Annotated in this window: 55 protein-coding genes and 1 other RNA gene (2 of these 56 only partly in view); 24 read left to right on the plus strand and 32 right to left on the minus strand. The window is 63.3% G+C overall.

Annotation, left to right across the window (positions count from 1 at the left end; genetic code table 11):
* Positions 1-222, minus strand: an RNA gene (rnpB, locus tag ACZYGA_RS05675) — RNase P RNA component class A; it reaches 131 nt to the left of the window's first position.
* Positions 223-338: 116 nt separating this feature from the next.
* A complete protein-coding gene (gene rsmI, locus ACZYGA_RS05680; protein WP_176502827.1) occupies positions 339-1,211 on the minus strand; it encodes a 16S rRNA (cytidine(1402)-2'-O)-methyltransferase in 873 nt (290 codons plus the stop codon).
* A 201-nt stretch (positions 1,212-1,412) separates the two neighbouring features.
* On the opposite strand from rsmI, the gene ACZYGA_RS05685 reads away from it, so the two are divergent.
* From ACZYGA_RS05685 to ACZYGA_RS05700, 4 genes are read left to right on the plus strand one after another with little or no spacing between them, the layout of a single operon-like run.
* Complete coding sequence (locus tag ACZYGA_RS05685) at positions 1,413-3,314, plus strand: penicillin-binding protein activator (protein ID WP_077371659.1); 1,902 nt, start codon at positions 1,413-1,415, stop codon at positions 3,312-3,314.
* Between the two features lies 1 nt (position 3,315).
* Positions 3,316-3,708, plus strand: a complete 393-nt coding sequence (locus tag ACZYGA_RS05690; RefSeq protein ID WP_279855187.1) for a YraN family protein — start codon at positions 3,316-3,318, stop codon at positions 3,706-3,708.
* A gap of 21 nt (positions 3,709-3,729) precedes the next feature.
* Positions 3,730-4,323, plus strand: coding sequence for a phosphoheptose isomerase (locus ACZYGA_RS05695; protein ID WP_043332512.1), 594 nt, complete (start codon positions 3,730-3,732; stop codon positions 4,321-4,323).
* A 38-nt stretch (positions 4,324-4,361) separates the two neighbouring features.
* Positions 4,362-4,940 carry a BON domain-containing protein gene (locus tag ACZYGA_RS05700; RefSeq protein ID WP_077371653.1) on the plus strand — a complete coding sequence of 193 codons (579 nt, stop codon included), beginning with the start codon at positions 4,362-4,364 and terminating at the stop codon, positions 4,938-4,940.
* Between the two features lie 107 nt (positions 4,941-5,047).
* Here ACZYGA_RS05700 and ACZYGA_RS05705 read toward each other — a convergent pair whose 3' ends face one another.
* The 8 genes from ACZYGA_RS05705 to zapE form a co-directional block, all read right to left on the minus strand.
* Positions 5,048-5,650, minus strand: a complete 603-nt coding sequence (locus ACZYGA_RS05705; RefSeq protein ID WP_141392248.1) for a ClpXP protease specificity-enhancing factor — start codon at positions 5,648-5,650, stop codon at positions 5,048-5,050.
* A 199-nt stretch (positions 5,651-5,849) separates the two neighbouring features.
* Complete coding sequence (gene sspA / locus ACZYGA_RS05710) at positions 5,850-6,476, minus strand: stringent starvation protein SspA (RefSeq protein WP_077371647.1); 627 nt, start codon at positions 6,474-6,476, stop codon at positions 5,850-5,852.
* Between the two features lie 215 nt (positions 6,477-6,691).
* Complete coding sequence (locus ACZYGA_RS05715) at positions 6,692-7,501, minus strand: cytochrome c1 (RefSeq protein WP_479398573.1); 810 nt, start codon at positions 7,499-7,501, stop codon at positions 6,692-6,694.
* On the minus strand, positions 7,498-8,760 hold the full coding sequence (locus ACZYGA_RS05720; protein ID WP_077371641.1) for a cytochrome b: 1,263 nt from the start codon (positions 8,758-8,760) through the stop codon (positions 7,498-7,500). Before ACZYGA_RS05720 ends, ACZYGA_RS05715 begins: the two co-directional genes overlap by 4 nt.
* A complete protein-coding gene (petA, locus tag ACZYGA_RS05725) occupies positions 8,760-9,356 on the minus strand; it encodes a ubiquinol-cytochrome c reductase iron-sulfur subunit (protein ID WP_077371638.1) in 597 nt (198 codons plus the stop codon). Before petA ends, ACZYGA_RS05720 begins: the two co-directional genes overlap by 1 nt.
* A 241-nt stretch (positions 9,357-9,597) precedes the next feature.
* Positions 9,598-9,987, minus strand: coding sequence for a 30S ribosomal protein S9 (gene rpsI, locus ACZYGA_RS05730; protein WP_043332522.1), 390 nt, complete (start codon positions 9,985-9,987; stop codon positions 9,598-9,600).
* A 13-nt stretch (positions 9,988-10,000) separates the two neighbouring features.
* Positions 10,001-10,429, minus strand: coding sequence for a 50S ribosomal protein L13 (gene rplM / locus ACZYGA_RS05735; RefSeq protein ID WP_065392477.1), 429 nt, complete (start codon positions 10,427-10,429; stop codon positions 10,001-10,003).
* 251 nt (positions 10,430-10,680) lie between these two features.
* The gene (zapE, locus tag ACZYGA_RS05740) at positions 10,681-11,838 is read right to left on the minus strand and encodes a cell division protein ZapE (RefSeq protein ID WP_077371635.1); all 1,158 of its coding nucleotides are present in this window, start codon (positions 11,836-11,838) and stop codon (positions 10,681-10,683) included.
* Positions 11,839-12,271: 433 nt separating this feature from the next.
* Between zapE and ACZYGA_RS05745 the strand changes: the two genes are divergently transcribed.
* Entirely contained in the window at positions 12,272-12,724 is a 453-nt protein-coding gene (locus ACZYGA_RS05745; protein ID WP_077371632.1) for a Z-ring associated ZapG family protein, read from the plus strand.
* A gap of 122 nt (positions 12,725-12,846) precedes the next feature.
* Here the strand turns inward: ACZYGA_RS05745 and ACZYGA_RS05750 are convergent, their stop codons facing one another.
* On the minus strand, positions 12,847-13,623 hold the full coding sequence (locus ACZYGA_RS05750) for a Nif3-like dinuclear metal center hexameric protein (protein ID WP_084209220.1): 777 nt from the start codon (positions 13,621-13,623) through the stop codon (positions 12,847-12,849).
* 252 nt (positions 13,624-13,875) lie between these two features.
* Between ACZYGA_RS05750 and ACZYGA_RS05755 the strand changes: the two genes are divergently transcribed.
* Positions 13,876-15,195, plus strand: a complete 1,320-nt coding sequence (locus ACZYGA_RS05755; protein WP_084209221.1) for a S1C family serine protease — start codon at positions 13,876-13,878, stop codon at positions 15,193-15,195.
* Positions 15,196-15,337: 142 nt separating this feature from the next.
* On the opposite strand, the gene hisD is transcribed toward ACZYGA_RS05755, so the two are convergent.
* The 9 genes from hisD to ACZYGA_RS05800 form a co-directional block, all read right to left on the minus strand.
* Positions 15,338-16,642: a histidinol dehydrogenase gene (hisD, locus tag ACZYGA_RS05760; RefSeq protein WP_077371622.1), complete on the minus strand. Its 1,305-nt coding sequence runs from the start codon at positions 16,640-16,642 to the stop codon at positions 15,338-15,340.
* A gap of 133 nt (positions 16,643-16,775) precedes the next feature.
* Complete coding sequence (gene hisG / locus ACZYGA_RS05765) at positions 16,776-17,420, minus strand: ATP phosphoribosyltransferase (RefSeq protein ID WP_077371619.1); 645 nt, start codon at positions 17,418-17,420, stop codon at positions 16,776-16,778.
* Positions 17,421-17,506: 86 nt separating this feature from the next.
* Positions 17,507-18,772, minus strand: coding sequence for a UDP-N-acetylglucosamine 1-carboxyvinyltransferase (murA, locus tag ACZYGA_RS05770; RefSeq protein WP_077371616.1), 1,266 nt, complete (start codon positions 18,770-18,772; stop codon positions 17,507-17,509).
* Positions 18,773-18,784: 12 nt separating this feature from the next.
* A complete protein-coding gene (locus tag ACZYGA_RS05775) occupies positions 18,785-19,039 on the minus strand; it encodes a BolA family protein (protein ID WP_077371613.1) in 255 nt (84 codons plus the stop codon).
* A 189-nt stretch (positions 19,040-19,228) separates the two neighbouring features.
* On the minus strand, positions 19,229-19,600 hold the full coding sequence (locus ACZYGA_RS05780) for an STAS domain-containing protein (RefSeq protein ID WP_279855188.1): 372 nt from the start codon (positions 19,598-19,600) through the stop codon (positions 19,229-19,231).
* Between the two features lie 23 nt (positions 19,601-19,623).
* Positions 19,624-20,295, minus strand: coding sequence for an MlaC/ttg2D family ABC transporter substrate-binding protein (locus ACZYGA_RS05785; RefSeq protein WP_084209223.1), 672 nt, complete (start codon positions 20,293-20,295; stop codon positions 19,624-19,626).
* Positions 20,296-20,347: 52 nt separating this feature from the next.
* Complete coding sequence (gene mlaD, locus ACZYGA_RS05790; RefSeq protein WP_077371603.1) at positions 20,348-20,812, minus strand: outer membrane lipid asymmetry maintenance protein MlaD; 465 nt, start codon at positions 20,810-20,812, stop codon at positions 20,348-20,350.
* Entirely contained in the window at positions 20,809-21,612 is an 804-nt protein-coding gene (gene mlaE, locus ACZYGA_RS05795) for a lipid asymmetry maintenance ABC transporter permease subunit MlaE (protein WP_077371600.1), read from the minus strand. The genes mlaD and mlaE overlap by 4 nt, the downstream gene beginning before the upstream one ends.
* On the minus strand, positions 21,609-22,541 hold the full coding sequence (locus ACZYGA_RS05800; RefSeq protein WP_077371597.1) for an ABC transporter ATP-binding protein: 933 nt from the start codon (positions 22,539-22,541) through the stop codon (positions 21,609-21,611). The genes mlaE and ACZYGA_RS05800 overlap by 4 nt, the downstream gene beginning before the upstream one ends.
* A gap of 283 nt (positions 22,542-22,824) precedes the next feature.
* Between ACZYGA_RS05800 and ACZYGA_RS05805 the strand changes: the two genes are divergently transcribed.
* The 12 genes from ACZYGA_RS05805 to mgtE all read left to right on the plus strand — a co-directional run bounded on the left by ACZYGA_RS05805 (position 22,825) and on the right by mgtE (position 33,740).
* Positions 22,825-23,769 (plus strand): calcium/sodium antiporter, encoded by a 945-nt coding sequence (locus ACZYGA_RS05805; protein WP_084209224.1) that lies wholly within the window; start codon positions 22,825-22,827, stop codon positions 23,767-23,769.
* 225 nt (positions 23,770-23,994) lie between these two features.
* The gene (locus ACZYGA_RS05810; RefSeq protein WP_218015045.1) at positions 23,995-24,963 is read left to right on the plus strand and encodes a KpsF/GutQ family sugar-phosphate isomerase; all 969 of its coding nucleotides are present in this window, start codon (positions 23,995-23,997) and stop codon (positions 24,961-24,963) included.
* Between the two features lie 126 nt (positions 24,964-25,089).
* Positions 25,090-25,659, plus strand: coding sequence for a KdsC family phosphatase (locus tag ACZYGA_RS05815; protein WP_077371591.1), 570 nt, complete (start codon positions 25,090-25,092; stop codon positions 25,657-25,659).
* On the plus strand, positions 25,659-26,342 hold the full coding sequence (gene lptC, locus ACZYGA_RS05820) for an LPS export ABC transporter periplasmic protein LptC (protein ID WP_279855189.1): 684 nt from the start codon (positions 25,659-25,661) through the stop codon (positions 26,340-26,342). The genes ACZYGA_RS05815 and lptC overlap by 1 nt, the downstream gene beginning before the upstream one ends.
* 98 nt (positions 26,343-26,440) lie before the next feature.
* Positions 26,441-27,019, plus strand: a complete 579-nt coding sequence (lptA, locus tag ACZYGA_RS05825; RefSeq protein ID WP_240499585.1) for a lipopolysaccharide transport periplasmic protein LptA — start codon at positions 26,441-26,443, stop codon at positions 27,017-27,019.
* Between the two features lie 2 nt (positions 27,020-27,021).
* On the plus strand, positions 27,022-27,762 hold the full coding sequence (gene lptB, locus ACZYGA_RS05830; RefSeq protein ID WP_103751363.1) for an LPS export ABC transporter ATP-binding protein: 741 nt from the start codon (positions 27,022-27,024) through the stop codon (positions 27,760-27,762).
* A gap of 354 nt (positions 27,763-28,116) precedes the next feature.
* Complete coding sequence (locus ACZYGA_RS05835; RefSeq protein ID WP_077371583.1) at positions 28,117-29,565, plus strand: RNA polymerase factor sigma-54; 1,449 nt, start codon at positions 28,117-28,119, stop codon at positions 29,563-29,565.
* Between the two features lie 599 nt (positions 29,566-30,164).
* Positions 30,165-30,473: a ribosome hibernation-promoting factor, HPF/YfiA family gene (gene hpf, locus ACZYGA_RS05840; protein WP_043332555.1), complete on the plus strand. Its 309-nt coding sequence runs from the start codon at positions 30,165-30,167 to the stop codon at positions 30,471-30,473.
* 9 nt (positions 30,474-30,482) lie between these two features.
* On the plus strand, positions 30,483-30,953 hold the full coding sequence (locus ACZYGA_RS05845) for a PTS sugar transporter subunit IIA (protein ID WP_084209227.1): 471 nt from the start codon (positions 30,483-30,485) through the stop codon (positions 30,951-30,953).
* A 96-nt stretch (positions 30,954-31,049) separates the two neighbouring features.
* Positions 31,050-31,964 (plus strand): RNase adapter RapZ, encoded by a 915-nt coding sequence (rapZ, locus tag ACZYGA_RS05850; protein ID WP_479398575.1) that lies wholly within the window; start codon positions 31,050-31,052, stop codon positions 31,962-31,964.
* Positions 31,951-32,220 carry an HPr family phosphocarrier protein gene (locus ACZYGA_RS05855; RefSeq protein WP_077371575.1) on the plus strand — a complete coding sequence of 90 codons (270 nt, stop codon included), beginning with the start codon at positions 31,951-31,953 and terminating at the stop codon, positions 32,218-32,220. Before rapZ ends, ACZYGA_RS05855 begins: the two co-directional genes overlap by 14 nt.
* Before the next feature lie 164 nt (positions 32,221-32,384).
* A complete protein-coding gene (mgtE, locus tag ACZYGA_RS05860; protein WP_077371573.1) occupies positions 32,385-33,740 on the plus strand; it encodes a magnesium transporter in 1,356 nt (451 codons plus the stop codon).
* A 107-nt stretch (positions 33,741-33,847) separates the two neighbouring features.
* Here mgtE and pmbA read toward each other — a convergent pair whose 3' ends face one another.
* Positions 33,848-35,218 carry a metalloprotease PmbA gene (pmbA, locus tag ACZYGA_RS05865; protein WP_084209228.1) on the minus strand — a complete coding sequence of 457 codons (1,371 nt, stop codon included), beginning with the start codon at positions 35,216-35,218 and terminating at the stop codon, positions 33,848-33,850.
* Positions 35,219-35,294: 76 nt separating this feature from the next.
* On the opposite strand from pmbA, the gene yjgA reads away from it, so the two are divergent.
* A complete protein-coding gene (gene yjgA / locus ACZYGA_RS05870; RefSeq protein WP_077371567.1) occupies positions 35,295-35,798 on the plus strand; it encodes a ribosome biogenesis factor YjgA in 504 nt (167 codons plus the stop codon).
* 88 nt (positions 35,799-35,886) lie between these two features.
* Here yjgA and tldD read toward each other — a convergent pair whose 3' ends face one another.
* From tldD to ACZYGA_RS05905, 7 genes are all read right to left on the minus strand, one after another.
* The gene (gene tldD / locus ACZYGA_RS05875; protein WP_084209229.1) at positions 35,887-37,347 is read right to left on the minus strand and encodes a metalloprotease TldD; all 1,461 of its coding nucleotides are present in this window, start codon (positions 37,345-37,347) and stop codon (positions 35,887-35,889) included.
* Positions 37,344-41,459, minus strand: coding sequence for a YhdP family phospholipid transporter (locus tag ACZYGA_RS05880; RefSeq protein ID WP_479398576.1), 4,116 nt, complete (start codon positions 41,457-41,459; stop codon positions 37,344-37,346). The genes tldD and ACZYGA_RS05880 overlap by 4 nt, the downstream gene beginning before the upstream one ends.
* A 341-nt stretch (positions 41,460-41,800) precedes the next feature.
* Positions 41,801-43,264, minus strand: a complete 1,464-nt coding sequence (rng, locus tag ACZYGA_RS05885; RefSeq protein WP_077371558.1) for a ribonuclease G — start codon at positions 43,262-43,264, stop codon at positions 41,801-41,803.
* 139 nt (positions 43,265-43,403) lie between these two features.
* Positions 43,404-44,084, minus strand: a complete 681-nt coding sequence (locus ACZYGA_RS05890) for a Maf family protein (protein ID WP_479398577.1) — start codon at positions 44,082-44,084, stop codon at positions 43,404-43,406.
* Positions 44,085-44,171: 87 nt separating this feature from the next.
* A complete protein-coding gene (gene mreD / locus ACZYGA_RS05895; RefSeq protein ID WP_077371553.1) occupies positions 44,172-44,654 on the minus strand; it encodes a rod shape-determining protein MreD in 483 nt (160 codons plus the stop codon).
* Positions 44,654-45,619, minus strand: coding sequence for a rod shape-determining protein MreC (gene mreC / locus ACZYGA_RS05900; RefSeq protein ID WP_255304420.1), 966 nt, complete (start codon positions 45,617-45,619; stop codon positions 44,654-44,656). The genes mreD and mreC overlap by 1 nt, the downstream gene beginning before the upstream one ends.
* A gap of 64 nt (positions 45,620-45,683) precedes the next feature.
* On the minus strand, positions 45,684-46,721 hold the full coding sequence (locus ACZYGA_RS05905) for a rod shape-determining protein (protein ID WP_043332576.1): 1,038 nt from the start codon (positions 46,719-46,721) through the stop codon (positions 45,684-45,686).
* Between the two features lie 242 nt (positions 46,722-46,963).
* Between ACZYGA_RS05905 and gatC the strand changes: the two genes are divergently transcribed.
* From gatC to ACZYGA_RS05925, 4 genes are all read left to right on the plus strand, one after another.
* Complete coding sequence (gene gatC / locus ACZYGA_RS05910) at positions 46,964-47,251, plus strand: Asp-tRNA(Asn)/Glu-tRNA(Gln) amidotransferase subunit GatC (RefSeq protein ID WP_077371550.1); 288 nt, start codon at positions 46,964-46,966, stop codon at positions 47,249-47,251.
* A gap of 133 nt (positions 47,252-47,384) precedes the next feature.
* Positions 47,385-48,863: an Asp-tRNA(Asn)/Glu-tRNA(Gln) amidotransferase subunit GatA gene (gene gatA, locus ACZYGA_RS05915; protein ID WP_077371547.1), complete on the plus strand. Its 1,479-nt coding sequence runs from the start codon at positions 47,385-47,387 to the stop codon at positions 48,861-48,863.
* A complete protein-coding gene (gene gatB, locus ACZYGA_RS05920) occupies positions 48,863-50,317 on the plus strand; it encodes an Asp-tRNA(Asn)/Glu-tRNA(Gln) amidotransferase subunit GatB (protein ID WP_077371544.1) in 1,455 nt (484 codons plus the stop codon). The genes gatA and gatB overlap by 1 nt, the downstream gene beginning before the upstream one ends.
* Before the next feature lie 126 nt (positions 50,318-50,443).
* A complete protein-coding gene (locus ACZYGA_RS05925) occupies positions 50,444-50,995 on the plus strand; it encodes a cupin domain-containing protein (RefSeq protein ID WP_084209232.1) in 552 nt (183 codons plus the stop codon).
* Between the two features lie 123 nt (positions 50,996-51,118).
* Here ACZYGA_RS05925 and ACZYGA_RS05930 read toward each other — a convergent pair whose 3' ends face one another.
* Both ACZYGA_RS05930 and ACZYGA_RS05935 read right to left on the minus strand, forming a co-directional pair.
* Positions 51,119-52,615, minus strand: a complete 1,497-nt coding sequence (locus ACZYGA_RS05930) for an aldehyde dehydrogenase (RefSeq protein ID WP_479398578.1) — start codon at positions 52,613-52,615, stop codon at positions 51,119-51,121.
* Positions 52,616-52,736: 121 nt separating this feature from the next.
* Positions 52,737-53,522 carry a gamma-glutamyl-gamma-aminobutyrate hydrolase family protein gene (locus ACZYGA_RS05935; RefSeq protein WP_077371535.1) on the minus strand — a complete coding sequence of 262 codons (786 nt, stop codon included), beginning with the start codon at positions 53,520-53,522 and terminating at the stop codon, positions 52,737-52,739.
* Between the two features lie 257 nt (positions 53,523-53,779).
* On the opposite strand from ACZYGA_RS05935, the gene ACZYGA_RS05940 reads away from it, so the two are divergent.
* Positions 53,780-55,156 (plus strand): glutamine synthetase family protein, encoded by a 1,377-nt coding sequence (locus ACZYGA_RS05940; protein WP_479398580.1) that lies wholly within the window; start codon positions 53,780-53,782, stop codon positions 55,154-55,156.
* A gap of 83 nt (positions 55,157-55,239) precedes the next feature.
* Here the strand turns inward: ACZYGA_RS05940 and ACZYGA_RS05945 are convergent, their stop codons facing one another.
* Positions 55,240-56,532: an NAD(P)/FAD-dependent oxidoreductase gene (locus ACZYGA_RS05945; protein WP_479398581.1), complete on the minus strand. Its 1,293-nt coding sequence runs from the start codon at positions 56,530-56,532 to the stop codon at positions 55,240-55,242.
* Between the two features lie 192 nt (positions 56,533-56,724).
* Positions 56,725-57,063, minus strand: the 3' end of a protein-coding gene (locus ACZYGA_RS05950; protein WP_077371526.1) for a glutamine synthetase family protein. 1,059 nt of this gene lie beyond the right edge of the window; only the last 339 of its 1,398 coding nucleotides appear in the window; its start codon lies beyond the right edge, outside the window; its stop codon occupies positions 56,725-56,727.

Consider the following 57,063-nt stretch of genomic DNA (forward strand, 5'->3'; position numbering starts at 1 on the left):
TCCAGGTGGGGTTTACCTCGCCGCGAACTGTTACCAGACGCGCGGTGCGCTCTTACCGCACCCTTTCACCCTTACCGGCCAGCCGAAGCTGACGTAGGCGGTCTTCTCTCTGCTGCACTTGCCGTCGGCTCACGCCGCCCAGACGTTATCTGGCACCTTGCCCTATGGAGCCCGGACTTTCCTCCCCCAGCTCACGCTGGCGGCGACTGTCTGGCCATCTCCCAAGCGCGCAAGACTATCAGTGTCACATCGTTTCCACAAGCTGGCGCTGCAGTGCACCTGGCCCGGAGGAACGCCGAAAAGCCAGACATGCCAAGCACTTGGAAAACACCTCTCGCTTACGCTTCTCGTGGTTCCGCCGCATCCTTCATGGCTTGTGCCTTGGCATACCAGGCCTTCTTGCGCCCGCCGACCAGACGAGTGGCGATCGCCGCCATCTGCTTGACGCCGACCCCCTCTTCCCACAGCACCTTGAGAAGCGCATCACCCTCGACGCTGGCAGCCTCGTCGCCCTCACGTGCCGGAGCCCCTTCGATCATGACCACGAATTCACCGCGCGTCTGATCGCCATCCGCCTCCATCATCGCCAGCAGCTCAGCAGCCGTCCCGTCCAGGAAGGTCTCGAAGGTCTTGGTCAGCTCACGTGCCAACACGACTCGGCGCGCCCCGAGAACGTCGTGGATATCCTTCAACAACGCCTGGATACGGTGAGGCGACTCATAAAGCACATGCGTCGCGCCATCCTCACGCAGTGCCGTGAGGCGCGCCTGACGTGGCCCACCCTTGTGAGCGAGAAACCCCTCGAAGGTGAAGCGATCCGTCGGCAGGCCAGCAGCGCTGAGCGCGGTAATCAACGCGCAGGGGCCGGGAAGCGGGACTACCTTGAAGCCGCGCTCCCGCAGCGCCCGCACCACGATGAAGCCGGGATCGGAGATCAGCGGCGTCCCGGCGTCGGAGACCAGCGCGACACGCCGCCCCGCCTCTAGGGCCTCGCACAGCTGATCGACCCGCCCGCGCTCATTGTGGTCATGCAGTGACATCATGGGGACTTCCAGCCCCAGATGGCGCAGCAGACGGGCACTGTGGCGGGTGTCCTCAGCCGCGATCAGGTCCACTTCGCCCAGCACCCGCGCGGCACGTGGGCTGAGGTCATCGAGGTTACCAATCGGCGTGGCGACCACGTACAATACGCCTTCAGAAGACTCAGACATTCAATGCTTCGACTCGTTGAACTCAGTGGTAGATATGGACGTCAGAGACAGCCGAGTGGCCTGACCACCTGCGGCAGACATGCCCGCACGAGCAGCCACTCCGAGACTCGTCTCATTCGTCATTGCAGTATTCATCCGTCATTACAGCAGCGGCGACGCGGGCCACGGCCTCATCGCCCATCAGCCAAGGGACCGTCGTACATGGGCCAGACATGGAATCGTGCGCCTGACAACGTGCTGCGCACTGCGTCAACCATTCGGCACAAGAGCTTGCGCCTCCCACGCACCAGCCTGCGCGGACTGGCCGGCATGGCCATCGCGGCACTGCTGCTGGCCGGGTGTGCCGGGCAGTCCTCCCGTCCCAGCGGACCGGGGGCGGACGCGCTGCTGGCTCAAGCGGAGCAACAACAGGGCCAACAGGCCGCCGGCACCCGACTGCAGGCCGCCGATATCCTAGCACGCAGCGGCGACAACGCGCAGGCGATCACCATCACCTCGGACATCGACCCCGCGAGCCTGGAACCCCAGCAACGCGTGCAATGGGCCCTGTTGCTGTCGCGCATCGCCCTCGAGCAGCAGGATGGCTGGAACACGATACTCGCCACGTCCGTGCTGGAAGACGACATCACGATGTCCAGCGACGATCAGCGCACGCTGCGCAAGCGTCGCGGACTGGCGCTCGGCATGGTCGGCGAACCTCTGGCCAGTGCCCAGACGCTGATTGCCCTGCAGGCGGACACTGATGACCTCAGCATCAATGACACCCTGTGGGAACAGCTCACGCGCCTGTCTCCCAGCCAGCTTGGCGAGCTGGCCAGCGCCAACGCCATTGCCAGCGGCTGGACGGACCTGCTGCGTCTGCAGCGGCGCTTCGGCGGCAACATCGACCAGATGTTTTCCGCCATCAACGACTGGGCGGATGCCAATCCGCAGCATCCGGCCGCACGCCAGATGCCGCAGGGCATCCTCGATCTGCGCGAGCTCTCCGGCCAGGAAGTCCGCAAGATCGCGGTCTTCCTTCCGCAGTCCGGCCCATTAAAGCGTATCGCGCAGGCAATTCGTGAGGGCATCGAGGCACGCCATCGCAGCGCCATCGACAATGCCGAAGCCACGCCGCAGCTGAGCTTCTTCGATACCTCAAGCGCCGATCTCAAGACATTGTATGCCCGCGCGACCATGGAGGGAGCTCAGGTCGTGCTAGGCCCGCTGGACAAGCAGCTGGTCAGCCAGCTCGAGACCCAGAGCAGCCTGCCGCTGCCAACCCTGGCCCTCAATTACGGCACCCATGAGCGCAATCAGGCCGACAATCTCTTCCAGTACGGCCTGTCCGCCGAAGACGAAGCGCGCCAGGTCGCACTGCGCGCCTCACTTGACGGTCATCGTGGTGCCGCAGCCATGATTCCCGACAATGCCTGGGGTCAGCGCGTCTACAGCGCCTTCCGTGATCGCTTCGAGCAGGAAGGTGGCGACATCGTTTCCATCGAGCGCTACAACCCCAAGGGCCCGGTCAGTGAAGCGGTCAAGGATCTGCTTTCCGTCTCCAGCCAGGATCAGGCGCGCATGAAATCCGCCAAGAAATCCGGCAGCAAGTATGGCCGCGCCCACTCCGGCAACATCGACATGATCTTCCTGCTGGCGCTGCCAAGCTACGCTCGTCAGGTGCCGCCGATGCTGGACTTCTACTACGCGGGCAACCTGCCGATCTACGGCACCTCACACCTTTATGAAGGCTCCCCCCAGCCCGCTCAGGATGGCGACCTCAATGGCGTCAATTTCGTCGACATCCCCTGGGAAGTGCCGCAGGCCTCCTCCGGCGGCAAGGCCACTCTGCCGGAAGCCGATACCTATCGCGCCCTGTCGGATGCCTCTCCGCGCATGCTCAAGCTCAATGCCATGGGCGTCGATGCCTATCGCCTGGCACAGCGCGTTCCGCTGATGCTGGCCGGTGCCGGCGGGGAACTCTTCGGAGCGACCGGCAGTCTATTCCCGCGTCATGATGGACGCATCGAACGCACGCTGCCGTGGGCGGAGTTCAGAGGCGGCGTACCACGCCCGCCGCTGAAAGGCGCCAGCAGCCGCACCGTCGAAGCCTACACGCCCTGACATGGCGCGCCCTGGAACGGCCGGGCAGGAGCCACCACAGCGTCGCGCGAGAGCGCGCGGTGCCGTGATCGAAGCCGAGGTCGAGAAATGGCTGTCAGCCAGAGGTCTCGTGCCTGTCACGCGCAATTCGCATGCCAAGGGCGGCGAGATCGACTTGATCATGCGTGATGGTGACACCCTGGTGTTCATCGAAGTGCGTTACCGCGCCAGCTCCCGGTTCGGCAGCGCACTGGAAAGCGTGACCGCCACCAAGCAACGCCGGCTGATCAAGGCCGCGCGTTTTTATCTGGCCCATCACGGGCTATCATGTTCCTGCCGCTTCGACGTGGTCGGCGTGGAGGGTCCTCCCCCTCTCGCCATTCACTGGATACGCCACGCATTCGAAGCGTTCTGAAGCCAACGACCAAGAGCCATTATGGATTTCCAATCTCGTATTCTCGGCCACTTCAACGCCAGCATCGACACCAAGACATACGCCAGTGAAGTGCTGCCGCCCTTCATCGAAGCGGCGAGTCAGATGATGGTCCAGAGCCTGGTCAATGACGGCAAGATTCTGGCCTGCGGCAACGGCGGCAGCGCCGGTGACAGCCAGCACTTCTCGTCAGAGCTGCTCAATCGCTTCGAGCGTGAACGCCCGAGCCTGCCGGCCATCGCCCTGACCACCGACACCTCGACGTTGACGTCCATCGCCAACGATTACAGCTACAACGAGGTGTTCTCCAAGCAGATTCGCGCCCTGGGCCAGCCCGGCGACATCCTGCTGGCCATTTCCACCAGCGGCAACTCCGCCAACGTGGTACAGGCCATCCAGGCGGCCCATGACCGCGACATGCGCGTGGTGGCACTGACCGGTCGTGACGGTGGCGACATGGCTTCCCTGCTGGGCAGCGAAGATTGCGAGATCCGCGTACCGGCGACCTCCACCGCGCGCATTCAAGAAGTCCATCTGCTGGCCATTCATTGCCTGTGTGATCTGATCGATCACCAGCTGTTCGGCAGCAACGAATAACGCCTTGCGACACACGGCGCTCACCAGGAGATTACGGCATGACGCCAAAGTACCTGCTTTCCCTCATGGCCACCGCCGGCTTTCTATCCCTTGCGGGCTGTACCACCGTGGCCGACCTGACTCACAGTGGTCCCATTGACGAGGACTACGGTGATCGCACTCTGGGCGCTCAAGTGGAAGACGAGAGCATCGAGACCAAGATCGAAGTCAATCTCGGCAAGATCGATGCGCGCTTCAATGACGCCCATGTCAACGTGAATGCCTACAACGGCATGGTCCTGCTGACCGGGCAAGTGCCCAGCGACGAGCTCAAGCAACGCGCCGCGGAAGTCGCCAAGGATGTCCGTCGCGTACGCCAGGTACACAACGCCCTGGAAGTCAGCGCCAATGCGCCTACCAGCCAGCGCGTCCAGGACACCTGGCTGACCACCCGCGTCAAGGCGACTCTCGCGGCCGATGCCAACATCGATTCCGGGCGCATCATGGTGCTGACCGAGAATGCCAGCGTCTACCTGATGGGCATCGTGACCCGCTCGGAGGCCGACCAGATCGTCAGCAAGGTCTCGGAAGTCGGTGGCATCCAGCGTATCGCCAAGGTCTTCGAGTATCTTGATTGACGTAGACCGCACTCCCTGACGTATGGGTGAAAACGACGACGCCCCACAGGCCTGGCCTGTGGGGCGTCGTCGTTATCAGCCCAAGAGGACTGAAGAGGAGTGTCCGCTTACTTGATGACTCGCAGCGACGGACGCCCCTTGCGGGGAGGCTTCGGCTGATCATCGCCGCCTTCCTCATCGGAGGAGGAGATGCTGCCGCCCTCCTGCTCCTCGGCACTCGCGACCTCATCGGCCGCCGCATCACCCCGTGACGCCTCCTCACCCTGCTCATCATCAGCAGCGCTGCTGGCACCACCGACACTGGCCAGAGTCGGACGTGAAGGCGCCTGAGCCTCCTCACCGGAGGTCGCCTCATCCGAGGCTGCCTCACCGAAGGCCAGGTCATCCGCACCCGGCATGACAGGCTCATGCCCGAACACCATGCCAACGCCATTCTCGCGAGAGTACAGCGCCACCAGCGCCGGTGTCGGCACGCTGACGTGCATCGGCTGACCACCGAAACGGGCATTGAAGCTGACACCCTCATTGGCGATGAGCAGATCACGCACGGCACCCGGCGCGATGTTCAGCACGATCTGGCCATTCTGCACGTGTTGACGCGGCACCTGAACGCCATCCTGCTCGGCATCCACCACGATGTACGGCGTATTGTCGTTATCCAGCAGCCACTCGTAGAGCGCACGTGCCAGATAAGGGCGACTGGAAAGCATGAGAGAACCTCTTGAACTGCAATGGATGTCACGATGACCGACGTCCTGCGACGCCGAGCTACAGCTTGCGGGCACTGACACCACGTGACGGTCGAGACACCTGACCTCGGCCCCTCCCCGCCTCATGATCCGAGCCCGGAACCCACCCCGGGGTGGGTTCCAGCGACTCAAGCACCCCTTTCGGGATTGCTCAAGCGAATCAGATACGCATCTCGCGCTCTGCCTCGGAGAGAGACGCCTTGAAGGCATCACGATCGAACAGACGCTCCATGTAGTTCAGCAGCGGCTTGACCTGCTTCTCCGGCAGCTCGATGTTCAATGTCGGCAGACGCCACAGAATCGGGGCGATGCACGTGTCGACCAGAGAGAACTCGTCGCTCATGAAGAACGGCATGTCATCGAAGATCGGCGCGATTCCGATCAGGCTCTCGCGCAATTCCTTGCGCGCCTTGTCGGCTTCCTTCTTGGTGCCGTTCTGGATGGTTTCCATCATCGGTACCCACTCGCGCTCGATGCGGTGCATCCACAGACGGCTCTGGGCGCGCGCCACCGGATACACCGGCAACAGCGGCGGATGCGGGAAGCGCTCGTCCAGGTACTCCATCATCACCTTGGACTCGTAGAGGACCAGGTCACGGTCCAGCAACGTCGGCACACTGTTGTACGGGTTCAGATCAGCCAGCTCGGCCGGACGGTTGTCATCATCTACATCAATGACATCGACTGCTACACCCTTCTCGGCCAGCACGATCCGTACACGGTGGCTGAAGTGGTCGTCACCACCGGAGTAGAAGGTCATCGATGAACGCTTGGCCACAACACCCATGAAACTGTCCTCGCATCTGTTCGAGCCATGCCCGCGTCAGCTTTTGGCCTGACGAACGGGAATAAGTTTCCTCTGGGCGCCTCATCAACTGCGTGACGCGCCCAGAGGGTCAACCTTGCGTCACCCGCAAGCGACGCAAGCGGGCGCACGACCGATCAGCCGTGCGCCCGTCACTGCCTGCACGCCATTATCAATGAGCGCCACTCCGGGAGCCATCAATGAATGTCGCGCCAGTATTCCTTCTTGAGAAGATATGCCAGCAGAGTAAAGATCAGGATGAATATTAACACCTTGGGGGCCATGCTCTCAGCCTTGAGTCGCGATGGTTCGCCCACATAGGCCAGAAAGTTGGTCAGATCCCACACGGCCTGGTCGAATTCCTCTGCTGTCATGCTGCCCGGCGAGGTGATCTCCAGCACGTCGCAGGAGTCATAGTGCCCCGTTGCCGGGTTCAGCTCCGCGCCCGGAGGCACCAGGTCGCTCTGGGCGCAGACCTTTTCCTGAACGCCCTGCAATGTCTCCAGCACATTGGGCATCGCCACCAGCGGATAGACAGCATTGTTGACACCCCAGGGGCGCTCGGGATCGCGATAGAAGCTCTTCAGGTAGGAGTAGATCCAGTCCGTCCCGCGCAGACGCGCCTCGAGAGACAGATCCGGTGGCGGCGTACCGAACCAGCTCGCGGCGTCCTCAGCCTTCATCCCGATGCGCATGGTGTCATTGATCTTGAGTTCTGGCGAGAAAATCAGATATCGCTCGACCAGATCCTCGGGCATCTCCAGGTCCTCTGCGGCACGCGAATAGCGCTGATACTGCAGGCTGTGACAGCCGATGCAATAATTGGTGTAGAGCTGCATGCCGCGCTGCAACGAGGGCTTGTCATGCAGATCCGGCTGCATCGACTCACGCACTGCCTCGCCCCCTGCCGCGCTGACAGCTCCCGCCCCCAGCAGTCCGGCCACTACCACGCCTGCAGCCAGTACATGCTTCAGCCAGTCCCTTGACCCACCCTTTTGCCCGCTCATCGGCCTGTCACCCTGTCCGGCACCGCTCGCGTCTTCTCGAATCGCGTATACAGCGGCATCAGTATGAAGAAGGCGAAGTACGCCACCGTCGCGATCTGCGCGATGATCGTGCGCTCGAACGTCGGCGGCATCACGCCAAGCACCCCCAAGGTCACGAAGCTGACCACGAACACGAGTATCGCGATACGCGACAGCCAGCCCTTGTAACGGATGGAGCGCACAGGAGAACGATCAAGCCATGGCAACACGAACAGGATGGCGATCGCCAACCCCATCACCACCACGCCCCAGAACTTGGCATCGACCCCGAACAAGGGATAGTTCACGGCCCGCAACATCGCGTAGAACGGCGTGAAGTACCAGACAGGGGCAATATGCTCAGGTGTCTTCAACGAGTTGGCCGGTTCGAAATTGGGCGTCTCGAGGAAGTAGCCGCCCCCTTCCGGGAAGTAGAAGATCACGGCACAGAACACGAACAGGAACACACCGACACCCACCAGATCCTTCACCGTGTAGTAGGGATGGAACGGAATGCCATCCAACGGCTGACCCGCCTCATCCTTCCTGTCCTTGATCTCGATGCCATCCGGATTGTTCGACCCCACCTCATGCAGCGCCACCAGATGCAGCACCACCAGCCCGACGATGACCAGTGGCAAGGCGATGACATGCAGGGCAAAGAAGCGATTCAAGGTAATGCCGGACACCAGATAGTCGCCACGGATCATCTGCGCCAGATCCGCTCCGATGACCGGGATCGCCGTGAACAGCGAGATGATCACCTGCGCCCCCCAGTAGGACATCTGCCCCCAGGGCAGCAGATACCCCATGAAGGCCTCGGCCATCAACGCCAGATAGATGCACATGCCGAAGATCCACACCAGCTCACGCGGCGCTCGGTAGGAGCCGTAGATCAGCCCCCGGAACATGTGCAGATAGATGACGACGAAGAATGCGGACGCCCCCGTGGAATGCATGTAACGGATCAGCCAGCCATATTCCACATCGCGCATGATGTATTCGATCGAGGCGAAGGCCCCTTCGGCGGTCGGGGTATAGCTCATGGTCAACCAGATACCGGTAATGATCTGATTGACCAGCACCAGCAGCGCCAGCGAGCCGAAGAAATAGAAGAAATTGAAGTTTCTGGGCGCGTAGTAGCCTGTCAGATGGTCCTGCAGCATCTGGGTGGCCGGAAAGCGATCATCGATCCAGCGCATGATGCCTCGCGACGCCTTGGCACGTTCTGGATTCCCCATCACACAGCCTCCTCATCGACGCCGATCACCAGCACCTGCTCGCTTTCATAATGATGCGGCGGCACCTCGAGATTCGAGGGCGCCGGCACTCCGGTGAACACGCGACCCGCGAGATCGAATTTCGAGCCATGACAGGCACACAGATAGCCACCCGGCCAGTCAGCGCCAAGATCCGCGGCACCCATCTCGGGTCGATAACCCGGCGAGCAGCCCAGATGGGTGCAGATTCCCACCAGTACCACGTACTCGGGCTTGATGGAGCGCAGGACAGCATCCACATAGGCTGGCTGCTGGGGACGGCGTGATTCGGGGTCCTGCAACTCGGCGTGCGGGATGGCCCGGATGTCATCAATCATCTCGGGGGTGCGACGCACCACCCATACCGGCTTGCCGCGCCACTCGATGGTCATCTGCTGACCCGGTGCCAGGCGCGAGATATCCGCCGTGACAGGTGCACCTGCCGCTCTTGCCCGTGCGCTCGGCTGCCAGGAAGCCAGAAAGGGCGTCGCGATGCCAACGGCGCCTATCGCCCCCACGACACTGGTCGCACTGACGAGGAAGCGGCGCCGCCCTCGATTCACACCTCGATTAGCCATATTGTTATTGTCTCCCGAACACCACCGCATGCTGCCAGACCATTCCCTTGCCGGGCACTTGACGCTTGACTGTATTAAAGGGCAAGAACCCACCGCTCACAACTCAAGAAAATCACTTTACCAGAAGCGGCTTTCTTCAATTGCGCTCGCACCATGCGCTTGACGCCCCTATCGAGATCGCAAAAAAAACGCCCAGCACCCTTTCGGGTACTGGACGTTCTTGTGGTCGACGCCTGTTCTCTTAACGCTTGGAGAACTGCGGACGACGACGGGCCTTGCGCAGGCCGACTTTCTTACGCTCGACTTCACGAGCATCACGAGTGACGTAGCCGGCGGCACGCAGTGCCGGACGGAAGTCCTCGTTGTAAGCCATCAGGGCACGAGTGATGCCGTGACGGATGGCGCCAGCTTGAGCGGAACCACCACCACCGGCGACAGTGACGTAGACGTCGAACTGTTCGGTAGTTTCGGTCAGCTCGAGCGGCTGGCGAACAACCATGCGACCTGTCACACGACCGAAGTAGTCGTTCAGGTCACGCTGGTTGACGGTGATTTTGCCGGTGCCCGGCTTCAGGAAGACGCGCGCGGTAGAAGTCTTGCGGCGCCCGGTACCGTAGTGCTGCTGTGTCATGGCGATGCTTCCCTCAGATGTTCAGTTCTTGCGGCTGCTGCGCAGCGTGCGGATGCTCGGCGCCAGCATAGACTTTCAGCTTGGACTGCATGGCACGACCCAGCGGGCCCTTCGGCAGCATGCCCTTCACCGCCAGCTCGATCACGCGCTCAGGCTTGTGCTCGATCATCTGGTTGAAGTTCATGGAGCGCAGGCCGCCCGGGTAACCGGTGTGACGGTAGTAGGTCTTGGCTTCTGCCTTGCGACCAGTCACAGCGACTTTCTCGGCGTTGATGACGACGATGTAGTCGCCAGTGTCAACGTGCGGAGTGTACTCGGCTTTATGCTTGCCGCGCAGGCGACGAGCAATTTCGGTAGCCATACGGCCCAGCGTCTTGCCGGCTGCGTCGACGACGAACCAGTCACGCTGGACGGACTGCGGCTTGGCAGTAAACGTCTTCATGGATGAATCACCTATAGTCGGGTCTTGCACTTGAGTGCGCGACCAATCCCTATTTTTCTTGGTTGTCCGACGCCTGGCAGTCAGTGGCAGGCCGCTTGCGCGATCACCGCCGACTCGACTCCAGACTGCCCACGCCCATCAAGGGCGATTGACCCAGGACGACTCGTGAACCGGACAACAATTCGAGCGAGCGCGCATTGTACATGCCAGACGCCCGCACCACAAAGGCTATTTCGTCTTCCGACATCGCCTCATGGCTTGTGAGGCAGCGCCAGGTATTCACGCGACTGCATTTCCTGCAGGCGTGACAGGGTGCGCTCGAATTCGAAGTCGAGGTTGCCGCCGGTGTAGAGCTGCTCGACCGGTGTCTCGGCACTCATCAGCAGCTTGACGCCACGGTCATAGAACTCATCGACCATATTGATGAAGCGGCGCACCTGATCATCGCTGTCACGCCCCATCTGCGGCACCTCCGACACCAGCACGGTGTGGAACTCGCGCGCAAGCTCGATGTAGTCATTCTGGCTGCGCGGGCCATCGCACAGCTCATCGAAATGGAACCACACCACATCCTCGTGTCGACGCAAGGCATGCAGCACGCGGTGATTGATGCTCAAGCCTTCATCGGCATGACCTTCGGCTCCGGCAATGGAGCGGAACTCACGCGCCAGTCTGGCACCGCTCTCGTCACCCAGCGGACTGTGGAACAGCTCGGCATGCTCCAGAGCGCGCAGGCGATAATCGATACCCGAATCCACATTGACCACGGTGCAATGGCGCTTGACCAGGTCGATAGCCGGCAGGAAGCGCGCACGCTGCAGGCCATCCTTGTAGAGATCATCCGGCACGATGTTCGAGGTCGCGACCAGTACCACGCCCTGCTTGAACAGCTCCTCGAACAGGGTGGCGAGAATCATGGCATCGGTGATGTCCTTGACGAAGAATTCGTCAAAGCAGATCACGCGCGCTTCCACGGCAAACTTGGCCGCCACCAGCGTCAGCGGGTTCTTCTCGCCCTTGTAATGGCCAAGCTCGTTGTGGACGCGCTGCATGAAGCGGTGGAAGTGCGTCCGCATCTTGTCCGCGAAGGGCAGGCTCTCGTAGAAGGTATCGACGAGATAGGTCTTGCCGCGCCCCACGCCACCCCAGAAATACAGCCCCATGATGTCCGGGGTCCTGTCGACGGCGGCCGGCCGCGACGGCTTGCCGAACAATCGACGCACCTTGGAGCCAAGCCCGCCATTGCCCGTGACATCCTCGACCTTGTCAGGCGTCTGGCGCGGAGTACGCACCAGATCGTCATAAAGGCGCTGCAGGTGACGAACGGCATCTTCCTGGGCGGCATCGTAGGCAAAGTCATCACGCTTGAGGTCTGCCTGGTACTTCTCGAGGGGCGTAGGTGCTGGCATGGAGAAACCCGGTGCAGGCCAGATTCAGCACTGGGCTGCATCTGGCGCGAAGTGAAACGAGGTCACGCCTGCGCCAGCATGGCTGACAATCAGGCAAGAACGAAATTGCGCGGCATTATACGCCCTGAGTGCAATTTTACCCACCACACCTGACGGGAAGTCCTGCTTCCCAGGCCCTTCAGTGCCATGACGCGCCTCGATGGCGAATGGCGCCCTTGCTTCGGGGCGACCAAGGTCTCTCTCATGACGAATTGACGTGACGCGCCAACCCATCGATATAATGGAGTGCGTACGCTTTTGAAATACAGGCACTCTTTGCCTCATGGCCAGCGTCGCTGGACACACTGCAAGAGTCTGGACATTGGCAGCACATCATCGTGATGGCCTGCCCCGGCGGTGAAGATCACCGCAGTCGTGACACAAGGAGAGCGACGTGAACGAGAGCAATATTGACTGGATCCTGGCCATCGCCTGTTTTCTGGCTGGCATCGGTATCGGCGCCTTGTGCTACCACCTCCTGAATGCCAACGTGGCCCGCAATCAGAAGACCCGCCAGAAGCTGGCGGAGCGTGAGCTGGAACTGACCCAGTTCCGTGACGCCCTGAATGATCATTTCTCCAAGGCCAGTGATCTGACGGATCAGATCCAACGTGCCGGCAACGAGCTGCGCCAGCACCTGGCCAGCGGTGCCTCTTCACTGTGCGATGACAGCCAGCTCAAGCGCCGCCTGCTGGATACTGACACCACGCTTGAAGAAGACATGGGCGAGAAGGTCGACCTGCCACGTGACTATGCCGACAATCGCGGCACGCTGTCAGAGGATTTCGGTCTCAAGCCACAACCCGCGGAAGGCGAAGCGCAGAGCGCCAACCCGCCGCGCATCTGAGCAACCTCCGCCTGCCGTGAGTTCCCTCACGGCCATTGGACACGACAACGGCCACCTTCCAGGGGTGGCCGTTGTCGTTGGCAAGGATCACTCAGGCCGTCACAGGGCGACCATGAGCTGACTCAAGCAGGGTTGTCGATATCCACGAAGCGATGCTCGACGCCATGCTCGGCCGCCAGCCACTCGCCCAGCGCCCGAACCCCATCGCGCTCGGTCGCATGATGCCCTGCCGCCAGGTAGGTCACCCCCTCTTCGCGCGCACTGTGCGTGGTCCGCTCCGAGATCTCACCGGACAGGAAGGCATCGACTCCCGCCTCGATGGCCAGACCGATATAGTCCTGCGCCCCTCCCGTGCACCAGGCAATGCGCTTGATCGGCCGATCATGCCCGGCGATCACGAGCACCTCTCGCCCCAGACGGCGACTGAACTCGGCCCCCAACGCGGCACTGTCCAGCTCACCGCCTGCCGCAAGCTCATCTGCGAGACGCCCGACATGCACCAGTCCACGCCCGGGGACGCCATCCAGGCATCCTTCACTGACCAACCCCAGGCGCTCGGCCAGCTGGACATTGTTGCCCAGCGTCGGATGGGCATCCAGCGGCAGGTGATACGCCGCCAGATTGATGTCGTTCGCCAGCAGTGTCTTGAGACGACGGCGCTTCATGCCCGTGATCCGAGCGGGTTCGTTCTTCCAGAAATAGCCGTGATGCACCAGCACCATATCCGCCTGCCATGCCACGGCTTCATCCAGCAGCGCCTGATTGGCGGTAACGCCCGTCAACACTCTGCGGACCTCGCGCCGCCCCTCGACCTGAAGTCCATTGACGGTGTAATCCTTGAAGGCCTGCGCCTCCAGACAGCCATCCAGCGCCTCGACCAGCACGTCACGATCAGCCATTGAGCCTCCAGCAGTCAGATTCATCGAGTGTTACACTGGCTGCCATTGTAACGGCGCAGCCTCACCATGTAAGCGCATGGCAGCTTCGCCGGGTACCGAGACATGGGTGACACGTCTTGAGCACGTCATCAATCTTCCTCTTCACCCTCCGCCTGCCAGCAGCAACCCTGCGGATGCCGACCGCCCCACGGCGGTTGCCCTCAGGAAAGCTGACGGCCCGGCAGGACCACGGATCATTCACCAGGACTCCTGATGCCTCAGACGCGACGCCCCCTTCGCAGTTCATTGCTCCCCCTTCTCTGGCCAGTGGTCACCGGGGTATTGCTTGCCATCGTGGTGCTGGATCGCTTCCCTGAACTTGGACATTCCGAGCCGGCGCCCGAGGTTGGCCAACAGGGCGGCCAACAGGGCGGCGCGATCGTCTCTCGAGATCAGCAGGTGTTGCCATCTCCCGCCTTGACCCTCTCCGCCGAACAGCGCGAGGAATCCGCCAATCCGGTACTGCGCGAAGCGCCGCCACTGCAGCGCAACAGCGGGCCGGCCAGCTACCAGACCGCCGTGGACGCCGCCGCCCCCGCCGTCGTCAACATCTACTCCTCGCGCAAGATCGAGGACGACAGCAAGCACCCGCTGATGTCCGACCCCTTCTTCAACCAGTTCTACGGGGAAAATGCCTTGCGCAGCCAGCGCATGCTGTCGAGCCTGGGCTCCGGCGTCATTCTCTCGAGCGACGGCTATATCCTGACCAACAACCATGTCATTCAGGGCGCGGACCAGATACAGGTCGCCCTGCGTGATGGCCGCGAGACACTGGCCAAGGTGGTCGGGGTCGACCCCGAATCCGATCTCGCGGCGCTGAAGATCGATCTTGAAGACCTGCCGACGGTGGCGATCGCCGACTCGACCCAGGTCCACGTCGGGGATGTCTCGCTGGCCATCGGCAACCCCTTCGGCGTCGGTCAGACCGTCACCATGGGCATCATCTCGGCCACCGGACGCAACCATCTTGGCCTGAATGCCTACGAGGACTTCATCCAGACCGATGCCGCGATCAATCCCGGCAACTCCGGTGGAGCGTTGATCAATACCGATGGCTCACTGGTCGGCATCAATACTGCCATCTACTCCCGCTCCGGTGGCTCGCAGGGCATCGGTTTCGCCATCCCCGCCAACCTGGCACGTGACATCCTCGAATCACTGGTCGATCACGGCCGGGTGATTCGCGGCTGGCTGGGCCTGGAAGTCCAGGAGCTGACGCCGTCGCTGGCGCACTCCTTCGGCTTGAGCGCTCCGCAAGGCGTGGTGGTCGCCGCCGTGCTGCGTGATGGCCCCGCGGCGCAGGCCGGCCTGCGTCCCGGTGACATCCTGACGGCAGTCGCCGGCAAGCGCCTGATCGATGCGCGCCTTGCCATGGCCGACATCGCCGCGGTCAAGCCGGGCGACACCCTGCAACTCAATCTGTTGCGGGATGGCAAGCCCATGGAGGTCAGCGTCAAGGTCGGTGAGCGGCCGATTCCCGACAGCACGCCCTCTCCTGCCGCCGCAGCTCCGGGCGTCTCATCCCCCGGCTGACAATGGTCGCCGGACTGGCAAACGGCTTTCACGCAAGAACCAGAGCCAGAAAAGCCCGCCACGGAAACCGTGGCGGGCTTTTTCATGCTCATGAACTACACCATGCTCATGAACTACACCATGCTCATGAACTTCACCATGCTCACTCGATGATGCGATTCTCGGCACTACGGGCGTGAGCGGTCAGCGACTCACCCCGCGCCAGCACCGATGCGGTACGCCCGAGGATAGAGGCACCTTCGGCCGAGCACTGGATCAACGAGGAGCGCTTCTGGAAGTCATAGACCCCCAGCGGCGAGGAGAAGCGCGCGGTACCGGACGTCGGCAGCACGTGATTCGGGCCGGCACAGTAATCGCCCAGTGCCTCGGAGGTGTGGGAGCCCATGAAGATGGCGCCCGCATGGCGGACACCTTCGACCCACGCTTCCGGATCCGCCACCGACAGCTCCAGGTGCTCCGGCGCGATACGGTTGGTCAGTTCCAGCGCCTGCTCCGGCCCGCTGACGCGAATCAGGGCGCCACGCTCGCGCAGCGAGGTCTTGATGATCTCGGCACGCTCCATGGTCGGCGCGAGACGTTCGATTGACGCCTCGACCGCAGCGAGGTGCTCATCATCCCAGCTGATCAGGATCGCCTGGGCATCCTCGTCATGCTCGGCCTGCGAGAACAGGTCCATCGCCAGCCAGTCCGGATCGGTCACGCCATCGCTGACCACCAGAATCTCGGACGGTCCGGCGATCATGTCGATGCCGACCTGACCGAACACCGCCCGCTTGGCAGTGGCCACATAGATGTTGCCGGGACCGACGATCTTGTCGACGCGCGGCACCGTCTCGGTGCCATAGGCCAGTGCCGCGACGGCCTGGGCGCCGCCGATGGTGAAGACCCGATCGATACCCGCCAGGTGAGCCGCGGCCAGCACCAGTTCATTGACCACGCCATCGGGGGTCGGCACGACCATGATAATCTCGCGCACACCGGCGACATGCGCGGGGATCGCGTTCATCAGCACGGAAGAGGGATAGGCGGCCTTGCCTCCCGGGACATAGATGCCAGCGCGATCCAGCGGCGTGACCTTCTGCCCCAGCAAGCTGCCATGCTCATCCTTGAAGGACCAGCTTTCCGGCTTCTGATGCTCGTGATAGACGCGCACACGCTCCGCCGCGACCGCCAGCGCCTCGCGCTGATCCGCCGGCAGATCGGCGTAGGCCTTTGCCAGACGTTCGGCGTCGATCACCAGCTCCGACATGCTGGAGACACTCAGACGGTCGAAGCGATTGGAAAACTCCACCAGCGCGGCATCGCCTTCCTGCTTGACGCGCGAAAGGATGTCGGTGACACGATGCTGTACCTCGGCATCGGACACCCCCTCCCAGGCCAGCAATGCATCCAGACGGGCAGTGAAATCGGTATCGCGGCTATCGAGCCGGTTGATCAGGGTATCCATGCGAACCTCTTGTCATGTCATTGGCAGTGAGGGCTGAGCCGGACGGGCGCTGCTGCCAGATCGTCTCTGCGATCTTGAGTGATGTCGTTGCTGACGAGTCCCGCCGCGTGACACGAGGCCGGGACCTGGTCATTCATGCGTCGCGACGTGCTTCCACCGCCTGACGCAGGCGGTCGATCAACGGCTTGAGGCGATCATGTTTCATGGTCATGGCAGCCTTGTTGACCACCAGACGCGTGCTGATGTCGGTGATCAGCTCACGCGGCTCCATGCCATTGGCACGCAGGGTATTGCCGGTATCGACGATATCGACGATCTCATCGGCCAGATTCATCAACGGGGCCAGCTCCATCGCGCCATACAGCTTGATGACTTCGGCTTGGATGCCCTGCTCCGCGTAGTAGCGACGCGCGACATCGACGAACTTGGTGGCGACGCGACGTCGCGCGCCCTGCTGCTGCTGACCGACGACCCCGGCCGTCATCAGACGGCAGGCCGCGATCTCCAGATCCAGAGGCTCATAGAGACCTTCGGCGCCATGCTCGAGCAGCACGTCCTTGCCGGCGATGCCCAGATCAGCCGCTCCCAGCTGCACATAGGTCGGCACATCGGTGGCGCGAATGATGACCAGCTTGACGTCAGGCAGATTGGTATCGAAGAGCAGCTTGCGGCTCTTGTCCAGATCTTCCAGCGGTTCGATGCCGGCATCCGCCAGCAGCGGCAGGGTTTCCTTGAGGATACGCCCCTTGGAAAGGGCGACGACCAGTTGCTTGCTCATGGGGTATTCGCCCGTGCTTGTGCGTAAGAATTCAGCAGACGCTGCCGACCTGCGATGGCCGGCAGCGCATGGAGGCAGGACTCGGCTCAACCGGCGGAGCGGCGGATGATCACGCCCAGCCCGGAGAGCTTCTCCTCGATGCATTCATAACCACGATCGATGTGGTAGATGCGATCCACCATGGTTTCGCCATCGGCGACGATGGCCGCGATCACCAGCGAGGCCGAGGCACGCAGGTCCGTGGCCATCACCGGAGCGCCCGACAGGCGCTCGGTACCGGTCACCACCGCCGTGTTGCCTTCCAGGGCGATGTGCGCGCCCATGCGGTTGAGCTCCTGCACGTGCATGAAGCGGTTCTCGAAGATGGTCTCGATCACGGTACCGGTGCCTTCGGCCACGGCATTCAGCGCCACGAACTGGGCCTGCATGTCCGTGGGGAATGCCGGATACGGCGCCGTACGGATATTGACCGCCTTCGGACGCTTGCCCTGCATGTCCAGCTCGATCCAGTCATCCCCCGTGGTGATGGTGGCACCGGCTTCTTCCAGCTTGGCAAGCACCGCATCGAGGGTATCGGCGCGCGTGCGGGTGACGCGCACCTTGCCACGCGAGGCCGCTGCCGCGACCAGGAAGGTGCCGGTCTCGATGCGATCAGGCATCACGGAGTATTCGCAACCGTGCAGTCTCTCGACCCCTTCGATGACGATGGTATCGGTGCCGTGGCCGGTGATCCTGGCGCCCATGGCGATCAGGCATTCGGCCAGATCGACGACTTCCGGCTCGCGTGCCGCGTTCTCCAGCACGGTACGCCCATCGGCCAGGGTCGCGGCCATCAGCAGATTCTCGGTACCCGTGACGGTCACCACGTCAAAGACGATGCGAGCGCCCTTGAGGCGGCCACCCGGCGCCTTGGCACGGATGTAGCCGTTCTCGACCGAGATCTCCGCGCCCATGGCTTCCAGGCCACGGATGTGCAGATCCACCGGGCGCGAGCCGATGGCGCAACCGCCCGGCAACGAGACTTCGGCACTGCCGAAGTGAGCCAGCAGCGGGCCCAGCACCAGGATCGAGGCGCGCATCTTCTTGACCAGCTCGTAGGGCGCATGACAGTGCTCGACCTTGGAGCCGTCCAACTGCACGGTCATGTTGTCGCCCATCACCGGCTCGACTCCCATGCGCCCGAGCAGTTCCAGGCTGGTGGTGATGTCTTGCAGGTGCGGCAGATTGCTGATGGTCACGGGACCTTCGGACAGCAGTGTCGCTGCCAGGATGGGCAGGGCCGAATTCTTGGCACCACTGGCCCAGACTTCCCCGTTGACCGGCCCGTTGCCGGTGATAATCAGCTTGTCCATGAAATGTTCCGATCAGCTCTGGGCGTTGCCGACGGCAGCATCGTACTGCGCCGGGGTATAGGTACGAATGCTGATGGCGTGAAGCGCGCCAGAGCGAATCTCGTCATTGAGTGCGGCGTAGACCAACTGCTGGGCCTTGACGCGACTGAGGTCAGCGAAGACCTCGCCCACGGCGACGACCTGGAAGTTGCATCCTTCACCCTGGATATGAAAATCGACGTTCTCGATTCGAGCCTCGAGCAGGGCCTTGACATCATTCGGTTGCATGACGGGCGATGACTCCTTCGCGGTACATGTCCGGGCCAGGCACATTACGCTGCGCTTCGACCTGGGCGATATGACCGCACATGGTAATCAAAAGCGCGCGGGAACGCGATTGGCGGCAGCCTCCTGCCTCCCACGTTCCCGCGCGCAGTGGTGGTGATCGAGCGGCTGGGCAGCCCGGCCGGAGCACGATCAGACAGCATCGACCTCAGGGCGAGGCGCCGAATCCGACGCCTGACCCGTGGCCTCCAGTCCCGGCAACAGGACATCGAGGCCAGAGACGGAGGCCAGACGCTTGAGCGCAGGCGATAGACGCAGATGCGTGACATGCCCCGAATGGCGCGCCAGATGACGCTGCCACTCCAGCAGGACACTCAACGTGGCGGTGCTTGCGCCACCGACGCCACAGAGATCGATCTCGATGCCCTCTGCATGCTGCCCGAGCCACTTGCAGCCCACTTCGGCGAGCTCGGAGGCGTGATCGAAATCCGGCTGACCGCTCAGCGTCAGGCAGCCATCGCCGGCGCTCAGGGTCACGTCATCATCATCGAAGAGTGTTTTCATGGTCATATCGCCAGTGGTCAGGCTCAGCTGTCGCTGTCGCCCGCGCTCTCCCCGCTGTCCTTTTCCAGGTCGACATCCGGCTGCCAGCCCTTGATGACGGCATCGATATCACGGCCATTGTCACGCATGGCCTGGTCGAACTGATTGCGGAAGGTCAGGCCCAGATTGACGCCATTGACGATCACGTTGACCACTTTCCACTCGTCATTGCGCAGACGCATGGAATAGGCCACCGGGTACACCTTGCCCTTGGTGTCGATCACGTCCATGTAGACGGTGTCCTGATCTTCATAACGACGCTCGCCTTCACTGTCCTTCACTTCGAGCTTGGCATAGTCAAAGCTCACCAGGCCCTTCGCGTAGGTACCGATCAGGGTGTCATGGAAGACCTTGGAGAATTCGGTACGCTGTTCCGGAGAGGCACCCTTGAAGTACTTGCCCATCACGCTTGCCGCGATGTAGCGGTAATCCACGACCGGCTCGAGGGAGTTGTCGACCAGCGCTTCCAGCTCGTCGACGTGATCCTTGTAATAGCTTTCGCGGCTGTCGATCTTGGTGGTCAGGCCTTCGACGGTATCACGCAGCAGCACGTCCGGCTCCTGGGAAGCGGCAGAGGCCAGCGGGCTCATCGCCATCATGGCAGACAGGCTCAATACGCTCAGTGGACGAATCAGCTGCTTGAGGATATGGGTCATCGGATTTGCTCCTTGAAAATGTGCATCGCGCCAACGGCGAGTCAGGCCTGCGTCAGCTCTTCGAGAAATTGGAGACGAACTGCTGAATCAACTCTTCCAGTACCAGTGCCGACTGGGTATCCCGGATGGTGTCGCCATCCTCCAGCGTTTCCGGATCCCCCCCGGTGGTCAGGCCGACATATTGCTCGCCCAGCAGACCGGAGGTCAGGATGGCAGCCGTGGTGTCCTTGCTCAACTTGCCCTTGAGGCTGCTGTCCAGCTTCATCGTGACACGGGCGTCAAACCACTTGGGATCCAGCTCGATCTTCTCGACGCTGCCGATCGCCACGCCCGCCATGGTCACCTTGGACCGCGGCTTGAGGCTTCCTATCCCTGAAAAGTTGGCATTGAGCACGAAGGTGTCATCCGCCTGCTGGAAGGTGACGCCACTGACGCGCAGCCCGAGGAACACCATGCCCAGAAAACCGGCAAGTACGAACAGGCCCACGCCGAACTCGACCATGCGGGTACGTTTCATCCAATATCTCCAAACATGACGGCTGTGAGGACGAAATCGAGTCCCAGCACCGCCAGCGACGAATAAACCACAGTACGTGTGGTCGCGCGTGAAATGCCTTCCGAGGTCGGGATCAGGTCATAGCCCTGGAAGACAGCGATCCAGCTCACCACCAGCCCGAAGACCAGTGACTTGACGACGCCGTTCATGACATCCCCGACGAAGTCGACATTCGATTGCATGCTGCTCCAGTAGGCCCCTTCGTAGATGCCGAGCCAATCGACACCCACGAGCTTGCCACCCAGAATCCCCACGACGCTGAAGCCGATGGTCAACAGCGGCAGGGACACGAAACCGGCCCACAGCCGCGGAGCGACGATCCGCTTGAGGGGATCCACGCCGATCATTTCCATGCTGGTGAGCTGCTCGGTCGCCTTCATCAGGCCGATCTCGGCCGTCAGGGCAGAGCCGGCGCGCCCGGCGAACAGCAGCGCCGCCACGACCGGGGCCAGCTCGCGCAGCAGCGACAGCGACACCATCTGGCCAAGCGCCTCCTCAGCACCGAACCCGACCAGAATGGTATAGCCCTGCAAGGCCAGCACCATGCCGATGAACAACCCCGACACCAGCACGATCGCCAGTGACAGCACGCCGACGAAGTGCATCTGACGCACCCAGAGGGAGAACCCCTCACGGGATGGCAGGCCGACGCCCGCCTGCGCCAGCAGCATGCCGGCGCGTCCGATGGCAGAGATCACCTCGATGGTGCTGCGCCCCAGCGAGGTGATGGCCCCCAGCGGGCCACGATTCAGACCGCTCATGCTGATTGCCCTCTCTGTGAAGTGCCACTGGCCGCTTCTCTGCCATCGAGAATGTCGCCGGCGAAATCCGGCGCGGGATAGTGGAACGGCACCGGTCCATCCGGCTTGCCGTGGATGAACTGGGCCACGCGCGGGTCCGCCTCGGCGTTTAGGGCTTGTGGCGTGCCCTGCGCCATGACCTTGCCATCGGCGATCACATAGACGTAATCGGCGATGGTCAGCGTCTCCTTGATATCGTGAGAGACCACCACCGCCGTCATGCCCAGCGCATCGTTGAGGCGACGGATCAGATTGACCAGCACGCCCATCGAGATGGGGTCCTGACCGGCGAAGGGCTCGTCGTACATGATCAGGTCCGGATCCAGTGCGATGGCGCGTGCCAGCGCGACACGCCGCGTCATGCCACCGGAGAGCTCGGCGGGCATCAGTTCACGCGCCCCACGCAGCCCGACGGACTCGAGCTTGATCAGCACGATGTCGCGGATCATCGCCTCGGGGAGATTGGTATGGACTCGCAACGGGAAGGCCACGTTCTCGAACACGCTGAGATCCGAGAACAGCGCACCACTCTGGAACAGCATGCCCATGCGACGCCGCATGCGGAACAGCTCGCGCCGCGACAGGGCATGCACATGGTGACCGGCGATATCCACACGCCCGGCGGACGGGGTCAACTGCCCCCCGATCAGCTTGAGCAGCGTCGTCTTGCCGGTACCGGAGGGCCCCATGATGGCGGTGATCTTGCCACGCGGAATCTTCAGGTCTATCCCGGAGAAGATCTCGCGCTCTCCACGGGTGAAACGCAGGCCTTCGACACGAATCAATGCGTCGTCGAGGTCGATGTCAGCGGAGCCACGGCGAGAGGATGGCGATGCATCAGCGCCGGCCGCAGCGGTCGCTGTAGCAGCCTGACCGGGTAATTCAGTCATAGAAGCATCCGCTGTGAGGGAGTCACGACACTGGCCATGGGCAATCCGTCGCCTGGCACTGTGCCGCGAGTCCGAATCTTGGAGTTCATGGATCACGTCATTCGGGAATCAAGTTAGTTAGCGAACATCGTATCCGAACCCGCCCCCTCACTACCAGTCCGTTGCAGGGTCCATCGCATCCCGCAGATGCGATCCCTTGCCTTGCAATGCCTTGGGGGGATGCGTTTAATGGCGCGGTCACTGGCGACAAGCCGCTGCCCTGCCTCCTGCCCCGAGAGTTCCGATGCTATATCCCATCCTCGCTGTCATCCTTGGCCTGATAGGTCTTGTCTGGAGCGCCGATCGCTTCGTCGAAGGCGCCGCCGCTACCGCATGGCGAGCTGGCATGAGCAAGCTGCTCATCGGAATGACCATCGTCTCCATCGGCACTTCGGCGCCGGAGATCGTGGTCTCGATCATGGCCTCACTTGACGGCACCCCCGACATCGCCACCGGCAATGCTCTGGGGTCCAACATCGCCAACATCGGTCTGGTGCTGGGCGTCACGGCGCTCATCGCTCCCATCCCGGTGCATTTCGGCCTGGTGCGCCGTGAACTGCCGCTGCTGCTGGCCGCGACGGCACTGGGGGGCTATGCCCTCTCCAACAGCGGGCTCGAGCGTCTGGATGGCATCCTGCTGCTGGCACTGCTGGTGTTCACGCTTGTCTGGCTGTTCAAGGTCGACTCGCCGAGTGACGCCGAGAGTCAGGATGACGTCCCCGAGATGAGCGCCGGACGCGCCATCTTCTGGCTGCTCTTCGGTCTGGCGGTGTTGATCGCCAGCTCACGCGCGCTGGTCTGGGGCGCCACCGATATCGCCCAGGCACTCGGCGTCCCCGAACTGATCATCGGGCTGACCGTCATCGCCATCGGCACCAGCCTGCCGGAGCTCGCGGCCAGCGTGGCCAGCGCACTCAAGCGCCATCACGACATCGCCATCGGCAACGTCATCGGCTCCAACCTCTTCAACATCCTGGCCGTCCTGCCGGTACCGGGCCTGCTGGCACCGGGACCGGTGGATGGCAGCGCCATCAGTCGCGACTACCCGGTGATGCTCGGCCTGACCCTGATGCTGGCCGCCCTGCTCATCTGGCAGCGTCGCGGGCGCATCGGCCGTGGTCCGGGGCTGGTGCTGCTGGCCTGCTACCTCGGCTACACGGCCTGGCTTGCCATCAGCCTGACTCGCTGACGCCTATGGGCGGACAGGCCGGAACGATCAGGCCATCCGCCCCGTGTCAGCATCACGCCCGAGCCGTTGCAGCGCGTGAGTGACGCCTCTCTCACGTACCTTGAGTCCTGGCCACACACAGGCAACAATCTGAACATGACCAAGTCCTCCAGAATCCAGCCCGCCACCTCCGACATGTCTTCCACTGCCGATGATTCGCCCTCCAGCGGCCGCGATCACGCCGCCATGCAGGCGGATTTCCGCGCCAGCGCCCGACGCACCTTCGCGATCGAGGGCGCCGCCATCGCGGCACTGGAGCACCAGCTGGATGCAGAGTTCGATCGTGCCTGCCAGCTGATGATGGCGACCAAGGGCCGGGTGATCGTCACCGGCATGGGGAAATCCGGCCATATCGCCAGCAAGATCGCGGCGACTCTGGCCAGCACCGGCACGCCGGCGTTCTTCGTGCATCCCGGCGAAGCCAGCCATGGGGATCTCGGCATGATCACCTCGTCGGACACGGTGCTGGCACTGTCCAATTCCGGTGAAACCGCCGAAGTCACCGCCCTGCTGCCACTGCTCAAGCGCATGGGGACGCCGCTGGTCTCGATGACCGGCAAGCCCGGCTCGACGCTCGCGCGTGATGCAGACGCACACCTGGACACCAGCGTCGCCCAGGAGGCCTGTCCGCTGAACCTGGCACCGACGGCCTCCACGACCGCCGCACTGGTGATGGGGGATGCGCTGGCCGTGGCACTGCTGGAAGCCCGCGGCTTCACCGCCGAGGAGTTCGCACTCTCTCATCCCGGTGGCAGCCTTGGGCGGCGACTGCTGCTGCGCGTCCAGGACGTCATGCATCAAGGCGATGCCCTGCCACGCGTGGCGCTGGGCAGCCCGCTGCGCGATGCGCTGCTCGAGATCACCCGCCAGGGCATGGGGTTCACCTGCGTGATCGACGAGGACGAGCATCTGGTCGGCGTCTATACCGACGGGGATCTGCGCCGCACCCTGGATCAGCACGGCGATCTGCGTGCGCTCAAGGTCGATGACGTCATGACGCGCGGTGGCAAGACCATCCGTTCCAGCATGCTGGCCGCCGAGGCGGTGCGCATCATGGAAGAAAACCGCATCAGCGTTCTGGTAGTCTGTGACGAGGATGAGCACCCGATCGGCGCCATCCACATGCACGGCCTGCTGGCCAGCGGCGTGATCTGAACTCCCCCGCGGGATTGCTGTCTCTGCACGACAGTCCCGTGAGTCTGGCGAAGGCAGCACGCAGCCGTTGGCAGCCGTCGCCTACAGGAATGCGTCACGCATGCACGGAATGCGAGGAGAAAGACCATGAATGACATCACTTCCCTGGCGGAGGACTACCCCCAGGACATCATCGACCGCTCACGTCGCGTGCGCCTGCTGGCGCTGGATGTGGACGGCGTGCTGACGGACAACCGGCTGCACTACGATGCCAATGGCGTGGAAACCAAGAGCTTCCATGTCCAGGATGGCCACGGCCTCAAGCTGATCCTGCGCAGCGGTATCCGGGTCGCCTTGATCACGGGTCGCAGCTCGCCGATGGTGGAACGTCGCGCCAAGGAGCTGGGTATCCAGGACGTCATTCAGGGCCGCGAGGACAAGCTGGTCGCGCTGACCAACCTGTGTCGCGAGCACGATATCGCACTGGATGACGTGGCCTACTGCGGAGATGACCTGCCGGATCGCGAAGCCATCCGTCGCGTCGGTCTGGGGGTCAGCGTTCCCAACGCCATGCCCTATGTGATGAGCGAAGCCAACTGGGTGACCACGCGTCAGGGCGGTGATGGTGCCGTGCGCGAGATCTGTGATCTGCTGCTCAAGGCACAGGGCCACTGGGCCTCGGTGCTGGATACCTATCTGCAGGAGTCGCGCGCCTGATGCCACGTCTGCCCCGTCCCTCTCCGCGCCTGTGGCTGATGCTGCTGCTCCTGCTGGTCGGCGGCGTCATGGCCCTGATCGAGCAGCGCAACAGTCTGGAGTCGACAGTGGATGTCGACGCCAGCAGTGATGAGCCGGATTACTATCTCGAGGGGGCTGACATGACGCGCTTCGATGCGCGGGGAGTGTCGATCCAGTCGATGACCTCCCCGCACATCGAACACACGCCAGGCGATGACGTGACGCGTGCGCAGGCACCGAAGATCCGTACCAACGACAGCGAAGACCGTCGCTGGTACGCCACGGGTGACAGTGGCGTGTTGAGCGCCGGCGGCGACACCTTCACCCTCGAGGGCAATGCCAGACTGCGCCAGCCTTCGGATGCCTGGACACTGGACACCGACGTGCTGCATTACAGTCGTGAGCAGAACCGTGCCTGGAGTGACGTGCCGGTGGTGATCACCCAGAATGGTCAACGCGTCGAGAGTGACCGATTCAGCGCTGACCTCTCTCAGGATTCCGCCCAGCTGGAAGGCCGCGTCCGCAGTACCCTGCAACCCGGCAAGGGCAAGAGCGATGCCGCCCGGGAAGCCGAGACTCTCGACACCGGCAATGACACCACCCGTGACGATGATGGCCGCGTCTCCAGCACCTTCGATGCCGCACCGGCCCAGGATCAGTGAGCGCGCCCCTGCATGCGCCGAATCCTCTCTCCCCGATTTCCGCTTCACGATGGCCTGAGTGATCGTGAAGCCTTACCAGTTCTGCCAAGGAGCACTCCATGACTTCAACGACTCTCACGCCCTTGACGGTCTGGCGCCAGACACTCAGACCCGGTGTCATGGCCCTTGGCCTGGCACTTGGCATGACGACGCTTTCCCCGACCGCACTAGCGCTGGACAGCGATGCCAACCAGCCGATCAACATTGCCGCCGACTCACTGTCACTGGATGACAAGGCCGGCACGGCCACCTATACCGGTCGCGTGGAAATGCGCCAGGGCAGCATGAAGCTGGATGCCGCGCGCGTGGACATCAGTCGCGCCGACAGCGGCGAGATCTCCCTCGTCAAGGCCACCGGCCAGCGCGCCTACATGGAGCAGAAACCCGATACCGACGAGCGACTGGTCAAGGGCTGGGCGAATACCATTCGCTACCACGCGCTGGAGCGCCGGGTGGAACTGGTCGGCGATGCCCGTCTGGAGAAAGGCGACGACACCTTCGAAGGCGGCTACGTGGAATACTTCCTGGACAAGCGCCAGGTCAATGCCAGCAATGGCACCGATGCCTCATCCTCCGAGGGGTCACGCGTCCACATGACCCTGACGCCACGTGGCGCCAATGCCAGCAAGGACCAATGAGCATGACTGCTGCCAGCCCACGTACCCTCAGCGCTCGTCATCTGGCCAAGGCCTACAAGGGTCGCAAGGTCGTCAAGGACATCTCGCTGGAAATCCGCCAGGGTGACATCGTAGGCCTGCTGGGCCCCAACGGGGCCGGCAAGACGACCTCGTTCTACATGATCGTCGGCCTCGTGCGCTCGGATGCCGGTAGCGTGACCATCGATGACCACGACCTGTCCGGCGCCGCCATGCATCAGCGGGCTCGCGCCGGCATCGGCTATCTGCCCCAGGAAGCCTCGATCTTCCGCAAGCTCTCGGTATCCGACAACATCATGGCGATCCTCGAGACGCGCAAGGACCTGGATCGCAACGGACGCAAGGCACGCCTGGAGGAGCTGCTCAACGAGTTCAGCATCACGCATATTCGTGACAGTGCCGGCATGAGCCTTTCCGGCGGGGAGCGCCGCCGCGTGGAGATCGCTCGCGCACTGGCCACCGAGCCGGACTTCGTGCTGCTCGATGAGCCGTTTGCTGGCGTGGACCCCATCTCGGTGGGCGAGATCAAGAGCATCGTGCGCCAGCTGCGTGACCGCGGCATCGGGGTGCTCATCACCGATCACAACGTGCGCGAGACACTCGACATCTGCGATACCGCCTACATCGTGGGCGATGGCCAGATCATCGCGCATGGCGACGCCGACACCATCCTCGCCAACCAGCAAGTGCGTGATGTCTACCTGGGCCATGAGTTCAAGCTCTAGCCCGAGAGTGCCGTCAGCCTGGTAAGAGCCGTCAGCCTGGTAAGAGCCGTCAGCCTGACGAGAGCCGTCCGACCTCTTCTGCTCTCACCAGCACCCTCCAGCACCCGCCACTTCCTGCTTCACTGTCGGGGCCTCGTTCCCCGCCCCCTCACGCAAGCGCCTCGACATGCGCTTGCGTGATCTCCCCGTGAACCCTCCTGCTCTGCCACACCTCACTCGAATGCATGACGTCCATACCACCTTGGTGGCAACATGGCATGCAAGTTGCTTGAATATTCTCGACTGCCCCTTGTCAGTGCCCCGACCCACGGTATAGCGTAGATGCACGTTCCTTTGCCGTGAATGACAGACCCCATGAAACCCACCTTGCAGCTTCGACTCGGCACTTCCCTGACAATGACCCCGCAACTTCAGCAAGCGATCCAGCTGCTGCAGTTGTCGACGCTGGACCTGCGTCAGGAGATACAGCAGGCGCTTGAGTCAAACCCCATGCTGGAGCTTGACGAGGAATACGAGTCGCTGGATGTCGCGGAGACACAGGACAAGAGCGAGATCTCCACCTCCGAGACCAACAGCGAGATTCCTGAAGAATACCCTCTCGACAGTGACTGGTCGGACCTCTACCAGGATCACGCAGGCAGTCTGACCAGTTCCGGCAGCGGAAGCTCGAGCGAGGACGGGCCGGACTTCGATCGCAACACCAGTGTCGAAAGCCTGCAGGACCATCTGCGCTGGCAGCTGGCGATGACGGACCTCGATGCGCGTGAACGCCAGATGGCGGAGAGTCTGATCGATGCGGTGGATGGGGCCGGCTACCTGAGCATGAGCCTGGACGAACTGGTCGATGGTCTGCGAGGTCAGGGACTGCCCGGCCTCAAGGCGTCGGAACTCGAGCAGGTCCTGCTGCGCCTTCAGCAGTTCGATCCCACCGGTGTGTTCGCTCGAGACCTGCGGGAATGCCTGCTGCTGCAGCTGGCCCTGCTGCCGGACGATCTGCCGCTGCTGGCCCAGGCCCGCCGTCTGGTGCGGCAATTCCTCGAGGCACTGGGCAATGACGATCGCAAGCTGCTCAAGCGTCGCCTGAGCCTGGATGATGATGAACTGGATCACGTCATTCGTCTGGTACGGGCGCTCGACCCGCGCCCGGCGTCCGCCTGGGGTGAGCCTGCCAGTGATTACGTCATCCCGGACCTGCTGGTCCGTCATACGCGTCACGGCTGGCAGGTCGAGCTCAACCCGGAAGCGCTGCCCAAGCTGCGTATCCAGCCGGAATATGCCGCCCTCATCAAGCGGGCCGACAAGTCCGCGGACAACACCTTCCTCAAGGACAACCTTCAGGAAGCCCGCTGGCTGATGAAGAGCCTGTCCTCACGCAATGACACCCTGCTCAAGGTGGGCCGCGAGATCATGGCGCGCCAGATCGACTTCCTCGAGCAGGGGGAAGAAGGCATGAAGCCGCTGATCCTCGCCAACATCGCGGAAGTGGTCGAGATGCACGAATCCACCATCTCGCGGGTGACCACCCAGAAATATATCCACACCCCGAGAGGCGTGTTCGAACTCAAGTTCTTCTTCTCGAGTCAGGTGGGTGGCAGCGGCAACGGTGACGCGCATTCCAGCACCGCGATCCGCGCGCGCATTCGCAAGCTGATCTCGGAAGAACCGGCGCGCAAGCCATTGTCCGACTCACGCCTGGTGGATCTGCTGGCCAGTGATGGCATCGAGGTAGCGCGCCGGACGGTCGCCAAGTATCGCGAGGCCATGGGCATCCCCTCCTCCAGCGAGCGCAAGCGCTTGGCGTGAGTCTCGACAACGGATACCCGCAGGCCAGCGGGCTCCACACGTCGGAGCGCTGAAGCTCGCCCCCTTGCACCTGCCATCCTGGCATCATCTGCCAATCGGTCGTCTGAATACCGGTTGGCAATGCCTGTCCTTGCGACTGCGTGAGTGACTTCACGCCCCCAATTGCCTATTTTTCCAGCCACTTTTCTCCAGAGTGCTTTCTTTTTCCCTCACATCCCACGGACAGATAGCCAGGGGTCGCCACCGACTCCTGCCACACGAACGTCGACGTAAATGCTGACATTGGCCACAAACGGCCGGTTTCTCGAGCCCCATTCCGTCCGTGATGCGAGGCGATGCTCATGAAGAACCTGCTGATATCCCTCGCTGGGTTGAAGACAAGCCTTGCGCCACGATGCAGCGCAGCGTTGATCTTTGTTCAAAGCTTGGGCATTGTCGGGGTAGACGCTCGGTACACCGGCACCGCCGCTCTCGCCAGCAGATGATCGCCACGAGACCATGGCCGGAGTCAGAAAGTGGCCGCGCGTTCAATCAGGGTTTGCTCGCAGTCAAAAAGGGTTACAATTCAAAGGCAACCCGCTGGATAAAGGAGCGTGTCCATGCAAGTGAATATCACCGGGCATCATGTGGAACTCACCGATCCTCTCCGCGATTATGTCAACGAGAAGCTCGCTCGCCTCGAACGGCATTACGACAACATCACCAATGTTCAGGTGACACTGTCGATCGAGAAGGAACGCCAACAGGCTGCCTGCACCCTGCACGCCGCTGGCGCCGACCTCCATGCCCTGGCAGAAGACCCCAACATGTACGCTGCCATCGACGCGCTCGCCGACAAGCTGGACCGCCAGCTGGTCAAACACAAGGAAAAGTCCCAGGCTCGCTCTCAGGGCACCGGGACCCGTTGACCTTCTGCCATGACACTTGATCAGATTCTTCCCCCCGAGCGCACGCTCTACGGCGTCCCCGGGGGGAGCAAGAAGCGGGTGCTGGAATTCTTCAGCACCTTCATTGCTCAGAACATTCCCAGCCTGGACAGCCAGGAAGTCTTCTCGCGCCTGATCGGGCGCGAGAGACTGGGTTCGACGGGTATCGGCCACGGCGTGGCCGTGCCACATGCACGCAGTCCACACTGCAAGACCCCCATCGCGGCGTTCATGAAGCTCGGTGACCCCATCGACTTTGACGCCATCGATGGCGAACCCATCGATCTGCTGTTCGTGCTGCTGGTCCCCGAGGAGGCAGATGACACCCATCTCACTCTGCTCGGCCAGGTGGCGGAACTGCTCAACTCGCCCACCAACCGGGCAGCATTGCGCCAGGCAGACAGCCAGCGAGCATTGTTCGATGCCCTGACCTCGGCCATCGCCGAATTGCCGGCGCGCTGAACCTGCAAGCCCGGACTCGCTCCGGGCTTGTCGCTGACTGGCCTCAGGCACCCTCCGCTTTCACCTCATGCTGACCTCGCCCTGGGAGAGCACTCCATGAAGATCGTGATCATCAGTGGTCGCTCCGGTTCCGGCAAATCGATTGCCCTCCAGGCGCTGGAAGACATTGGCTACTATGCCATCGACAATCTGCCCGGCATGCTGCTGGCACCATTGGTCGAGCAGCTGGAAAAGGACAGCCCCACCCGCCGGCGCATCGCGGTCTCCATTGACGCGCGCAACCTCCCCGATGCCCTGAGTCGCTTCCCTGAACTGCTCGACAGCGTTCGTCAGAGCGGCATGAATGTGCAGGTCGTCTACCTGACCACGGACTCCCGTGTCCTGCTCGAACGCTATTCCGCGACCCGCCGCCGTCATCCGCTGACCCGCGACAATGACCGCACGCTGGCCGAGGCCATCGAGATCGAGCAGCAGACACTGGCCCCGATTCGTCAGAAGGCGGATCTTGTCATCGACTCGACCAACCTCAGCGTGCATGACCTGCGCTCGCGCATCACCGAACAGGTCGCGCAGCACAGCTCTCGTCATCTGACACTCACCTTCGAGTCCTTCGGCTTCAAGCATGGCGTGCCGACCGATGCCGACATGGTGTTCGATGCCCGCTGCCTGCCCAACCCCTACTGGGACATCAATCTGCGCAGCGATACCGGTCGTGATGACAGCGTGGCGGAATTCCTGCAGCGCTACCCGGACGTCAAGGCAATGCAGGATGACATCGCCGGCTGGCTGGAACGCTGGCTGCCCGCCTATCAGGCCAGCAATCGCAGCTACCTGACCGTTTCGGTGGGCTGTACCGGTGGCCAGCATCGCAGCGTCTATCTCTGCGAGCAGCTGGCCGAACATTTCGCCAAGCAGCTTCCTGAGGTGCGTCTACGCCACCGGGAACTGGGGATCCATACGGCCCTGGCGATCAGCGATACCCGTCAGGAGTCACACGATGCCCAGTCGTGAACTGGTTCTGACCAACAAGCGCGGGCTGCATGCTCGCGCTGCCACCAAGCTGGTCAACTGCTGTGCGCCCTTCGAGGCCACGGTCATGGTCAGTCACGGTGAGCGACGCGCCAACGCGGCCAACGTCATGGCGCTGCTGATGCTGGCAGCCCCGTGTGGCACGGCGCTGATCATCGATGTCGAGGGCGAACAGGCAGATGAGGCCCTGTCTGCGATCGAGTCCCTGTTCGAGGCGCGCTTCGAAGAGGAAGAATGACGCCGCCGCACCCCGTCTGACATCCCCCGCCCGCCGGCTTTCTGCCACTTTTTCCGCGCTGATTGCCCTATCGATAAGAAACAGTGTTTTCTTTTGTCGACGCGCCCCCCTGCGCCAATGGTAGAATCAACGCTGTCCTTCATGTCGACAGGGGAAGCCGACAGATGAGCAAGACGTCACGCAAACTCAAGCCAAGACTTGATCGCCTGTCACAGGCACTGGAAAGTGGCGAGCTGGATCAGGCAAGGCGCATGCTGAATCGCGGCCTGGCACCGGTGGACGTGGCCCACTTGCTGGAATCCTCCCCCCCCAAGGAGCGCAACCTGCTCTGGGAGCTGGTCGACGCCGAACTTCAGGGCGATGTGCTCCAATACCTTGGCGAGGATATCCAGAGCGACTTCCTCAAGGACATGGATGCCGAGGACGTCCTGGCCGCCACCGAGAATCTGGAACCGGATGATGTCGCCGACATCCTCCAGCGGCTTCCGAATGCCGTGATTCTCGAAGTCCTCGACTCCATGGAGGCGCAGGAACGCCAGCGGGTCGAGACGGTGCTGTCCTATCCCGAGGACACTGCCGGCGGCTTGATGAATACGGACACCATCACCATCCGTCCGGACATCACCCTGGATGTCGTGTTGCGTTACATCCGCCGTCACGAGCGACTTCCCGATTCCACCGACACCCTGCTGGTCGTCTCGCGCCGCGATGAATTCATCGGCGCCCTGCCCATCAACCGCCTGCTGGTCTCTGACCCCGGTGTCACGGTGCGCGAGGTGATGGATACCGACAGCGTGGTGATTCCGGCATTGATGCCGGAGAGCGAGGTCGCCTCGCTGTTCGAGAAGCATGACCTGATCTCGGCGCCTGTCGTCGGCGGTGATGGCAATCTGCTCGGGCGCATCACCATCGATGACGTGGTCGACGTCATCCGCGGCGATGCCGAGCACCAGGTCATGTCGATGGCGGGGATGGACGAGGATGAAGATACCTTCTCCCCGGTGATGCGCACCTCCTGGCGTCGCGCCATCTGGCTTGGCATCAACCTGCTGACCGCCTTCATGGCGTCCGCCGTGATCGGGATGTTCGAGGGCACCATCCAGAAGATCACCGCGCTGGCGGTACTGATGCCCATCGTCGCCAGCATGGGCGGCATTGCCGGCTCACAGGCACTGACGGTACTGATTCGCGGCATCGCACTGGGACACGTCAAGAGTGGCAACGTGCGCTGGCTTCTCAAGCGCGAAATCATCGTCGCGGGGCTCAATGGCCTGCTGTGGGCGGTGGTGGTCGCCGGGATCGCCATCGTCTGGTTCGGTGATGTCCAGCTGGGGGCCATCATCGGTGCCGCCATCATGATCAATCTGTTGATCGCGGCCGTGACCGGGACATTGCTGCCGATACTGCTCAAGAAGCTCAATATCGACCCGGCCCTCTCCGGCAGCGTGATCCTGACCACCGTGACCGACGTGATCGGCTTCATGGCCTTCCTGGGCCTGGCGACCTGGCTCTATCTGTAATACGCCTGATGGATTCCAGTGACTGCTCCAGAAAACAACACGGCCGCTCCCAAGGGAGCGGCCGTGTTGTTTTCTGGACTCTCGCGCAGAGACAGAAGCGTCAGCGATCAGCCTTCCAGCTCATCGTCTTCACCTTCGGACATGCCGGCAACGGTCATGCCATCGATCAGCCAGCTGCCAGAGTGGATGCTGCCCCGGGTATCGACATCATCACCGACCGCCAGCAGATTGGCGGCCATGTCACGCAGATTGCCGGCGATCGTGAACTCCTCGACCGCGTGCTGGATCTCGCCATTCTCGACCCAGAAGCCCGAAGCGCCACGCGAGTAGTCACCGGTCACGCCGTTGACGCCCTGACCCATCAGCTCGGTCACCAGCACGCCGGTGCCCATCTGCTTGAGCATCTCGTCACGTGAGGTCAGCGGCGCGGTGATGCGCACGTTGCGCGCACCGCCCGCGTTGCCGGTGGTCTGCATGCCCAGACGACGAGCACTGTAGGCGCTCAGCATGTAACTCTGCACCTTGCCGTCGGCAAAGTAGACATTGTCACGCGTGGCGACACCGTCGTTGTCGAAGGCGGCACTCGACATGCCACCCACCTCACGCGGCTTCTCGCCGAGGGTGAACCAGTCAGGGAACAGCGGCTGACCCAGGCTGTCGCACAGGAAGCTGGACTCACGATACAGCGAGCCACCCGCGATGGCGGACAGATAGTGCCCTACCAGGCCTGCCGACATCTGCGGGTCGAACATGACCGGCATGCGCCCCGTCGCCACCTTGCGCGCGTTGAGGCGTGCCAGCGTGCGGCGCGCAGCCTCACGCCCCACATCCTCCGGGGAGCGCAGGTCGGCCGGGTTGCGCACGCTGGTGTAGTCATAGTCACGCTGCATGCCCTGTTCATCCCTGGCGATCAACATGCAGGACATCGAGTGTCGGCTGCCGCACTGACTGGCCAGGAAACCGTGGCTGTTGCCGTAGACCTGCACACCTTCCCCACTGGAGAAGCTGGCACCTTCGGATTGCGCGATGCCTTCCACTTCCAGTCCGGCACGCTCACACGCCAGCGCCAGATCCGTCGCATCATCGACGCTGATCGCCCAGGGGTGATGCGCCTGAAGGTCCGGGAAATCGGTGGCCATCAGTTCGGCCGGCGCCAATCCGGCAAAGCTGTCCTCGCCGGTGTAATGAGCGATGGAGACCGCTTTCTCGACCGCGGCACGAATCGAGTCGCTACCGGCGTCGGAAGAGGTCGCGCTGCCCTTGCGATTGCCCAGATACACGGTCACGCCGATCCCCTGGTCACGCGACAGCTCGACGGTTTCGACTTCTCCGTCACGCACCGAGATGCTGACGCCCTGATCGACGCTGGCGCCCACCTCACAGGCATCGGCTCCCAGACTGCGGGCCAGCTCGAGCGCTTCGCTGACGCGGCGCTCCAGCAGTTGTTGCTGAGCAACGGCATCAAAGGCCTGGCTCATGTTGTTCTCCTTCTGAGGAGACGGGGCGCTGGCAGTGCTATACTGCCGCAAATTTCCCCGACTCGTTGGAATTGGCATGCGTAAAGAAAGACCTGAGGAGCTCGTCGAGCGTCCCAGCAAATCCCAGATGAAGCGTGAAATGATCGAGCTTCAGGCCCTCGGCAAGAAGATCATCGACATGCCGGCCGGTCAGCGCGCCAAGTTCCCGCTCTCCGATGACATGCTGGCCGCCATCGATGAGTGCGGACGCATTCGCAGTCATGAAGGCCTGCGCCGTCACATGCAGTACGTCGGCAAGCTGATGCGCAAGGAAGACCTCGAGGCCATCAACGCCGTCTTCCAGAGCATGGAGCAGCAGAGCATCCGCCGGGATGCCTCCTTCCAGCGCCTGGAGCGCTGGCGCGATCGCCTGATCGAGGACGACGAAGCCTTCGTGATCTTCGTCGAGGACTACCCGGAGGTGGACCGCCAGGCACTGCGTCAGCTGATCCGCAATTCACGCGCCGAGCGTGATGCCGGCAAGCAGCCCAACAGCGCCAAGAAGCTCTTCAGGCTGCTGCGTGCCGAGCTCGATCTGTAATTCTGACACCTCACGCTTCATCGACGCCGCCGCGGCCCTGCCACGGCGGCGTCGTCATATCGCTTCTCTGCTGATCAAGCGCACCGGTTCATGACTGGGTGCCACCGACCGTCAGCTCATCGAGCTTCAGCGTCGGCTGGCCGACCCCGACCGGCACCGACTGACCGTCCTTGCCACAGACCCCGACCCCGGTATCCAGCTCGAGATCATTGCCGATCATCGAGACGCGGCCCATGGCTTCCGGGCCGTTGCCGATCAAGGTCGCGCCCTTGACCGGTGTGGTCACCTTGCCGTCCTCGATCAGATAGGCTTCGCTTGCGGAGAACACGAAGCGCCCGGAGGTGATGTCCACCTGGCCACCGCCGAAGCTGACCGCATAGAGGCCGCGCTTGACGCTCTTGATGATCTCCTGCGGGTCACGATCGCCACCCAGCATGTAGGTGTTGGTCATGCGGGGCATCGGCAGGTGCGCAAAGGACTCGCGACGCGCATTGCCCGTCGGCGCCATGCCCATCAGGCGGGCATTCAGCTTGTCCTGCATGTAACCGGTGAGGATGCCATCCTCGATCAGCGGCGTGTACTGACCCGGCGTGCCTTCATCGTCCACCGACAGCGAGCCACGGCGGTCCGCCAGCGTCGCATCGTCGACCACGGTGACGCCGCGCGCCGCGACCTGTTCACCCATGCGCCCCGCGAAGGCGGAGCTGCCCTTGCGGTTGAAATCCCCTTCCAGACCATGACCGACCGCTTCGTGCAGCAGCACGCCCGGCCAGCCATTGCCCAGCACCACCGGCATCTGCCCGGCGGGCGCATCGACGGCCTCGAGATTGACCAGTGCCTGACGCACGGCTTCCCGCGCGTAGCGCTCGGCGACGTTGTCGTCACGCAGACGGGTCAGCGGGAAGCGTCCGCCGCCACCGGCACTGCCACGCTCACGACGGCCATTGCGCACCGCGATCACGCTGATGTTGAAGCGCACCAGCGGACGCAGGTCCGCGGCCAGGGTGCCATCACTGGCACGCACCATCACCACCTCGTAAAGCGCCGACAGCGAGGCCGAGACCTGACTGATGGACGGGTCAAGGCTGCGGGCGATGCGGTCCGCTTCCTTGAGCAACGCGACCTTGTCCTCGGCACTCAGGCCATTGAGCGGGTCGATGCCGGAATAGAAGGACGGTGCCTCGGTGATGATCGAACGGGCGACCGTGCCATTGCTGCCACTGCGTGAGATGCCGGCGGCAGTGCGACCGGTGTCGGCAAGCGCGGCGGCATCGATCTGATTGGAATAGGCGAAGCCTGTCTTCTCTCCCGCCAGTGAGCGCACGCCGACGCCACCATCGATGTTGTAGCTGGCGTCCTTGACGACACCATCTTCCAGCACCCAGCTCTCCTGCCAGATACGCTGGAAGTAGAGGTCGGCATAGTCGGTACCCGGACCCATGGCATGTGCCAGGCCGGCATCCAGATCATCCAGGCTGAGTCCGCCCGGGGTCAGCAACAGGGCCGCGGCATCGTCGAGCACGCGACCGGAACTCGCATTTTGCGTCATTCGGCACTTTCCAGAGTAATGTTCGGGTCGCCCCAGGGGCCTGATACCCGATAGTGAATTTGCGTCACCTTGTCGATGAAGCGACCGAAGATCTTGTCGGCCACGAACAGCGCACCGCCCACGGCGGGGGCGCCTGCCAGCACGGCGGCCAACGGCAGGTTCTGACTGACCGGCACCGTGATGGCCATGTGTTGATCAAGGGTACCGCGAAGCAGGTCAACCTGCCCGTTGAGCGTCACGGTGGTGGACGGCGCCTCGATACGCAAGGGGCCATCGCTTTCCAGACGCCCCGCAAAGAGAGTCGCGGCGCCCCGCACCTTGTCGAAGGCCGTGCCCTTGTCGGTCACATCCGAGAAATCCAGCGACAGACGACGCAGCAGATTGTCGACGTTGACCAATCCCAATAGCCGCGCGGACGCCGAGCCGAGATTCAGGAAACGTCCGTCGTCCAGCTTGACCTCGAGCCGCCCGTTGGAGCGCGACAGCGCAAAGTCCTGCGGCGCCCCCGGCCAGGCCAGCTTGGCCTCGGCGCGTGCGCGCTCGGCCTCGATGCCGCGTGGCTGGGACAACCGCTCCAGCAGCCCGCCCAGATCGCTGCCATCCGCGGAAAGACGAGCGCGCGTCAGACTGTTGGCACCGGCATCCTCCCAGGTGATGTTGCCCTGGGCCGTCATGTCGCCCACGGTAATGGCGAGGGGGGACACCACCAGCCGTTGTTGATCCGACTGCCACTCTGCACTGATGGGCCCCAGCTGCTGCTCGCGCCAGATGAGACGTGCCAGGCGCAGGCTGCCTGCCGGCAGCTCGGCCAGCGCCGCTGGGTAGGGAGTCGGCTCGACCCCGGTGGCCACGGCCTCGGTGAAGTTGCTTGGCGCAGGCTCGGGGGTTTCCCGGGTCTGTGGCGGCCACAGCGCGTCGAGATCAAGATGATCGAGATCCAGAATCAACGGCCGCGCGGCCCCGGACTGCCAGACGAGCTCCCCACTGGCGAGCCTGCCCTCCAGAGTGGCCGCCAGCCCCAGCGCTTGCTGTTGAGAGCTCTGACGAGGCGCTGCCTCAAGCGTCATCGGGCCGGTACACCGATCCTGGATCATCAGACAATCGGTGGCAACGCGCAGCCGCGACAACTCGCTGAGTGCATCGCCACCGCTGCCACTGGCTCCATCATCGCCACTCGCGCCGGATAGCGCCCCGCCCCATGATGACCAGAGCTCAGGTGCCAGCGTCGGCGTCCGCCAGGCGATATCCCACCCCGTGCGGGACGGCCATTGCGGGTCGCTCGGCCAACGTTCCAGCCACAGCTGGCCGGTCATCGGCACCTTGCTGCCATCATCACGCGTATTGCCGCCTTGCCAGCGAGCGCGGGCACGATTGGCGAGCACGACATCGCCACCGCCCTCGGCGAGCCCGACCTCCACCGACAACGCCGCGGCTTCATCGCGCGCCTTGCCGAAGGGGGCCGGCAGATTGATGGCCGCGCCCTTGAGATCACTCGACAGCTGCAGGCTGGCTCCCTCCTCGGGCAGCATCAGACGCGCCTGATAATCGAACGTGCCGCCCAGCGCACGCGGGCTATCTCCCTGATTCAGTGCGGCACGGCTATCCTGCGCCGCATCACCGAGCAGCGTCTCGGGAGCCCCCAGCCAGCTCAGCACCGGTGCCAGCGGCGCCTGGCCACTGAAGGTCACCGCCCCCTTGCTGGCCGAATCCGCCTGACCGATATTGAGTGCCGCCTTGACCGCGCCACCGAACAGCTGCCCTGACAGGTCGCCGGTCAATTGCTCGCGCTGTCCTTCAGGACGCGCGGGGTCATGCACGAATGCCAGCGGGCCGCGAATGCCGGCGATCTCGATGCCCGGCCCGGGGAAGGCCAGGCTTGCCGCCTGCCTCTCACCGACCTTGCCCGTCACCTCCACCCGCGCCTGCTCGGCATCTTCAAGCGGTACGCGAATCTTCATGGCCGCCGCCACGGAGCCCTTGCCCTGCCACTCGGCCAGCAGCTCCGCAGTGTCCTCAAGCGGTGCATGCGAGAGCAGATCGAACAGCGCCTCGACACTGCCCGTGACATCCCCCTGGATATCCAGGATGTCATCGTGCATGTCGACCTTGGCCTGATCCACCGACAGACGCTGCGCGCTACCCAGCGCGACCGGCCGTGAGTACGCCGACTCGACACTGGCCGTGAGATCATTGTCATGCAGTTCGAGATTGCCCTTCACGCCGTCAAGCGCGGGCCAGCCCTCGACATAGCCGAGCCGCCCGTTCTCGATGGCAAGCTCGAGATCCATCGCGTCCCCGGGGCCGTAGCCATTCTCGCCATTGTCCTCATCCCAGACCTGCTCCAGATGCAGAGAACCCTCTGGCACGACACCTGCCACATCACGTGTCAGCCATTCGCGCAGGGAGGGGTCCAGTACCTTGAGCGGCAGCCAGTCCGCCAGCGGGATGCTGCGAGCATCCACATCCTGCATGTCCAGATCCAGCTGGAAGCGGTCCGCATCATCCGTGGGGATCTGCAACCCGAAGCGTCCCGTCACCCTGGCGCCATGACGCGAGATATCCAGATCACGCCCGCTGATCTGGCTGCCGGCATCATCCACCTGCCAGTCCACCACCCCCTGCGCGGACTCAAGTGACCAGCTGTCACCGAAGACCTCCGGGAAATGGAATCGCATGCCGGGGGCTCCCTGGAAGGTGACACTGCCCTGCATGCCCCCTTCATCACGACTCCGCGCCGTGACCCACGCCGCCAGCGGCCCGAGCCCCGGAGCGCCCTCCCAGGGTTCCACCTCGGTATCCGTCAGGCCAAGCGCCAGCGTCATGCTCAGCGGGGCTTCAAGGCCGATATTGGCCAGTGACAGGGACAGTCCGGTGGCGGTGCCACGCGGATCGAGTGTCTCAAGTATCTCGCCCAGCTCGCCCAGCTCCAGCACGTTGCGCCAGCGCGCCACCCGCGCCAAATCGAAGCGACCGGTCACAAGCGAGACACTGCCATCGGCAAGATCCCCCGACAGGGAGATACGCTCAGGGAGGCTGGCAAGCGCGGCCTGCAATCGAGCAGGCGGCTCCTGTGAAGCGGAATCTGAATCCGATGGAGAATCCGAGCGCTGGGCCACCTGTGCCTCACCGTCACTCACGACGGCGTCATCGAGCTGCGAGGCTCCCACCGAGAGCTGATTGAGCCACGCCTGCCAGCGATCCCCGCCCGACAGATCCCGCAGCCACTGCCCCCGCGCATGGATGTCCTTGAGGGCCAGCATGGCGCCATCGTGATCCAGCGTCAGGCGATTGAGATCGAGACGCAGGCGAGCGTCTTCCAGCCGTGCCTCTCGCCAGCGCGCCCACAGCGTGGCGTTGCCATCAGCATCACGCAGCATCAGGCTGTCGCGCTCACCGATCAGGCGCCCGACACTGGCCAGTGCACCGGCATCCAGCTCCACCTGCAGCTGCGCGGAATAATCGGCGAGCCCCGCGTCGCCGGGCAGTACTTCCAGCACGGCACTCACGCCGGCCTGGGGCGACTCCCCCACGCGCAGCTGCCCCTCCAGATGAGCGCGCTCACCATCACCGGCCAGCAACAACTCGGCCGCGTTCAGATTGAGCGTATCGTTGCGTCCATGCAGCACGAGACGTACATCCTCGAGCCTCACGCGCTGACGCGCCAGCAGTGCCAGGCCCTGCTCGAGCTGTTCCAGGCTCATCTGCCCCTTGGGCTCGAGGGCTTCAGGCGGGCGCGGCGGCCCCGGCCAGCCCCAGCTGCCATCGTCATGCTGATAGAGGTGAACGATGACGCCAGTGGCGGTCGCACGGTCAAACACGGGCGCCAGATGGCGCAGGGAGGACAGCACATCAAGCCGCGATTCGAGATGCTCCACGCTCAACAGCGGGGCCGCCTCCATCTCGTCGGGCCGAAAGAGGTTCAGACCGGAGAGCTTGATGGCCGGGTCGAGATAGTCCATTCGCCCGTCAAGCGATGACATCCCGACATTGGAGTGGGTCTGGGTGGCGATGAAGTCGCTGATCGCGTCACGGCGAGATTCCAGCGTCGTCAGCCACCAGCGCAGGCCACCGATCACGATCGCCAGCATCGCCAGCAGCACCGCCAGCGCCATCAAGAGCCTTCGCCCCCAGCGCCGCCGCCGTGAAGGCGAAGGGACGGGAGACGAGGCTTGATGAGATGACGGAGCATCACCGGCCGTGGCGGCCGACTCCGTCGGTCCATCCGCCGCTGTCAGCTTGTCTGACTCAGCGGGTGGCACTTGCGGCTCATCCGAGGAAGAGGTCACACGCGGATCTCCGAGCAAACATGATGACACGCTACCTCACGCCTACGCAGGAGGGAGGCACCCGACCTCGAGGGCCATGCATCGCCCTGCTGTGCCAGCAGGGGGAACGAGTGTATCAATGCACCGATGGCGAGACTCCACCGGCGGAAACACAGATGGCGGGCACCTTACATGAGAACGATGTCATATTGCTCCTGAGTATAATGCGCCTCGACCTGGAAACGGATGGTCTTGCCGATGAAACTCTCGAGGTCCGCCACCGAGGCCGACTCTTCATCCAGCAGACGGTCCACCACATTCTGGGAGGCCAGCACCATGTAGGTATCCGGACTGTAGGCACGCTCTTCGCGCATGATCTCACGGAAGATCTCGTAGCAGACCGTCTCCGGCGTCTTGAGGGTGCCGCGCCCCTGGCAGGTCGGACAGGCTTCGCACAGCACCTGCTCCAGACTCTCGCGGGTACGCTTGCGGGTCAGCTGCACCAGCCCCAGTTCGGTCACGCCGGTCATCTTGTTCTTGGCATGGTCCCGCTCCAGCGACTTCTCGAGCACTCTGAGCACCTGACGCTGATGCTCGGCCTCTTCCATGTCGATGAAGTCGATGATGATGATGCCACCCAGATTGCGCAGACGCAGCTGGCGGGCTATCGCCGTGGCCGCCTCGAGATTGGTCTTGAAGATGGTCTCTTCAAGATTGCGATGCCCGACGAAGCCACCGGTATTGACGTCGATGGTGGTCATCGCCTCGGTCTGGTCGATCACCAGATAGCCGCCGCTCTTGAGCTGGACCTTGCGCCCCATCGCCTTGTGAAGCTCATCCTCGACGCTGAACAGATCGAAGATCGGCCGCTCGCCGGGGTAATATTCGATGCGCCCTTCCATGTCCGGCATGAATTCGCTGGAGAACTCCTTCAAGCGCAGATAGTTCTCGCGGGAATCGATGCGCACACGCTCGATCTCGTCTCGCATCACGTCACGCAGGGTACGCATGAACAGTGGCAGATCGTCATAGATCACGCTGGGCACGGCGGCAGTCAGACGCCGCTCGCTGACCTTGCGCCACAGCCGCAGCAGGAAATGCATGTCCTGCTTGAGCTCCGCCTCGCTGATGCCCTCGGCGGCCGTGCGCAGGATGAAGCCCCCCGGAGCGTCCGGGTCAAGCTCGGTCAGGCAGCGCTCGGTCATCTCCTTGAGCCGCTCACGCTCGACATCGCTCTCGATACGCTGCGACACCCCGGTGTGGGGAGAGTCGGGCATGTAGACCAGATAGCGGGATGGTACCGACAGATGCGTGGTCAGACGCGCGCCCTTGGTGCCGATGGGGTCCTTGGTGACCTGCACCACCAGCGGCTGACCTTCGCTGAGCAGCTCGCGGATCGACAGCTGCTCATCATGCGGGGTATGCGCGGGCATCACCTCCTGCGCATGGATGAAAGCGGCACGTTCGAGACCGATGTCCACGAATGCCGCCTGCATGCCGGGCAACACGCGCACCACCTTGCCGCGATAGATATTGCCGACGATACCGCGCCGACCGCTGCGTTCGATGAACGCTTCCTGCAGAACACCGTTCTCGACGACCGCAACGCGGGTCTCCATCGGTGTCAGGTTGATCAATACCTCGCCACTCATAGCGCAAGTCCTTGTAAAGTCGTTGCTTGCGATTATGACATAGCAAGGCAGCCCCCGGCTGTGGTCTATCGACTAACGATGTCACCGGCGGCTGATTTTCCACAATCCCCTCGGCGGCCCCCTGCCCGCCCGCCCACCGTCACGACTGCCAGCAGGCAATGCCCCTAGCCATGAGCAAGCGGGACGTCTCGTGCAATGGCAGCCCGACCACCGCGCTGTAACTGCCTTCAAGATGGCTGACGAAGATGGCGCCCAGCCCCTGGATCGCGTAGCCGCCGGCCTTGTCCGCGGGTTCTCCCGTGGCCCAGTACCGCGCGGCCTCCTCACGATGGATGGCGCGAAATGTCACGCGGCTCTCGACCAGCTCGCTCTCGCAGCACAGGGATGGTGACGGCTCGTTCGAGGCGGACGCCTGCTGACGATGGCAGAGCGTCACCGCGCTCAGGACCTGATGACGACGACCGGAAAGCGCCATCAGCATCTCGCGGGCATCCGCTTCATCGCGAGGCTTGCCCAGAATCCGGCCATCCAGCGCCAGGGCGGTATCGGCTCCGAGCACCACCGCCTCAGCCTCCCCCTTGTCCAATCGCCTGAATCCGGCCTGTGCCTTCTCACGCGCCATGCGCATGACGTAGTGCTCCGGCGACTCATCGGGACGAGGTGTTTCATCGATGTCGACCGGGGCCACCTCACACTTGACACCGATACTGGCCAGCAGCTCACGCCGACGCGGCGAGCCGGACGCCAGGACAAGACGTGGCGAACGTCCGAGAATCTCGGGCGCTGCGGGGGTTGCGACACTGGACGACGACGCTGACATGTCTCCCTCCTGAGCGGGTTTCTTGATCATGAGACAGCAGAAAGCCGCCCGAAGGGGCGGCTCTCAAGCATACGATATGCCACAAGCTCACGCCGTCAGTCGACGACGCAGCATCTGCAGCAGGGTGTAGAGCCAGGGCCACAGTGCACCACCGATCACCGCCGACAGCAGGAAGGACAGGCTCACTGGCCCGGCACCGAAGATGCTGCGCAACCACTGGTCCACCAGCTGCGCGATGCCCAGCACCACGATCACCAGCAAGGCCTGCTGCAGCAGTGAGTAGGCGCGGATGCGCTGGTAGAGCAACACGCCCATGAAGGCGGTCAGCGAGAGCACCAGCGCATTGTGCCCCAGCGGTGCCCCCTGCAGGACATCCAGCGCCAGGCCGAACAGGAAGCCATGGAAGACACCGACACTCTGCGGCGAGACGATGCACCAGTAGACCAGCATCAGGCCGAGCCACTGTGGACGCCAGATCAACCACACATCCGGCAAGGGCATGACCTGAAGACACAGGGCCAGCAGCAACGAGAACCAGCACAGCAAGGTGGTCTGGGGACGAAAGGCCATCAGTTGTTCTCCCCTGGCGCATTGGCGCTCTGCTGCGCCTCGGCATCCGCCGCGTCCTCGTCACCCGCGTCCGAAGCGGGCGCGGCGAGGTTGTCCTTGGGCAGCTCGTCAAGACTGTCATCCACGTAGAGGCTCTCCACGTCGACGGCGGGTGGCATCTGGATCAGGAAGTTGCGCGAACGCTCAAGCTGGGCAATGGGTTCGGCACTGACGCGAGCGAAGGGCTTGCCGGGGTCATGATAGACCTCGGTGACACGTGCCACCGGCAGGCCACGCGGAAAGCGCAGTGCGAGCCCGGAGGTCACCAGCAGGTCCCCGACACGGATATCCGCGGTGTCCGGCACGTGCAGCACATCCACCTGATCGATCTTGCCGCTGCCCTGGGCAATGAAGCGCAGGCCATTGCGATTGACCTCCACCGGCACGGCATGACTGGCATCACTGATCATCAGCACACGACTGTTGTAGGCCGACGTGGAGATGACCTGACCGACCAGCCCGTAGGCATCCAGTACCGGCAGGCCGATGCGCACGCCATCCTGCTCACCGCGATCCACCACCATGCGATGGGAGAACGGATCAGCATCAAGCGTCAGCAACTGGGACGTGATGTAGGGGATATCGCTGCGCTGACCGGCATTGAGCAATTCGCGCAGACGGGAATTCTCGGCAGACAGGCTCGCCATGCGTTGCACACGGCTGGACAGATTGAGCAGCTGCTCACGCAGTGCCCGGTTTTCATCGGCGAGCTTCTGCTGGTCGGCAAACACCAGTGCGCCCCAGCTGAGGCCCTCTGTAGGCAGACTGACCACCCATTGCACAGGGGAAACCAGTGTCGCCATGCTGGCACGCACGTCGACCATCCAGCTGAAGCGATCTTCGGCAAACATCAGCGCGAAGGACAGCACCGCACACAACAGCATGCGATAGCCGGGCACGGGGCCACGCGTGAACAGGGGTTTGATAGCACTTCCTCCGACAGGCCGGGACCAGCCGTACAGCACACAGCATGCCCGGCCCCGGACGAGGTCAATCGCTCGACAGCAGCTCGAAGGTGTGCTGATCGATCATTTCCAGCGCCTTGCCACCGCCACGCGCCACGCAGGTCAGCGGGTCTTCGGCGATGATCACCGGCAGGCCCGTCTCTTCCGCGATCAACTTGTCGATGTCACGCAGCAGCGCACCACCGCCGGTCAGCACCAGACCGCGCTCGGCGATGTCGGATGCCAGCTCCGGTGGAGACTGCTCGAGCGCGCTCTTGACCACCGAGACGATGGCCGCCAGCGGCTCCTGCAGCGCATCGAGAATCTCGTGGGAGTTGAGCGTGAAGGAGCGTGGAATGCCTTCGGCCAGATTGCGACCGCGCACGTCGATCTCGCGCAGCTCGCCGCCCGGGTAGGCACAGCCGATCTCTTCCTTGATGCGCTCGGCCGTCGCTTCGCCGATCAGGCTGCCGTAATGGCGACGCACGTAGGAGGTGATGGCTTCGTCGAAACGGTCGCCGCCGATGCGTACCGACTCGGAGTAGACCACGCCGTTGAGCGAGATGATGGCGATCTCGGTGGTACCACCACCGATGTCGACCACCATGGAGCCCATGGCTTCCTCGACGGGAAGACCAGCACCGATCGCGGCCGCCATGGGCTCCTCGATCAGGTAGACCTCACGCGCACCGGCCCCTTCGGCCGATTCCTTGATGGCGCGGCGTTCGACCTGGGTCGACATGCACGGCACGCACACCAGAACGCGAGGGCTGGGCGTCAGGAAGGTGCTCTGATGCACCTTGCGGATGAAATGCTGGAGCATCTGTTCGGTGACGGTGAAGTCGGCGATGACGCCGTCCTTCATCGGGCGGATGGCCGTGATATTGCCGGGGGTACGCCCCAGCATGCGCTTGGCATCGGCACCGACAGCCGCGACGCTGCGGGCATTCCCGGATTGGCGAATGGCAACGACGGAGGGCTCGTCGAGCACGATACCGCGACCGCGCACATAAATGAGCGTGTTGGCGGTACCCAGATCGATCGACAGATCGCTCGAGAACAGCCCACGTAAACGTTTAAACATGGAAGTTGATCACCTAGTCCAGACCGGAACCCTGTGCAGACGCGAACGGTACCATTGCCACCCCATGGCGGCAAGCTGACACGCCTGCCAGCGCGCCGCAGATGTGGTACATTTCACGCCGAATCACACTGTGACAGCGCAACGGGCGAGCAGTTGCCTCACCGCTGGCCAACGCCAGGTCACCGAGCAGACTGCACTCGCCGTTACCTCAAGCCTCACGAAGCCAAGACAGGGAAACTTCCATGGCCCTTGAACATTCAGATGTGCTGCGTGCCGCTCACCTCGCACGCCTGGGTCTTGCCTCGCAGGATGCCGAAGCCTATGTCGCGGATCTTGATCGGATTCTCGCCATGGTCGACCAGCTGCAACAGGTCGACACCGACGGCGTCGCTCCCCTGGCGCACCCGCTGGAAGCCACGCAACGCCTGCGTGCCGACGAAGTCACCGAGTCAAATCAGCGCGAGCGTTTTCAGCAGGTGGCTCCGGCCACAGAACAGGGGCTGTATCTGGTACCGCGCGTCGTCGAGTGATCACGCCTGGCCGATCCCTCACGTGAGGTGAGAGACCGCCAGACCTGATACCACGCCACGCGGCACGCCCCGTCCGCCCCCGGAATTTCCGCGTGCGATGCCCTTTGCATCGTGTGCACAGATGGAATCGAACATGTCATCGTCCATTGCACTACATGACAAGACGCTCAGTGAGCTGGCGCAAGGCCTCGAGGCCGGCGAGTACACCAGTCGCGAGCTGACGGAAGCCTTCCTGGCCCGTATCGAACGCCTCGACGGCGAGCTCAACAGCTACATCACCCTGTGCCGTGAAGAGGCGCTGCGCGAGGCCGATGCCGCGGACGCCAGGCGTGCCGCCGGCAATGCCGCGCCGCTGACCGGCGTGCCGATGGCCATCAAGGACATCTTCTGCACCGAGGGTGTGCGCACCAGCTGCGGCTCGAAGATGCTCGACAACTTCATCTCCCCCTACGACGCCACCGTGATCGAGAAGCTCAAGGCGGAAGGCGTGGTGATGCTGGGCAAGACCAACCTCGATGAGTTCGCGATGGGCTCCTCGAACGAGAACAGTTACTACGGTCCGGTCAAGAACCCGTGGGACCTGTCCGCCGTCCCGGGTGGCAGCTCCGGCGGCAGCGCCGCTGCCGTCGCCGCAGGCCTCGCCCCGGCGGCACTGGGCACCGACACCGGCGGCTCCATCCGCCAGCCGGCCGCCTTCTGTGGCATCACCGGCCTCAAGCCGACCTACGGCCGCGTCTCCCGCTACGGCATGATCGCCTATGCCTCCAGTCTCGATCAGGGTGGCCCGATGGCACGCTCCGCCGAGGACTGCGCGCGCCTGATGAACGTGATCGCCGGCGCCGACCCGCGTGACTCCACCAGCGTGGTACGTGGCGTGCCGGACTACGTCGAAGGCCTGGACTATGACCTCAAGGGCCTGAAGATCGGCCTGCCGAAGGAATATTTCGGCGACGGCCTGTCAGCGGAGGTCGAAGCCTCCGTGCGTGCCGCGATCAAGGTCTTCGAGGATGCCGGTGCCAGCGTGCAGGAAATCTCCCTGCCGCATACCCACCTGGCCATCCCGACCTACTACGTGATCGCACCGGCCGAGGCCTCCTCCAACTTGTCGCGTTACGACGGCGTGCGTTTCGGCCACCGCTGCGCGGACCCGCAGGACCTGGAAGACCTCTACAAGCGCACTCGCGAGGAAGGCTTCGGCGACGAGGTGAAGCGCCGCATCCTGATCGGCACGCACACCCTGTCCGAAGGCTTCTTCGATGCCTACTACATCAAGGCCCAGAAGGTGCGTCGCCTGATCCGTCAGGACTTCCTCGATGCCTTCGACCAGGTCGATGTGCTGATGGGGCCGGCGGCACCGACCCCGGCGTTCGATCTCGGCGCGCACAAGGACCCGCTGTCCATGTACCTGCAGGATCTCTACACCATCGCCATCAACCTGGCGGGCATTCCGGGCATCAGCGTGCCGGCCGGTCTGGCTGGCAAGCGCCCGGTGGGCCTGCAGATTCTCGGCCCGCACTTCGGTGAGCAGACCCTGCTGGGCGTCGCGCACCAGTTCCAGCAAATCACCGACTGGCACCGCCAGCGCCCGGAATTCGGACAGGAGCAAGCCTGATGCAATGGGAAGTCGTAATCGGGCTTGAGGTTCACGCTCAGCTCGCCACCCAGTCAAAGATCTTCTCCGGCTCGTCCACCACCTACGGTGCCGAGCCCAACACCCAGGCCAGCGCCGTCGATCTCGGCCTGCCGGGCACCCTGCCGGTGCTCAACGAGCAGGCCGTGGCCATGGCCGTGCGCTTCGGCCTCGCCGTCAATGCCGCCGTGGCCGGCCGTTCGGTGTTCGAGCGCAAGAACTACTTCTATCCGGATCTGCCCAAGGGCTACCAGACCAGCCAGATGGATCAGCCCATCGTCGGGCCGGGTGAACTCGAGATCCTGCTCGAGGATGGCACGCGCAAGTCGATCCGCATCCACCATGCCCACCTCGAGGAAGACGCCGGCAAGTCGCTGCACGAAGACTTCCAGGGCATGACCGGCATCGACCTGAACCGTGCCGGCACACCGCTGCTGGAAATCGTCTCCGAGCCGGACATGCGCTCCGCCAAGGAAGCGGTGGCCTACGTCAAGGCGATCCACGCCATCGTGACGTATCTCGGCATCTCCGATGGCAACATGGCCGAAGGTTCCCTGCGTTGCGACGTCAACGTCTCGGTGCGTCCCAAGGGGCAGGAAGCCTTCGGCACCCGCGCGGAGATAAAGAACGTCAACTCCTTCCGCTTCATCGAGCGCGCCATCCACTTCGAGGTGGAGCGTCAGATCGAGCTGATCGAGGACGGCGGCAAGGTCGTGCAGGAAACTCGCCTGTATGATCCGGATGCCGACGAGACGCGCAGCATGCGCACCAAGGAAGAAGCCAACGACTACCGCTACTTCCCGTGCCCGGACCTGCTGCCGGTGGAAGTCGACGACGCCTACATCGAACACCTGCGCCAGACTCTGCCGGAGCTGCCGGCCGAGAAGCGCGCACGCTTCGAGGGCGAACTGGGGCTGTCCGCCTATGATGCCAGCGTGCTGTCCGCCAGCCGTGAGATGGCCGACTTCTTCGAGGAAGTGAAGGATGTCTGCGGCGACGCCAAGCAAGCCGCCAACTGGGTGCAGGGCGAACTGGCCGGGCGTCTCAACAAGGAAAATCTCGACATCACCGTGAGCCCGGTCTCGGCAGCCCAGCTGGGGGGCCTGATCAAGCGTATCGTCGATGAGACCATCAACGGCAAGGCCGCCAAGCAGGTGTTCGCCGCGCTGTGGGATGGCGAAGGCGAGAGCGCCGACGAGATCATCGAGTCACGTGGCCTCAAGCAGGTCACGGACACCGGTGCCATCGAGGCAGTGGTCGACCAGGTGATCGCCGACAATCCGGCTCAGGTGACCCAGTATCAGGAAGCCGAACCGGACAAGCGTGGCAAGATGATCGGCTTCTTCGTCGGTCAGGTGATGAAGGCCTCACGCGGCACCGCCAACCCGCAACAGGTCAACAAGGTGCTCAAGGAAAAGCTGGACAGCCTCAGCTGATCCCGCGCCTCTGAGTCATCCTGTCGCTGCATGCAACGGCCAGTCACGGACATCCCGAGGCTGGCCGTTGTCGCTCAAGGACTCAAGGCATTTCCAGTCAATCGTCGCTTCGCGAAGGAAGTTCTGATGGCAGATGATGTCGGTGCGCGCCTGCGGGCGCTGCGTACGCTGCGGGGCATCTCGCAACGCGAGCTGGCCAAGCGCTGTGGGGTGACCCATTCGAGCCTGTCACTGATCGAACAGGGCAAGGTCAGCCCCTCGGTCAGCTCACTGTCCAAGATTCTCGCCGCCATTCCCATGAGCATCGGTGATTTCTTCACCATGGAACTCGAGAACACCGCCAAGGTGTTCTATGGCGAAGAGGAGCTGACGAACGTGGGCAGCGGAGAGGTGGTCTTCAAACTGGTCGGGGCCAAGCGTCAGGATCGCAATCTGTCGTTCATGATCGAGACCTACCCGCCTGTCAGTGACACCGGCCGCGAGATGATCACCCATCAGGGAGAGGAAGCCGGGGTGGTCATCGAAGGCGAGATCGAGATCACCATCGGCAGCGACACCCGGGTATTGAAAGCCGGTGAAGCCTACTACTTCGATACCAATGTGCCGCATCGCTTTCGCAACATCGGCGAAGTCGAGTGCCGTCTGGTCAGCTGTGCGACGCCGGCACGCATGTTCTAGACCTTGCGGCAAACACTTGCGGCAGATGACAACAGAAAAGAGGCCACGCGATCGCGTGGCCTCTTTTCGTGCTGCACGGTGTTTCCGCCAACGCGTGACAGCCCGGTTCGGCCCGGTTTCAGTTCAGCTCAGCGCGATCCAGACACTCTTGAGCTGGGTGTATTCCGCCAGCGAGTGATGGGACTTGTCGCGGCCGTTGCCGGACTGTTTCACGCCGCCGAAGGGCATGCTCTGATCGCCCCCCGCCCAGTTGTTGACGAAGACCTGGCCGGATTCGAGACGATGGGTCATGCGCATGATGCGGCCGATGTCCTGGCTCCAGAGCCCCGCCGCCAGTCCGAAATCACTGTCATTGGCCAGCGCCAGCGCCTCCTCTTCGGTCTCGAAGCCGAAGACCGACAGCACCGGCCCGAAGATTTCCTCACGGCCGATCACCATCTCGGGCGTGACGCCATCGAAGACCACCGGACGGATGAACAGCCCCGGCCCGGCAACGTCTTCGCCGCCGGCACGCAGCACCGCCCCCTCCTCGATCCCCTTGCGGATGTAGCCCATCACGCGCTCATGCTGGGTGCTGTCGACCATCGCCCCCATGAAGCTTGTCGGGTCCAGCGGGTCGCCCGGCTGCATGCGCTCGGCAGCCGCCACCACCTTGGCGACGAAGGCGTCGCGGATCGAGTTTTCCACCAGCAGGCGGGAACCGGCGATGCAGACCTCACCCTGGTTGTAGAAGATGGCGGCAGCGGCACTCTCCGCCACGCGATCCAGATCCGCGCAATCGGCGAACACGATGTTGGGGCTCTTGCCACCGCACTCCAGGAAGACACGCTTCAGGTTCGACTGTCCGGCATACTGCATCAGCTGCTTGCCGACGGTGGTGGAACCGGTGAAGGCCAGACACTCGACGTCCATCGACAGGGCCAGCGCACGCCCGACGGTATGCCCGAAGCCCGGCAACACCTGGAAGACGCCACTCGGGAGACCTGCCTCACGTGCGAGTGCCGCCAGACGCAGCGCTGACAGTGGTGACTTCTCCGACGGCTTGAGGATGACACTGTTGCCCGCGGCCAGCGCCGGCGCGACCTTCCAGGCCGTCATCATCAGCGGGAAGTTCCACGGCACGATGGAGGCCACCACCCCCAGCGGCTCGCGCAGCACCAGCCCCAGCACCTGCTCGCCGGTCGGCGCGACCTCGCCGTACAGCTTGTCGATGGACTCGGCCTGATGGCGGATCGAACCGATCGCTCCCGCCACATCATCCAGCGCGCTGGTGATCGGCTTGCCCATGTCGAGGGTATCCAGCAGCGCCAGCTCATCCTGGTGTGCCTCCATCAGGTCCGCCAGCCTGAGCAGCACGCCCTTGCGCTCGACAGGCGCCATGCGCGACCAGCCCCCCCTCTTGAAGGCGGCGCGCGCATGTCGGACGGCGATCTCGGCATCGGCGCCGTCACAGCTGGCCACCTTCGCCAATCGTTTCCCAGTGGCCGGATTGAGGCACTCGAAGGTCTCGCCGCTGACCGCCGGCACGAAGTCATCGTTGATGAAGGCATTGCCTTGCAGTTGCGGCGTCAGACGGGCGGCGAGCGCCTGCCAATCGGTCAATGTCCGGGGACGGCTCATGATCAGGATTCCGAAGTCAGGTAAGAGGGGGGCAGGTCACACGAGAACGCAGGAGAGGCAGCCAGCGCCGTGTCATCCTGCAGCGTCTGCAGGCGCGCGGGACACGGCTTCGTCGTCATCTTCACGACGGCTGACGAGGTGTCTCCTCAGCGGATGATGCTTGCCTGGACCTGTCCCGACAGGCCGCGGCAAATCCTTCCAGAATCGCCTGATACAGCGGATGCTGACGTGGCTTCCATTCGGGGTGCCATTGCACCGCCAGCGTGAAGGCTCCCGCTGCGATGATCGAGATCGCCTCCACCAGACCATCCGGAGCGACCGCTTCGACACGCAGCCCCTCGCCCAGCCGCGCGATCCCCTGCTGATGCACGGAATTGACCCGCGCCTCAGGCGCGGCGTACAACTCGGCCAGCCGCCCGCCCGGCAGGATGCTGATGCCATGGGAGGGGGCGAACTGCACGTCGAGATCGCCCTCGGGCTCACGATGATCCCTCAAGCCGGGCACGTTCTGCACCGCCTGATGCAGGCTGCCACCAAAGGCGACGTTCAGCTCCTGAAAGCCGCGACAGATACCCAGCAACGGCAGTTGCAACTCGAGCGCCAGCGGTACCCAGGCCATGGCTGACGCATCTCGTGCCGTGTCTTCGTAGGTATTCTCCGGCGCGATGGCCTCGCCATACCGCGCCGGGTGCACGTTGGAATAGCTGCCCGTCAGCAGCAACCCATCCAGTCGCGCCAGCAGCGCTCTGGCCGAGTCAGCCATGACGTCTTCCCATACCGGGATCACCAGTGGCTCCAGTCCGAATTCGCGCAGGGCACTGACGTACTTGTCAGTCACCATGTGCGCCGGATGGCCTTCAATCGTGCGACGGCAGGCGATCACACCCACCAGAGGGCGAGACGTCATGGGTTCTCCTTCAGGGGCCGCTCATGCACCCCGGTCATTTGGTATGTTTTATTCAACATCGATTGAACTGACATCCTTGCCAATCAGGCACGAAGGCAATCTCAAGCAAGGGGAAACCACGGGATAGAGATCGAAACAAAGCGCCTCAGCCGATGATACTGCCTCGAGGGTGCAACGGGTAAGCGCTGTGAATTATTTGACAACACGGGATGGCGTGGCGATATATGATGTGCCACCACCCGCTCACAGGACCCCCCATGAACAGCCTTCACGTCGATGAGGCCAGAGAGTTTCTGGACCGCCATCCGGAAATCGAGAGCATCGACCTGCTGATCAGTGATATCAGCGGCATCCAGCGCGGCAAGCGTATCCCACGCGAGAATCTGGAAAAGGCCTACGAGCAGGGCATCAACCTGCCAGGCTCCGTCTTCGCGATCGATATCGCCGGCAACACCATCGAAGAGACCGGTCTGGGTCTGGAGACCGGGGATGGGGATCAGGTCTGCCGCCCGATCCCCGGCACCTTGATGCCAGCCCCCTGGCTGCGCGGCGGCAAGCAAGGCCAGCTGTTGATGAACATGCGCGATGACAGGGACGGCCCCTTCTTCGCGGACCCCCGCAATCAGCTGCAGAAACAGGTCGATATTCTGGCCGGGATGGGGCTGACCGCCGTCGTCGCGCTGGAACTGGAGTTCTATCTCGTGGATCGTGAGCGCGATGACCTGGGCATGGTGCAGCCGCCCTGCTCTCCGCTCACGGGTGAGCGCGCCACGGAAAGCCAGCTCTACTCCATCGGAGAGCTGGATGAATATGCCGACTTTCTGGAAGAGATCCAGGATGCCGCACGCATCCAACAGCTGCCGCTGGATACCGCGCTCAAGGAGTGCGCCCCGGGTCAGTTCGAGATCAACCTGATTCATCTCGACGACGTCATGAAGGCCTGTGACAGCGCCGTCCTGCTCAAACGCCTGATCAAGGGTGTCGCCCTGCGTCATGGCTTCGACGCGACCTTCATGGCCAAGCCGTACGGTGATGAAGCCGGCAATGGCATGCATGCGCACCTGAGCCTGGTGGACCGCGATGGACACAATATCTTCGCAGACCCCGGCGAGAATCCTCTGGGCACCGAGACCCTGCGTCACGCCATCGGTGGCCTGCTGGAACTCATGCCCGCCTCCATGGCGCTGTTTGCCCCCAACCTGAATTCCTATCGCCGTTTCCAGCAGGGCCTGTACGTACCGATGGCGCCCACCTGGGGATTCGACAACCGCTCGGTCGCCATCCGCATTCCCTCCGGCCCCAATGAGGCGCGTCGGCTGGAGCATCGGGTCGCCGGGGCTGACGTCAATCCCTACCTGCTGCTGGCGACGCTGCTGGCCTCCATCATCCATGGCATCACCCATCGGATCTCCCCGGGGGAGCCGGTGACCGGCAATGCCTATGATCAGTTCGAGCCCAGCCTGACCAACAGCTGGCCCGAGGCCCTGACGCTGCTGGAGGAAAGCGCTCCCCTCACGGCCGCTTTCAGCGAGCGCTTCCTGAATGTCTTCATTGCCGGTCGCCGGGCGGAGCGCGAGGCCGCGATGCAGATCATCAGCCGTCTGGAATACGACTGGTACCTGCGCAGCATCTGAGGCGCCTCACCCCGGACACGCTTGCCCAGTGGGCATTCCGGCCGGAGCGCGCCCACTGGGCCTGACCTCCCGCTTCGAGTGCGTCAGAGGCCGAGCCTGTCGCGTGTCTGGTAGTACCAGGCTCCCACGGCAGACAGCGGCACTCGCAACAGTCGTCCCCCGGGGAACGGCAGATGCGGCAGGTTCGCGAAGGCATCGAAGCGACCCTCACGCCCCCTCATCACCTCGCTGATCAGTCGTCCGGCGAGGTGACTGCAGGTCACGCCATGCCCGGAATACCCCTGGGCGTAATAGACATTGTCATTGAGCACGCCGAACTGCGGCAGTCGATTGAGCGTCATCAGGAAGGTTCCGCTCCAGGCGTAGTCGATCCTGACACTGGCCAGCTGCGGGAAGACCTTGAGCAGCTTGGGCCGAATCAGGGACTCGATATCGGCGGGGTCTTCACCGCCGTAGTTGACACCGCCCCCGAAGAGAAGACGGTTGTCGCGAGTCAGGCGGTAGTAATCCAGCAGATAGTTGCAGTCCTCCACCGCCATGCCATTGGGCAGCAGCCCGTGCGCCACGTCATCCGCCAACGGCTCGGTGGCGATGATCTGCGTGCCGCAGGGCATCGACTTGCCCTCGAGCTCCGGCAGCACGCCGTGAAGATAGGCATTGCCCGCCATCACCACACGCTCGGCCCGGATGGCGCCAGCGGCCGTCCTGAGCACGACCGGACTGCCATGCTCGAGACTCACCAACGGGCTATGTTCGAAGATCACCCCGCCGAGGGACTCGAAGGCCGCGGCCTCGCCCAGCACCAGATTGAGCGGATGGAGATGGCCGCCGGAGTGGTCGACCAGGGCGCCCGTATACCCTTCGGCGCTCACTTCACGCTGGTAGGCATCCCCTTCCAGCAATTCGAGACTGGTATTGCCATAGCGCTCCCAGAGGGCCTTGTGCTCCTTGAGTCCCTTGAGCTGACGAGCGTTGCAGGCGGCAAAGAGGTTGCCGTCGCGCAGATCACAGTCGATGGCATAGTCAGCGATGCGGTCCCGAATGATGCGATTGCCCTCAAAGGCCATGTCGCCCAATGCCTGCGCCGTCCGTGCGCCGAAGCGCGCCTCGATCACGTCCATGTCGCGACTGTAACTGTTGACGATCTGCCCGCCATTGCGACCCGAGGCCCCATACCCCACGCAGGCGGCCTCCATCACCATCACCTTGAGCCCCTGCTCGGCCAGGTGCAGTGCCGCCGAGATTCCCGTGAAGCCAGCGCCGACCACGCAGACATCGCAGCTGACCTCACCGGACAACGGCGGGCGCTCGGGGGCGGCATTGGCGGAAGCGGCATACCAGGAGGCGGCAGGCTCCAGGGGGGTAGTGGCACTCATGACAGCATCCTTGTGGTAGACCAGATCAACCTGCGAACAAGACATCTTGCAGATACACACCATGAGCGCCGGACTGACGCGTCATGCCTCTCACTGACGACAACCCTTCTTCCGCCCGCCTCTTCCCCTGAACCTCGGGAGGCCACGACGGATGTCGTGGCCTCCCGGTATCCATTGGCGTACCGCAGGGGTCTAGACACGCAGCAGCAGGTGCTCACGCTCCCAGGAGCTGATGACCTGGAAGTATTCCCCATGCTCGGCACGCTTGACGGCCAGATAACTCTTCACGAAGCGCTCGCCGAGGATGTTGGCCAACGGCGTACAGGCATGCAGAGCATCGAGTGCCGGGCCGATATCGTCCGGCAGGGTATTGCCGCCCTCCCAGGCCGAGCCGACCACCGGAGGGCGCGGCTCGATCCGCTCCATCATTCCCAGATAGCCACACGCCAGCGAAGCCGCCATCACCAGATAGGGATTGGCATCGGCGCCCGCCAGGCGATTCTCGACCCGCGTACCCGCCGCGTCCGATAC

This window comes from Cobetia sp. BL01 (assembly GCF_056493605.1).

Coding starts and splice junctions, on each gene's coding strand:
- rsmI (WP_176502827.1), bottom strand. CDS start 1,211: ATGTCTGAGTCTTCTGAAGGCGTATTGTACGTGGTCGCCACGCCGATT.
- ACZYGA_RS05685 (WP_077371659.1), top strand. CDS start 1,413: ATGGGCCAGACATGGAATCGTGCGCCTGACAACGTGCTGCGCACTGCG.
- ACZYGA_RS05690 (WP_279855187.1), top strand. CDS start 3,316: ATGGCGCGCCCTGGAACGGCCGGGCAGGAGCCACCACAGCGTCGCGCG.
- ACZYGA_RS05695 (WP_043332512.1), top strand. CDS start 3,730: ATGGATTTCCAATCTCGTATTCTCGGCCACTTCAACGCCAGCATCGAC.
- ACZYGA_RS05700 (WP_077371653.1), top strand. CDS start 4,362: ATGACGCCAAAGTACCTGCTTTCCCTCATGGCCACCGCCGGCTTTCTA.
- ACZYGA_RS05705 (WP_141392248.1), bottom strand. CDS start 5,650: ATGCTTTCCAGTCGCCCTTATCTGGCACGTGCGCTCTACGAGTGGCTG.
- sspA (WP_077371647.1), bottom strand. CDS start 6,476: ATGGGTGTTGTGGCCAAGCGTTCATCGATGACCTTCTACTCCGGTGGT.
- ACZYGA_RS05715 (WP_479398573.1), bottom strand. CDS start 7,501: ATGAGCGGGCAAAAGGGTGGGTCAAGGGACTGGCTGAAGCATGTACTG.
- ACZYGA_RS05720 (WP_077371641.1), bottom strand. CDS start 8,760: ATGGGGAATCCAGAACGTGCCAAGGCGTCGCGAGGCATCATGCGCTGG.
- petA (WP_077371638.1), bottom strand. CDS start 9,356: ATGGCTAATCGAGGTGTGAATCGAGGGCGGCGCCGCTTCCTCGTCAGT.
- rpsI (WP_043332522.1), bottom strand. CDS start 9,987: ATGACACAGCAGCACTACGGTACCGGGCGCCGCAAGACTTCTACCGCG.
- rplM (WP_065392477.1), bottom strand. CDS start 10,429: ATGAAGACGTTTACTGCCAAGCCGCAGTCCGTCCAGCGTGACTGGTTC.
- zapE (WP_077371635.1), bottom strand. CDS start 11,838: ATGCCAGCACCTACGCCCCTCGAGAAGTACCAGGCAGACCTCAAGCGT.
- ACZYGA_RS05750 (WP_084209220.1), bottom strand. CDS start 13,623: ATGGCTGATCGTGACGTGCTGGTCGAGGCGCTGGATGGCTGTCTGGAG.
- ACZYGA_RS05755 (WP_084209221.1), top strand. CDS start 13,876: ATGCCTCAGACGCGACGCCCCCTTCGCAGTTCATTGCTCCCCCTTCTC.
- hisD (WP_077371622.1), bottom strand. CDS start 16,642: ATGGATACCCTGATCAACCGGCTCGATAGCCGCGATACCGATTTCACT.
- hisG (WP_077371619.1), bottom strand. CDS start 17,420: ATGAGCAAGCAACTGGTCGTCGCCCTTTCCAAGGGGCGTATCCTCAAG.
- murA (WP_077371616.1), bottom strand. CDS start 18,772: ATGGACAAGCTGATTATCACCGGCAACGGGCCGGTCAACGGGGAAGTC.
- ACZYGA_RS05775 (WP_077371613.1), bottom strand. CDS start 19,039: ATGCAACCGAATGATGTCAAGGCCCTGCTCGAGGCTCGAATCGAGAAC.
- ACZYGA_RS05780 (WP_279855188.1), bottom strand. CDS start 19,600: ATGAAAACACTCTTCGATGATGATGACGTGACCCTGAGCGCCGGCGAT.
- ACZYGA_RS05785 (WP_084209223.1), bottom strand. CDS start 20,295: ATGACCCATATCCTCAAGCAGCTGATTCGTCCACTGAGCGTATTGAGC.
- mlaD (WP_077371603.1), bottom strand. CDS start 20,812: ATGAAACGTACCCGCATGGTCGAGTTCGGCGTGGGCCTGTTCGTACTT.
- mlaE (WP_077371600.1), bottom strand. CDS start 21,612: ATGAGCGGTCTGAATCGTGGCCCGCTGGGGGCCATCACCTCGCTGGGG.
- ACZYGA_RS05800 (WP_077371597.1), bottom strand. CDS start 22,541: ATGACTGAATTACCCGGTCAGGCTGCTACAGCGACCGCTGCGGCCGGC.
- ACZYGA_RS05805 (WP_084209224.1), top strand. CDS start 22,825: ATGCTATATCCCATCCTCGCTGTCATCCTTGGCCTGATAGGTCTTGTC.
- ACZYGA_RS05810 (WP_218015045.1), top strand. CDS start 23,995: ATGCAGGCGGATTTCCGCGCCAGCGCCCGACGCACCTTCGCGATCGAG.
- ACZYGA_RS05815 (WP_077371591.1), top strand. CDS start 25,090: ATGAATGACATCACTTCCCTGGCGGAGGACTACCCCCAGGACATCATC.
- lptC (WP_279855189.1), top strand. CDS start 25,659: ATGCCACGTCTGCCCCGTCCCTCTCCGCGCCTGTGGCTGATGCTGCTG.
- lptA (WP_240499585.1), top strand. CDS start 26,441: ATGACTTCAACGACTCTCACGCCCTTGACGGTCTGGCGCCAGACACTC.
- lptB (WP_103751363.1), top strand. CDS start 27,022: ATGACTGCTGCCAGCCCACGTACCCTCAGCGCTCGTCATCTGGCCAAG.
- ACZYGA_RS05835 (WP_077371583.1), top strand. CDS start 28,117: ATGAAACCCACCTTGCAGCTTCGACTCGGCACTTCCCTGACAATGACC.
- hpf (WP_043332555.1), top strand. CDS start 30,165: ATGCAAGTGAATATCACCGGGCATCATGTGGAACTCACCGATCCTCTC.
- ACZYGA_RS05845 (WP_084209227.1), top strand. CDS start 30,483: ATGACACTTGATCAGATTCTTCCCCCCGAGCGCACGCTCTACGGCGTC.
- rapZ (WP_479398575.1), top strand. CDS start 31,050: ATGAAGATCGTGATCATCAGTGGTCGCTCCGGTTCCGGCAAATCGATT.
- ACZYGA_RS05855 (WP_077371575.1), top strand. CDS start 31,951: ATGCCCAGTCGTGAACTGGTTCTGACCAACAAGCGCGGGCTGCATGCT.
- mgtE (WP_077371573.1), top strand. CDS start 32,385: ATGAGCAAGACGTCACGCAAACTCAAGCCAAGACTTGATCGCCTGTCA.
- pmbA (WP_084209228.1), bottom strand. CDS start 35,218: ATGAGCCAGGCCTTTGATGCCGTTGCTCAGCAACAACTGCTGGAGCGC.
- yjgA (WP_077371567.1), top strand. CDS start 35,295: ATGCGTAAAGAAAGACCTGAGGAGCTCGTCGAGCGTCCCAGCAAATCC.
- tldD (WP_084209229.1), bottom strand. CDS start 37,347: ATGACGCAAAATGCGAGTTCCGGTCGCGTGCTCGACGATGCCGCGGCC.
- ACZYGA_RS05880 (WP_479398576.1), bottom strand. CDS start 41,459: ATGGCGCTGGCGGTGCTGCTGGCGATGCTGGCGATCGTGATCGGTGGC.
- rng (WP_077371558.1), bottom strand. CDS start 43,264: ATGAGTGGCGAGGTATTGATCAACCTGACACCGATGGAGACCCGCGTT.
- ACZYGA_RS05890 (WP_479398577.1), bottom strand. CDS start 44,084: ATGTCAGCGTCGTCGTCCAGTGTCGCAACCCCCGCAGCGCCCGAGATT.
- mreD (WP_077371553.1), bottom strand. CDS start 44,654: ATGGCCTTTCGTCCCCAGACCACCTTGCTGTGCTGGTTCTCGTTGCTG.
- ACZYGA_RS05905 (WP_043332576.1), bottom strand. CDS start 46,721: ATGTTTAAACGTTTACGTGGGCTGTTCTCGAGCGATCTGTCGATCGAT.
- gatC (WP_077371550.1), top strand. CDS start 46,964: ATGGCCCTTGAACATTCAGATGTGCTGCGTGCCGCTCACCTCGCACGC.
- gatA (WP_077371547.1), top strand. CDS start 47,385: ATGTCATCGTCCATTGCACTACATGACAAGACGCTCAGTGAGCTGGCG.
- gatB (WP_077371544.1), top strand. CDS start 48,863: ATGCAATGGGAAGTCGTAATCGGGCTTGAGGTTCACGCTCAGCTCGCC.
- ACZYGA_RS05925 (WP_084209232.1), top strand. CDS start 50,444: ATGGCAGATGATGTCGGTGCGCGCCTGCGGGCGCTGCGTACGCTGCGG.
- ACZYGA_RS05930 (WP_479398578.1), bottom strand. CDS start 52,615: ATGAGCCGTCCCCGGACATTGACCGATTGGCAGGCGCTCGCCGCCCGT.
- ACZYGA_RS05935 (WP_077371535.1), bottom strand. CDS start 53,522: ATGACGTCTCGCCCTCTGGTGGGTGTGATCGCCTGCCGTCGCACGATT.
- ACZYGA_RS05940 (WP_479398580.1), top strand. CDS start 53,780: ATGAACAGCCTTCACGTCGATGAGGCCAGAGAGTTTCTGGACCGCCAT.
- ACZYGA_RS05945 (WP_479398581.1), bottom strand. CDS start 56,532: ATGAGTGCCACTACCCCCCTGGAGCCTGCCGCCTCCTGGTATGCCGCT.